The organism is Actinoplanes sandaracinus (assembly GCF_030009775.1).
Lineage (GTDB): Bacteria > Actinomycetota > Actinomycetes > Mycobacteriales > Micromonosporaceae > Actinoplanes > Actinoplanes sandaracinus.
In genome coordinates, this window is sequence record NZ_JASCTH010000031.1 from 68,854 (window position 1) to 121,144 (window position 52,291).

The 52,291-nt window shown below is 70.9% G+C and carries 44 protein-coding genes; 27 read left to right on the forward strand and 17 right to left on the reverse strand.

Features of this window, described 5'->3' with window-relative positions; translation table 11 throughout:
- The first annotated feature begins 99 nt into the window (after positions 1-99).
- The 11 genes from QLQ12_RS37090 to QLQ12_RS37140 all read left to right on the forward strand — a co-directional run bounded on the left by QLQ12_RS37090 (position 100) and on the right by QLQ12_RS37140 (position 17,799).
- A complete protein-coding gene (locus QLQ12_RS37090) occupies positions 100-1,137 on the forward strand; it encodes an ABC transporter permease (RefSeq protein ID WP_282765543.1) in 1,038 nt (345 codons plus the stop codon).
- 2 nt (positions 1,138-1,139) lie between these two features.
- Entirely contained in the window at positions 1,140-1,952 is an 813-nt protein-coding gene (locus QLQ12_RS37095; RefSeq protein WP_282765545.1) for an ATP-binding cassette domain-containing protein, read from the forward strand.
- Positions 1,949-3,106 carry a Gfo/Idh/MocA family protein gene (locus QLQ12_RS37100; protein ID WP_282765547.1) on the forward strand — a complete coding sequence of 386 codons (1,158 nt, stop codon included), beginning with the start codon at positions 1,949-1,951 and terminating at the stop codon, positions 3,104-3,106. The genes QLQ12_RS37095 and QLQ12_RS37100 overlap by 4 nt, the downstream gene beginning before the upstream one ends.
- Positions 3,107-3,136: 30 nt before the next feature.
- On the forward strand, positions 3,137-6,355 hold the full coding sequence (locus tag QLQ12_RS37105; RefSeq protein ID WP_282765550.1) for an NACHT domain-containing protein: 3,219 nt from the start codon (positions 3,137-3,139) through the stop codon (positions 6,353-6,355).
- A gap of 584 nt (positions 6,356-6,939) precedes the next feature.
- A complete protein-coding gene (locus QLQ12_RS37110) occupies positions 6,940-7,260 on the forward strand; it encodes a helix-turn-helix domain-containing protein (RefSeq protein ID WP_282765552.1) in 321 nt (106 codons plus the stop codon).
- Between the two features lie 120 nt (positions 7,261-7,380).
- A complete protein-coding gene (locus QLQ12_RS37115) occupies positions 7,381-9,258 on the forward strand; it encodes a glycoside hydrolase family 5 protein (RefSeq protein WP_282765554.1) in 1,878 nt (625 codons plus the stop codon).
- 177 nt (positions 9,259-9,435) lie between these two features.
- Positions 9,436-12,645, forward strand: coding sequence for an amino acid adenylation domain-containing SDR family oxidoreductase (locus tag QLQ12_RS37120; RefSeq protein WP_282765556.1), 3,210 nt, complete (start codon positions 9,436-9,438; stop codon positions 12,643-12,645).
- Positions 12,642-13,931 (forward strand): ATP-grasp domain-containing protein, encoded by a 1,290-nt coding sequence (locus tag QLQ12_RS37125; protein WP_282765558.1) that lies wholly within the window; start codon positions 12,642-12,644, stop codon positions 13,929-13,931. Before QLQ12_RS37120 ends, QLQ12_RS37125 begins: the two co-directional genes overlap by 4 nt.
- A gap of 55 nt (positions 13,932-13,986) precedes the next feature.
- Complete coding sequence (locus QLQ12_RS37130) at positions 13,987-15,411, forward strand: sensor histidine kinase (protein ID WP_282765559.1); 1,425 nt, start codon at positions 13,987-13,989, stop codon at positions 15,409-15,411.
- Positions 15,408-15,857 carry a response regulator gene (locus QLQ12_RS37135; RefSeq protein WP_282765561.1) on the forward strand — a complete coding sequence of 150 codons (450 nt, stop codon included), beginning with the start codon at positions 15,408-15,410 and terminating at the stop codon, positions 15,855-15,857. Before QLQ12_RS37130 ends, QLQ12_RS37135 begins: the two co-directional genes overlap by 4 nt.
- Complete coding sequence (locus tag QLQ12_RS37140; protein ID WP_282765563.1) at positions 15,850-17,799, forward strand: hybrid sensor histidine kinase/response regulator; 1,950 nt, start codon at positions 15,850-15,852, stop codon at positions 17,797-17,799. The genes QLQ12_RS37135 and QLQ12_RS37140 overlap by 8 nt, the downstream gene beginning before the upstream one ends.
- A gap of 4 nt (positions 17,800-17,803) precedes the next feature.
- Here the strand turns inward: QLQ12_RS37140 and QLQ12_RS37145 are convergent, their stop codons facing one another.
- The 3 genes from QLQ12_RS37145 to QLQ12_RS37155 all read right to left on the reverse strand — a co-directional run bounded on the left by QLQ12_RS37145 (position 17,804) and on the right by QLQ12_RS37155 (position 21,489).
- Positions 17,804-20,173: a PEP/pyruvate-binding domain-containing protein gene (locus QLQ12_RS37145; protein ID WP_282765565.1), complete on the reverse strand. Its 2,370-nt coding sequence runs from the start codon at positions 20,171-20,173 to the stop codon at positions 17,804-17,806.
- A gap of 136 nt (positions 20,174-20,309) precedes the next feature.
- Positions 20,310-20,771, reverse strand: a complete 462-nt coding sequence (locus QLQ12_RS37150) for a hypothetical protein (protein ID WP_282765566.1) — start codon at positions 20,769-20,771, stop codon at positions 20,310-20,312.
- 13 nt (positions 20,772-20,784) lie between these two features.
- Complete coding sequence (locus QLQ12_RS37155; protein ID WP_282765568.1) at positions 20,785-21,489, reverse strand: GAF and ANTAR domain-containing protein; 705 nt, start codon at positions 21,487-21,489, stop codon at positions 20,785-20,787.
- A 482-nt stretch (positions 21,490-21,971) separates the two neighbouring features.
- On the opposite strand from QLQ12_RS37155, the gene QLQ12_RS37160 reads away from it, so the two are divergent.
- Positions 21,972-23,222 (forward strand): acyltransferase family protein, encoded by a 1,251-nt coding sequence (locus QLQ12_RS37160; protein WP_282765569.1) that lies wholly within the window; start codon positions 21,972-21,974, stop codon positions 23,220-23,222.
- A 95-nt stretch (positions 23,223-23,317) separates the two neighbouring features.
- Here QLQ12_RS37160 and QLQ12_RS37165 read toward each other — a convergent pair whose 3' ends face one another.
- The 4 genes from QLQ12_RS37165 to QLQ12_RS37180 all read right to left on the reverse strand — a co-directional run bounded on the left by QLQ12_RS37165 (position 23,318) and on the right by QLQ12_RS37180 (position 26,395).
- Positions 23,318-23,854 (reverse strand): hypothetical protein, encoded by a 537-nt coding sequence (locus QLQ12_RS37165; RefSeq protein WP_282765571.1) that lies wholly within the window; start codon positions 23,852-23,854, stop codon positions 23,318-23,320.
- 175 nt (positions 23,855-24,029) lie between these two features.
- Positions 24,030-25,433, reverse strand: a complete 1,404-nt coding sequence (chrA, locus tag QLQ12_RS37170; protein WP_282765573.1) for a chromate efflux transporter — start codon at positions 25,431-25,433, stop codon at positions 24,030-24,032.
- Positions 25,434-25,454: 21 nt separating this feature from the next.
- Positions 25,455-25,886, reverse strand: coding sequence for a chromate resistance protein ChrB domain-containing protein (locus tag QLQ12_RS37175; protein WP_282765575.1), 432 nt, complete (start codon positions 25,884-25,886; stop codon positions 25,455-25,457).
- Positions 25,883-26,395: a Chromate resistance protein ChrB gene (locus QLQ12_RS37180; protein ID WP_282765577.1), complete on the reverse strand. Its 513-nt coding sequence runs from the start codon at positions 26,393-26,395 to the stop codon at positions 25,883-25,885. Before QLQ12_RS37180 ends, QLQ12_RS37175 begins: the two co-directional genes overlap by 4 nt.
- A gap of 85 nt (positions 26,396-26,480) precedes the next feature.
- Between QLQ12_RS37180 and QLQ12_RS37185 the strand changes: the two genes are divergently transcribed.
- Positions 26,481-27,149, forward strand: coding sequence for a hypothetical protein (locus QLQ12_RS37185; RefSeq protein ID WP_328518337.1), 669 nt, complete (start codon positions 26,481-26,483; stop codon positions 27,147-27,149).
- A 65-nt stretch (positions 27,150-27,214) separates the two neighbouring features.
- Here QLQ12_RS37185 and QLQ12_RS37190 read toward each other — a convergent pair whose 3' ends face one another.
- Positions 27,215-28,195, reverse strand: a complete 981-nt coding sequence (locus QLQ12_RS37190; RefSeq protein WP_282765581.1) for a helix-turn-helix transcriptional regulator — start codon at positions 28,193-28,195, stop codon at positions 27,215-27,217.
- Between the two features lie 113 nt (positions 28,196-28,308).
- Between QLQ12_RS37190 and QLQ12_RS37195 the strand changes: the two genes are divergently transcribed.
- Positions 28,309-28,710: a RidA family protein gene (locus tag QLQ12_RS37195; RefSeq protein WP_282765583.1), complete on the forward strand. Its 402-nt coding sequence runs from the start codon at positions 28,309-28,311 to the stop codon at positions 28,708-28,710.
- Positions 28,711-28,988: 278 nt separating this feature from the next.
- Positions 28,989-29,192, forward strand: a complete 204-nt coding sequence (locus QLQ12_RS37200) for a cold-shock protein (protein ID WP_282765585.1) — start codon at positions 28,989-28,991, stop codon at positions 29,190-29,192.
- An 81-nt stretch (positions 29,193-29,273) separates the two neighbouring features.
- Here QLQ12_RS37200 and QLQ12_RS37205 read toward each other — a convergent pair whose 3' ends face one another.
- From QLQ12_RS37205 to QLQ12_RS37215, 3 genes are all read right to left on the reverse strand, one after another.
- Positions 29,274-30,776, reverse strand: a complete 1,503-nt coding sequence (locus QLQ12_RS37205) for a sensor domain-containing diguanylate cyclase (RefSeq protein WP_282765587.1) — start codon at positions 30,774-30,776, stop codon at positions 29,274-29,276.
- Position 30,777: 1 nt separating this feature from the next.
- Entirely contained in the window at positions 30,778-31,923 is a 1,146-nt protein-coding gene (locus tag QLQ12_RS37210) for an FIST signal transduction protein (protein ID WP_282765589.1), read from the reverse strand.
- 126 nt (positions 31,924-32,049) lie between these two features.
- Positions 32,050-33,696, reverse strand: coding sequence for a tetratricopeptide repeat-containing diguanylate cyclase (locus tag QLQ12_RS37215; RefSeq protein WP_282765591.1), 1,647 nt, complete (start codon positions 33,694-33,696; stop codon positions 32,050-32,052).
- Between the two features lie 208 nt (positions 33,697-33,904).
- Here QLQ12_RS37215 and QLQ12_RS37220 point away from each other — a divergent pair, with 208 nt between their 5' ends.
- Together QLQ12_RS37220 and QLQ12_RS37225 are read left to right on the forward strand one after the other, a co-directional pair.
- Positions 33,905-34,318 (forward strand): CBS domain-containing protein, encoded by a 414-nt coding sequence (locus tag QLQ12_RS37220; RefSeq protein WP_282765593.1) that lies wholly within the window; start codon positions 33,905-33,907, stop codon positions 34,316-34,318.
- 377 nt (positions 34,319-34,695) lie between these two features.
- Complete coding sequence (locus tag QLQ12_RS37225) at positions 34,696-35,925, forward strand: L,D-transpeptidase (RefSeq protein WP_282765595.1); 1,230 nt, start codon at positions 34,696-34,698, stop codon at positions 35,923-35,925.
- Here the strand turns inward: QLQ12_RS37225 and QLQ12_RS37230 are convergent.
- The 5 genes from QLQ12_RS37230 to QLQ12_RS37250 form a co-directional block, all read right to left on the reverse strand.
- Complete coding sequence (locus QLQ12_RS37230) at positions 35,811-36,104, reverse strand: LbetaH domain-containing protein (protein ID WP_328518338.1); 294 nt, start codon at positions 36,102-36,104, stop codon at positions 35,811-35,813. The two genes, QLQ12_RS37225 and QLQ12_RS37230, sit on opposite strands and share 115 nt — an antisense overlap.
- Positions 36,105-36,270: 166 nt before the next feature.
- Positions 36,271-38,430, reverse strand: coding sequence for an ATP-binding protein (locus tag QLQ12_RS37235; protein ID WP_282765598.1), 2,160 nt, complete (start codon positions 38,428-38,430; stop codon positions 36,271-36,273).
- Positions 38,431-38,444: 14 nt separating this feature from the next.
- Complete coding sequence (locus QLQ12_RS37240; RefSeq protein ID WP_282765599.1) at positions 38,445-39,587, reverse strand: DUF7802 domain-containing protein; 1,143 nt, start codon at positions 39,585-39,587, stop codon at positions 38,445-38,447.
- Complete coding sequence (locus QLQ12_RS37245) at positions 39,584-40,510, reverse strand: metal-dependent hydrolase (protein ID WP_282765601.1); 927 nt, start codon at positions 40,508-40,510, stop codon at positions 39,584-39,586. Before QLQ12_RS37245 ends, QLQ12_RS37240 begins: the two co-directional genes overlap by 4 nt.
- Before the next feature lie 80 nt (positions 40,511-40,590).
- Positions 40,591-41,415, reverse strand: coding sequence for a helix-turn-helix domain-containing protein (locus QLQ12_RS37250; RefSeq protein ID WP_282765603.1), 825 nt, complete (start codon positions 41,413-41,415; stop codon positions 40,591-40,593).
- 137 nt (positions 41,416-41,552) lie between these two features.
- Between QLQ12_RS37250 and QLQ12_RS37255 the strand changes: the two genes are divergently transcribed.
- Positions 41,553-41,921 (forward strand): nuclear transport factor 2 family protein, encoded by a 369-nt coding sequence (locus tag QLQ12_RS37255; protein WP_282765605.1) that lies wholly within the window; start codon positions 41,553-41,555, stop codon positions 41,919-41,921.
- Between the two features lie 18 nt (positions 41,922-41,939).
- Here the strand turns inward: QLQ12_RS37255 and QLQ12_RS37260 are convergent, their stop codons facing one another.
- Positions 41,940-42,692 (reverse strand): FadR/GntR family transcriptional regulator, encoded by a 753-nt coding sequence (locus QLQ12_RS37260; protein WP_282765607.1) that lies wholly within the window; start codon positions 42,690-42,692, stop codon positions 41,940-41,942.
- A gap of 333 nt (positions 42,693-43,025) precedes the next feature.
- Here QLQ12_RS37260 and QLQ12_RS37265 point away from each other — a divergent pair, with 333 nt between their 5' ends.
- The 9 genes from QLQ12_RS37265 to QLQ12_RS37305 all read left to right on the forward strand — a co-directional run bounded on the left by QLQ12_RS37265 (position 43,026) and on the right by QLQ12_RS37305 (position 52,063).
- The gene (locus QLQ12_RS37265; protein WP_282765609.1) at positions 43,026-44,084 is read left to right on the forward strand and encodes an ABC transporter permease; all 1,059 of its coding nucleotides are present in this window, start codon (positions 43,026-43,028) and stop codon (positions 44,082-44,084) included.
- Positions 44,081-44,842: an ATP-binding cassette domain-containing protein gene (locus tag QLQ12_RS37270; RefSeq protein WP_282765611.1), complete on the forward strand. Its 762-nt coding sequence runs from the start codon at positions 44,081-44,083 to the stop codon at positions 44,840-44,842. The genes QLQ12_RS37265 and QLQ12_RS37270 overlap by 4 nt, the downstream gene beginning before the upstream one ends.
- Before the next feature lie 169 nt (positions 44,843-45,011).
- On the forward strand, positions 45,012-45,914 hold the full coding sequence (locus QLQ12_RS37275) for a sugar ABC transporter substrate-binding protein (protein WP_282765627.1): 903 nt from the start codon (positions 45,012-45,014) through the stop codon (positions 45,912-45,914).
- 416 nt (positions 45,915-46,330) lie between these two features.
- Positions 46,331-46,999, forward strand: a complete 669-nt coding sequence (locus QLQ12_RS37280; protein ID WP_282765613.1) for an aldose epimerase family protein — start codon at positions 46,331-46,333, stop codon at positions 46,997-46,999.
- Positions 46,899-47,507, forward strand: coding sequence for an aldose epimerase family protein (locus tag QLQ12_RS37285; RefSeq protein ID WP_282765615.1), 609 nt, complete (start codon positions 46,899-46,901; stop codon positions 47,505-47,507). The genes QLQ12_RS37280 and QLQ12_RS37285 overlap by 101 nt, the downstream gene beginning before the upstream one ends.
- Positions 47,508-47,527: 20 nt before the next feature.
- Complete coding sequence (locus tag QLQ12_RS37290) at positions 47,528-48,655, forward strand: sugar ABC transporter substrate-binding protein (RefSeq protein ID WP_282765617.1); 1,128 nt, start codon at positions 47,528-47,530, stop codon at positions 48,653-48,655.
- Between the two features lie 39 nt (positions 48,656-48,694).
- Positions 48,695-49,768, forward strand: coding sequence for an ABC transporter permease (locus QLQ12_RS37295; RefSeq protein ID WP_282765619.1), 1,074 nt, complete (start codon positions 48,695-48,697; stop codon positions 49,766-49,768).
- Positions 49,768-50,601: an ATP-binding cassette domain-containing protein gene (locus tag QLQ12_RS37300; RefSeq protein WP_282765620.1), complete on the forward strand. Its 834-nt coding sequence runs from the start codon at positions 49,768-49,770 to the stop codon at positions 50,599-50,601. The genes QLQ12_RS37295 and QLQ12_RS37300 overlap by 1 nt, the downstream gene beginning before the upstream one ends.
- A 136-nt stretch (positions 50,602-50,737) precedes the next feature.
- Complete coding sequence (locus QLQ12_RS37305; RefSeq protein ID WP_282765621.1) at positions 50,738-52,063, forward strand: enolase C-terminal domain-like protein; 1,326 nt, start codon at positions 50,738-50,740, stop codon at positions 52,061-52,063.
- The last annotated feature ends 228 nt before the right edge of the window (positions 52,064-52,291 follow it).

Below are 52,291 nucleotides of genomic sequence, written 5' to 3' on the forward strand. Positions count from 1 at the left end.
CTCGCGCCCGCGGGCCCGCGGCCGGCACCCGCTCCCGCCGGAGGCCGCCGGGGGCGGCCGGCTCTGCCGGCCGCCCCACCAGCCTCTTTGAGGAGGAACATGTCAGCGATCACCGTCGCCGACGAGCGCGTCGCCCGGGTGGGCGTCCTCAAGCGCCTGTTGCTCAAGCCCGAACTCGGCGCGCTGCTCGGCGCCGTCCTCGTCTTCGCCTTCTTCGCCGCCCTGTCCGAGGTCTTCCGCTCGGCCAGTGGCATCGCGAACTGGCTGGACCCCGCCAGCACCCTCGGCATCATGGCCGTCGCGGTCGCGCTGCTCATGATCGGCGGCCACTTCGACCTCTCCGCGGGCGTGCAGACCGGCACCGCCGCGATCACCAGCGGCCTGCTCACCACCTACTACGGCGTGAACACCTGGGCGGCGCTGCTGATCTCCCTAGCCGTGGTCCTCGCGATCGGCTTCGTCAACGGATACCTGGTCGTCCGCACCGGACTGCCGAGCTTCATCATCACGCTCGGCACCTTCCTGATGCTCCAGGGCCTCAACCTGGGTGTGACGAAACTCGTCACCAACACCGTCCAGATCAACAACTTCAACCAGATCATCGGGTACGACGTGCTACACGCGATCTTCGCCAGTGAGATCGCGATCGCCGGCGCCCGGTTCCAGATCGCGATCCTCTGGTGGATAGCCGCGACGATCCTCGGCTCGTGGCTGTTGCTGCGCACGAGGTTCGGCAACTGGATCTTCGCGGTCGGCGGCGACGCGAACGCCGGGCGCAACGTCGGCGTCCCGGTCGCCCGTACCACGATCTCCCTGTTCATGATCACGTCGTTCGCCGCCTGGTTCGTCGGCACGACCCAGATCACCCGGCTGACCTCGATCCAGGCGCAGGCGGGTTTCGGTCAGGAACTGATCTACATCGTCGCGGCGGTGATCGGCGGCTGCCTGCTGACCGGCGGCTTCGGCTCGGCGATCGGCGCGTCCGTCGGCGCGCTGATCTTCGGCATGACCTCGCAGGGCATCGTCTACGCGGGCTGGGACGCCGACTGGTTCAAGTTCTTCCTCGGCGCGATGCTCCTGCTGGCCGTGCTGGCCAACCAGTACCTCCGCCGCTTCGCCGAACTGTCGAGGAGATAGCGATGACCGACGCTCCACTGCTGGAGATCAAGGACGTCACCAAGACGTTCGGCAGCGTCATCTCCCTCAACGGCATCTCCACCACCGTCCGCGCCGGCCAGGTCACCTGCGTTCTGGGCGACAACGGCGCCGGCAAGTCGACCCTCATCAAGATCCTGTCCGGAGTGCACCAGCCGGACGGCGGTGAGCTGCTGCTCGATGGCAGGCCGGTCAAACTCGGCAGCCCGCGCCAAGCGCTGGACGCCGGCATCGCGACGGTCTACCAGGACCTCGCGATGGTGCCGCTGATGGCGATCTGGCGCAACTTCTTCCTCGGGTCGGAGCCGACCAAGGGCTGGGGCCCGTTGCGCCGGTTCGACCGGAGCAGGGCGATCGAGACGACCCGCCGCGAGCTGGCCGACATGGGCATCGACATCCGCGACCCGGACCAGCCCGTCGGCACGCTCTCCGGCGGCGAACGGCAGTCGGTGGCGATCGCGCGGGCGGTCCACTTCGGCGCCCGGCTGCTGATCCTCGACGAACCGACCTCCGCGCTCGGCGTCAAGCAGGCCGGGGTGGTGCTGCGCTACATCGCGCGGGCGCGCGACCGTGGCCTGGCGGTCGTCCTCGTCACGCACAACCCGCACCACGCGTACCCGGTGGGTGACCGGTTTCTGCTGCTCAACCGGGGCAGAAGTCTCGGCGACTTCGCCAAGGGCGAGCTGTCGCTGCCCGAGCTCACCCGGATGATGGCCGGTGGCGCCGAACTCGACCAGCTCGCGCACGAGCTCGAACGCGGCACCGGCGCCGTGGAGCGCGAGGAGGCGGCGTCATGAACCACCTCGGCGTGGCGGTGATCGGCTTCGGCTGGATGGGGCACGTGCACACCCGCGCCTACCTGCGCCTCCGTCACCACTACCCGGACCTGGCGATCGAGCCGCGGCTGGTCGCGGTCGCCGACGCCGAACCGGGCCGGGCCGAGGCGGCCGCCGCCCAGTACGGCTTCGCGACCGCCACCACCGACTGGCGCGAGCTGCTCGCCGACCCGCGTGTCGAGGCGGTCAGCGTCACCACACCGAACTTCCTGCACCGGGAGATCGGCGCGGCCGTCGCCGCCACCGGCCGGCACCTGTGGATCGAGAAACCGGTCGGCCTGACCGGCGACGACGCCCGGGCCGTGGCCGCCGCCGCGGCCGCCGCCGGCGTGCAGGGCACGGTCGGGTTCAACTACCGGTCCGCGCCGGCCGTCGCCGAGGCCCGGGCGCTGCTCGCCGCCGGCGCGATCGGGCAGGTCACCGATGCGCGATTCCGGTTCGCCAGCGACTACGCCGCCGACCCGGCCGGTGGGCTGTCCTGGCGGTTCACCCGCTCGCACGGCGGCGCCGGGGTGCTCGGCGACCTCGCCTCGCACGCCGTCGACCTGGCCCGGCACCTGCTCGGTGAGATCGACGCGCTGGTCGCCGACACCTCCACCGTCATCGGGCTGCGGCCGGCGGTCACCGGCGCGGCCAGCCACTTCTCCCGCGCCGACGGCCCGCCGGGACCGGTCGAGAACGAGGACTACCTCGGCGTGCTGCTGCGCTTCGCCAGCGGCGCCCGCGGCACCCTGACCGCCAGCCGGGTCGCGGTGGGGGAGCAGAACACCTACGGCTTCGAGATCCACGGCACCCGGGGCGCGCTCGGCTGGGACTTCCGGCGGATGGGGGAACTCGCCGTGAGCACCGGCGACTCCGTCCAGTCGCGAAGCTACCGGACGGTCTTCGCCGGGCCGGGCCACGGCGAGTTCGCGGCGTTCCAGCCGGGCGCGGGCATCCCGATGAGCTACGACGACACCAAGGTGATCGAGGCGGCCGGCTTCCTGCGGTCGATCGTCGAGGGCAAGCCGCACGGCGCCACCCTCGCCGACGCCGTCGCGGCCGCCGCCGCCCTCGACGCGATGCTCGACTCCGTGCGCGCCGGCGCATGGGTCCGCACCGGCAGCGCCGCATGAGATCACGCAGCGACGCTACGATCACTATTCGTGGCCACCGATCCGTACACTCTCGACGGTGCGCGTCGCATCCTCGCCGACACGCCCAAGGTCGTGGAAAAGCTGGACCGGCTGCTCGGGTTGGCGATCCTCGGCAGCGGCGTCGGCTACCTGACCACCGGAGTCTCCGAACTGTTCACCGTCTTCGGCTGGGTGGACCAGAAGAACGAGACGGTCCGGCTCCTCGACGGGCTGGTCTCCGCCGGTTACGAGCGGCTGCGTAAGGGTGCGGGCCGCGAGCGCTTCGACGTCCTGGCCGCGACCCACACGGCCCTGGTGCACGGCTCGTTCTTCGCGGCGATCCGCGAGGTGCTCGGTTCGGTCTACGACCGTCTCGACCTGACCGATGAGGATCTGTCGCGGCTGACCGCGGTCGCTGCCGGTGAACGGGCCGTCGGCCTGCTGGCGTCCGGCCGTGTGCCGCTGCCGGACGCGACCTCCGGCCTGCACCGGAGCATCGTCGATCGGATCGAGCCGTTCTACCGCGAGCTGACCCGTGCGAGCCTGGAGTTCTTCGCCGGCTTCCACGGGTGGCCCCGCGATGCCGAGGTTCGGCCGGCCGACCCGCTGGTGCGGCAGATCGTCGAGCGCGCGGTCCGCCGGTACCGGGTGGAGTACGCGCGGCTCGCCGCCGAGGTCCGCGAGTTCGAGATCTGGGCGATGCTCGGCGAGCACGCCGCCACGCAGGAGGTCACCGGCACGTCGCTGGCCCGCCTGGAGCACTGGGTGGCCACGATCGTCCGGCGCGGGGATCGGCAGGCCGCCCGGATTCTGACCGTCATCGAGGCGATCAACCGGGAGGTCCTCTCGGCGACGCTCATTCCGATCGGTGAGGCGGGTGACCTGGGCGGGGTCGTCCTGCCCACGGTGGAGGCGGGCTATGTGAGCCCCCGGTTCCGGTGGGCGATCGCCGACCGCGACGCACGCCCGGGTGACGAGCGCTGGTGGGCGCGCCAGCCGCTCGAGGACGACATCGAGACGTTCCTCGCCGGGCACGTCGCCGGCCCCGCCGGCACCGAGAAGCCGATGGTGGTCCTCGGGCACCCCGGCTCCGGCAAGAGCCTCTTCACCAAGGTCTGCGCGGCACGACTCGCGGGCGCTGACCGTTTCACCGCGGTCCGCATCGCGCTGCGCGATGTGGGCGACCCGTCGGCCCCCCTGCACGCGCAGCTGAGCGGGTCGCTGGAGAAGGCCACCAACGGCCACGTGAACTGGACCGACTTCTGCGCGGCGAGCGAGGACACCGTGCGGGTGTTGTTCATCGACGGGCTCGACGAGCTGATGCAGGCCACCGGCTCCACGCAGTCCGGCTACCTCGCGGACGTCGCCGAGTTCCAGCGGGTCGAGAAGGTCACCGGCACCCCGCTGATCGCCGTCGTCACGGCCCGCACGATCGTCGCGGAACTCGCCGGGATCCCGGAGGGCTCGCTGATGGTGAAGCTGGAGGACTTCTCCGACGATCAGGTGCGGCAGTGGCTGCGGATCTGGCGCACGGTGAACGCCGGCGCGGGAGTCCTCGACCCGGATCCGGCGACCGTCCTGCGACTCGGCGACCTGTCCCATCAGCCGTTGCTGTTGCTGCTGCTGGCCGTCTACGCCGCTCGAAGCCCGTTACCGCGGCAGAGCTCCGCCGCGGACCTCTACGGCGCTCTGCTGCACGACTTCATCACCCGCGAGCTGACCAAGCCCGGGCAGCCACCGGAGGTCACGTCGGCGCAGCGCCGGTACGACGCGTTGTGGCAGCTCGGCGTCGTCGCCTTCGGCATGATCAACCGGGGCCGCCTCCACCTCGGCGAGGATCAGCTACGGCTCGACCTGGTGGCGCTGAGCCGCCGGCACGCCGACCCGATCCTGACTCCGGCCGGCGCCCTCGATCCGGCGCAACGGGTCATCGGCCGGTTCTTCTTCATCACCGCCGCGGAGGCCGACGCCGGCCATGTCGGCCGCAGCTACGAGTTCCTGCACGCCACCTTCGGCGAGTACCTGGTCGCCTATCACGTGGTGAATCAACTGGTCGACCTGCACCGGGCCCTGGCCCGCCCCAGCTCCCAGCAGTGGGACGACGATCTGCTGTTCGCTCTCCTGTCGCACCGTCTCATCACCGCGGGGGCGGCGCAGGTGCTGCCGTTCGCGCGGCAGTTGTTCGCCGCGGAGGCCGCGGACACCCGACAGGGCGTGCTCGTGGTTCTCAGCCGGATCATCCGGGCGGCCCCGGACCGGTGGGGCCGGGGCGCGTTCGCCGGCTACGACCCGTCCGGCGGCCGCTACACCGACCGGATGGCGACGTACACCGCGAACCTGGTGCTCCTGCTGACCCGGCTGGTCGACGATCCAGTCCCGCTCGCCTACCTCGCTCCGGCCGACGCCGACCCCGAGGAACACTGGACCACCCTGCTCGACCTCTGGCATGCCAGCTTCCAGCGTGATCACGGTGAGGAGTGGCGCCAGCTGCTGACTTCGCTGGGCCGTCCCACCGGGAGCTGGGCAGCGGTCGAGGCCCGCAGCGATCCGATCTCCAACACGTTCGTCCGCCGGCTCCGGCTCGAGACCGCCAACCGGGTGCGCGGCGCCGCCTACAACGCCGGCATCGCCATGATGACCGACAACTACCGGCTGACCCCGGTGGACGGAGCCGAGCAGCTGGCGGGCGAACTGGCGGCGACGCTCACCGAGCCCGTCCCGGGCCGGGCCGGTGGCGTCGACGACAAGATGATGCGGGCCTTCCTGGAGGCCGACGTGACCGCCGAGTGGCTGGCGCGCCCGGTGCTCGCGCATCTCTGCCGGTTCGGTGAGAACATCCCGGTGCCGTTGTTCCGGGAGATCGTCGCCCGGCTGCTGGGTTTCCGGCGGCAGCGTTCCGATCTGGGGCCGGGATTCGCCCTGCTGGCCGCGTTGTTCCCGGCGCTGTTGCCGTACCTGCCCCAGATGGGCGCGGAACTGTTCGTGGCCGTCGACTCGGGCGAGCCGGTGATGATCCCGGCGGCCCGGGATTCGAGGATCGAGATGGTGCTCGGGATCGGCGAGGTCGTCTGGGGCCGATCCGACCGCGTGCTCTACGGAACCTCGTACCGGCACACCCCCGAGGTGAGGGCGGTCTTGGAAGGATCGTGGCCCGCGGCAGTGGTGGCTCTGCTGCCAGCTGACGCGGCCGACTCGGTCCGCCGCGCGATCATCCGGCAGGCGGTGGCGGAGATTCCCGAGTTCCTCTGATCTCGGCGCGGCGGAAACGATCTCGGCGCCGAGAAAGTGATCCCGGTGCCGAGAAAATCTAGGTCGGAGGAACTAGACATTCTTGTGAAGCGTGGTTAGTGTTTCTCCCGTACCCAAGAGAGATCGTCGAAGACGCAGACGAGAACGGCCGAGCGTCAAGCAGGGCCCGGACAGATGTCGTGGCTCGCTCGGCCCGCAGTGCGAGTGTCGATCAGTGCAAGTGTCGATCAGTGGAAGTGTCGATCACCGCACGTGGTGGGGCCATGAAGTCGCGTGGGGCTCCGGCACCGGTGATCAGCAGGTGAGCACCACAGGAAATGCGAAGCAGAGGAAAGGGAGGGCCCGAACACCGTTGGATCGCCCGTCTCCAGGACGCGGTTCGATTCTGGAGTGGACACCGCAGTCTCCATCGAACGAGAGGTGGTCTCCGGTCACGCTTACGCGATCCTCGCACCCTCAACCGCCGACGGCGGCCGGTGCGGACACGGCAAACCGGCGAACGTGCCGGTAGATGGTGTTTGAACCCGTAACCCCGGGCCCCGGCGCTTCCGCGCCGGGGCCCTCGTCATGAGAGAGGCACATGCATGGCCCAACCCGACGACATGTTCGGTGACGAGGACTACCCCGCCTACACGATGGGCCGCGCCGCGGAGATCACCGGCGCCTCGCAGGACTTCCTGCGCCGCCTCGACGAGGCGAAGCTGTTCAACCCGTACCGGTCCGCCGGTGGGCATCGCCGTTATTCGCGCTACCAACTGCGCCTCGCCGCCCGGGCCAGGGAACTGGTCGCTCAGGGCACCGCGCTGGAAGCCGCCTGCCGGATCATCATTCTCGAAGACCAGCTCCAGGAAGCCCGCCATCACCACGCGGAGCACCAACGCGACCAGCGAGTGGACGCCGCCTGATCGCATCGCCGTCTCCGGCGCGCCGGCCTTTGCGGACCGTCTATTTCTTAGGACTGTTCCATAAAGGCCGGTGATGCTCTTCAATGTGACCACCGGACCCGTCGAAGGTTGGTGGTCACCGTGCGTCTCGCCGAACGTCTGCTCCTGGCCCCGCTGCTGCTGGCCGCCCTCCTGCCCGGGGCCCCCGCGGCTTCCGCCTCCGCCGCCACGATCGCGGAGGCGGACCCCGGATGGACGGGGCCGCTGTCGACCCGCGGCCGCTACATCGTCGACGCGGACGGGCAGCGCTTCAAACTGCGCTCCGGCAACTGGCACGGCGCGAGCGGCACCTGGAACGGTTCCGGCGACACGGCCGACAACGCCGCCCACCACGCCGGGGAGAACTCCGGGCGGATCCCGCTCGGGCTCGACCGGGCGCCGCTGGCCACGGTCGTCGCCGGATTCCGCGACCTGGGCCTCAACAGCGTGCGCCTGCCCTTCTCGAACGAGATGCTGCGCGACACCCGGCCGGTGACCGACGCCGCCGTGGCCGCCAACCCCCGGATGCGGGGCCTCACTCCCCTTCAGGTGTACGACCGGGTCGTCGCCGCGCTCACCGGCGCCGGGCTCGCGGTGATCCTCAACAACCACACCAACACCACCCGCTGGTGCTGCGCCCTCGACGGCAACGAGCGGTGGAACACCTCGCAGAGCGTCCAGCAGTGGGAGGACGACTGGCTGTTCATGGCCCGCCGTTACCGCGACGAGCCGCGGGTGGTCGGCGCCGACCTCTACAACGAGGTGCGCCGTACCGTCCTGGACGACCCGAACTGGGGCCGGGGCAACGCGCACGACTGGTTCGCGGCCTCCCAGCGGGCCGGCGACCGGATCCTCGCCGAGGCCAACCCGAACCTGTTGATCATCGTCGAGGGCATCAACTGGACCGGGATCCCGGTCGACGGCCTCCCGCACGAGCGGCCGACCCTGCGGCCGGTCCGCACGCTGTCGCACACTCTGGTGAGGTCCGGGAAGCTGGTGTACTCGGCCCACTTCTACGACTACACCGGCCCGAACCACAGCGGCGCCACCGGGACGGGGGAGACCAGCGACCCCCGTTACCGCGACCTGAGCCCCGCGGAGCTCGCCGCCGTCTTCGAGCGGGACGCGTCGTTCGTCGCGGGGGAGCCCGGCAGCCACTTCACCGCGCCGGTGTGGATCAGCGAGTTCGGCGTGGACGCCGGCGCCGCGCCCGGCAGCCGGCAGCGGGCCTGGTTCGAGAACTTCGCCGACCTGCTGATCAGGGCCGACGCTGACTTCGCCTACTGGCCGGTGATCGGCTGGGCGGAGAGCGGCAACGCGTGGGGGCTGCTCTTCTTCGACGCCGCCGGCCAGCGCTCCGGTCTGCTCGACGGCGTGGACTGGCGGTCCGCCGCCTGGCAGCGGCTGATCACCACGACCGCCCGTCAGGGGTATGTCGCCCCGGTCGCGTCCCGGTCGATGCTGAGCCCCGACCACGGCGACTTCATCGCGTCGTCGCGGATGCGCGCCCAGCCCGACTTCGATCGCGGCGCCCGCAAAGCCGTCTGTCCGGACGGGCAGCGGTTGATCGGGTTGAGTCACACCGGCAACCGGGGACTGTGCACCGACTTCTCCGGCGCCACCACGTGGGGCGCGTACCAGGTGGTGACGGACGAGAGGCACGTGTCGCGAGACTGGGCGTCCGGCTACACCAAGCTGCAGTGCCCGGCGTCCTCGGTGCTGATCGGCTATGCGGTGCGGGGGGCCGCCGTGTCCAGCGTGCTGTGCGTCTCCGCCCTGGCCGCGGTGACCGACGCCGGCCGGACCGTGTGGTTCGACCGTGGCGACAGCCGTCCCGCGGGCGGCCCGGGCGGCGACTTCGCCGGCGGCCACTACAAGGGCCAGTGCGCCGACGGCGAGTACGCGGCCGGCATCGCCTACACGGGACGGTTCCCGTCGTCGCGTACCCCGGACGCTTTGCTCTGCCGTCGCCTGCCCTGACCGCGTGCTCTCCCCGCCTCTTGTGGCACGGTCGCCGGGTATGCGTTCGCCCCCACCGGGGTACACGACTTTCCAGGTCCGCGTGATGCGGACACCATGAGACGAGGTAGTGGGCAACCTCGACGGCTCGGGGGCGCGGGTGAGTGGCTCACGTCCGAGGCGGGCGGAGGTCTGACCATGATTGTTGACGATTCCGGCGAAACACCACCACAGACTCGATGGTTCGGGCAGGTGGCCGACTATCCGGACCAATCCTCCATCCCGGAGTTGTTCGCCGGGCAGGTGGCGGCGGCCCCCGGCGCGACCGCCGTGGTCGACGGCGATCGCCGGATCACCTATGCGGAACTCGATCGATGGTCCGACGGGCTGGCGGCCCGTCTGTCCGAGGTCGGTGTGCGGGCCGGCGACGCGGTGGGTCTTTTGGGCGGGCGTTGCCTCGAATCCCCGGCCGGGATGCTCGCCATCCTGAAGGCGGGCGCCACCTACGTGCCGCTGGACCCGACGGATCCGGCCGTCCGGCTACAGACTCTGACCGGCGAACTCGGGATCCGGCACCTGGTCAGGCTGCCGGACACCGCGGGGGTCCTGGAGGACGCCCGCTCGGTCGCGGCCGCCGACCACCGCGACGGCGGCCCACGCCCGCCGGACCCGGGAACCGGTGGCGGCGATCCGGCCTACGTCATGTTCACCTCCGGCTCGACCGGCGTTCCCAAGGCCGTCGAGGTGCCGCATCGCGCGGTCGCCCGGCTCGTCATCGGCGCCGACTACCTGCAGATCACCGCGGCCGACCGGGTCGCGCACACCGGTCATCCGGCGTTCGACGCATCGGTTTTCGAGGTCTGGGGCGCTCTGCTCAACGGCGCCGGGCTGGTGATCGTCGACCAGCCGACCCTGCTGGATCCGGCCCTGCTGCACCGGCTGTTCTCCGAGGAGGCAGTTACGGTCGCGTGGCTGACCGCCGGGGTCTTCCACCAGTGTGCGCGGACGCTGCCGGGCATGTTCGCCGGGTTGCGCTGCGTGATAGCCGGCGGTGACGTGCTCGACCCGGCCCTCGTGCGCGGGGTGCTGGCGAGCGGGCCGCCGCAACGGCTTCTCAACGGTTACGGACCGACGGAGAACACCGCCTTCTCCACCACTCATCACATCGTCGACGTGCCGGAGGGGACCGCGCGGATTCCGATCGGACGTCCCGTTTCCAACTCCACCTGCTACATCGTGGACGAGGACGGCGATCCGGTGCCGGTCGGTGTCGAGGGCGAGCTCTGGGTCGGCGGCGACGGCGTCGCCCGGGGGTACGCCAACGATCCCGCGCAGACCGCCGCGCGTTTCCTGCCGGACCGGCGCGGGCGCCGGTCCGGCGCGAGACTGTTCCGTACCGGTGACCGGGCCCGTTGGCTGCCCAACGGTGACATCGACTTTCTCGGCCGCCTGGACCGGATGGTGAAGGTCCGTGGCTTCCGGATCGAGCTGGACGAGATCGAGACGGTGCTCGCCGGCTCGGACGGTGTCGCCGCCGCGGCCGTCGTGGTCGCCGGCGACGACCCGGACACCCGGACGATCGTCGCCTACTACCAGCCGGCGCCCCCCGCCACGCGAGACGGCGACGCCGGTGGGCCGGGCGGCCCGACGGCGACCGATCTCGGGGCGTACCTCGCCGCCCGCCTGCCACGGTTCATGCTCCCCGCCCGGATCGTCCGGCTGGACCGTCTGCCCCTGGCCGGCACGGGAAAGATCGACCGGGGCTCACTCGCCGCGCTCGCGGTGCGCGGCGGGGACCGGCCGTCGACGCCGGTGCCCGCGGACCGCCGGCCGGCGACGCCGATCGAAGTGGGGCTCGCCCGGCTCTGGGTGGAGGTCCTCGACCTGGAACCCCACGAGGTCAGCCTCGACGACAGCTTCTTCGACCTCGGCGGCAACTCGTTGCTGGCGGCGCGCCTGTTCGTGCGGCTGCAGACGATGTTCGGGGTCGACCAGAGCCAGAGCCGGGTCCTGACGTCCCGGCTGTTGGCCGATCCGACCCTCGCCGGCTGCGCCGAGGCGGTGCGTGAGGCGCGCGCCGGTCTCCTCGACCGCGACAGCGCCGCGATGGACGCCGAGTTCCGCCGCGAGAGCGGGCTCGACACCGTGGTCACGGCGGCGCCCGGGGCGAACACCCGGCCGCCGGTGGTGACGCGGCCACGGTCGCCGGCCGACGAGCTCGACACCGCGGCGACGCGCTTCTCCGGCGGGCCCGTTCTGCTCACCGGCGGCACCGGCTTCCTCGGCAGCTATCTGCTCCGCCGGTTGCTGACCGTCACCGACGCCGACATCCACTGCCTGGTCCGGGCCGGCGACGCCGAGCACGCCCGGCGCCGGCTGGCCGCCGGGCAACAGCGGTACCGGCTCGGTGACCTTCCCGATGATCGCGTGCATCCGCTGGCCGGTGACCTGGGCCGGCCGGCCCTCGGGCTGACCGCCGCGGCGTTCGACGAGCTGGCCGGACGGGTGGACCTCGTCCTGCACGCCGGCGCCTATGTGAATTTCGTCTACCCCTACTCTCCACTGGCGCCGGTCACGGTGGGCGGCACCCGGGAGCTGGTGCGGCTCGCGATGCCCCGGCGCGTCCCGGTGCACTTCGTGTCCACGCTCGCGGTGCTGGCCGGTTTCGGGGCGGCCGGGGTGCGTGACGTCTCGGAGGACACCCCGCTGGCCTACCCGGAACACCTGTTCATGGGGTACACCGAAACGAAATGGGTGGCCGAGACGGTGCTGGGCCGGGCGGCGAGCGAGGGGCTGCCGGTCGGCATCCACCGGCCGTACGAGATCTCCGGCGACCTCGCCCGGGGGGCGTGGAATCTGGAGAACGCCACCTGCGCGCTGCTGCGGCTGATCGTCGACCTGCGGATCGCGCCGGACGCCGGCATCCCCCTCGATCTCGTGCCGGTCGACGTGCTGGCGGCGCAGATCGTGCACATCGCGCTGACCCGCACCACCGAGACGCGTACCTATCACCTGACCAACCCGAGGCCCGCGACGCTGTCCGACATGACGGAGGTGCTGCGCGGCCATGGCTACCAGGTCCGCACGCTGCCGTTCGACGAGTGGGTGACGCGGGCGGTGGCGTTCGTCGCCGAGCACCCCCGGCACCCGTTCACCCCGTTCATGCCTCTCTGGGTCGACCGGAGCCCGCGCAGTGGTCTCGTGGTCAAGCAGATGTACTTCGCCGACCACTTCCCGCACTTCAGCCGGAGCAACACCGAGCGGGCACTGGCCGGATCGTCCATCGCGATGCCTCCGGTCGACACCGCGCTGCTCGACCACTACGTGCGGTTCTTCCAGCGGTCCGGCTACTTTCCGGCCCCGGACGGCGGCCGGCCGGTCGCGGGTTCCCGGTCGGGGGCGGCATGACCACCGCCGTGCCGTTGCCCCGGGTGGCCGTCGTGTTCGACTTCGGCTCCGCCAGCCCGATGAGCATCCTCGCCTCGGCCCGGGACCTCGCCCGGATCGTCTTCCTCTGCGACCGGAGCCTGCCGCACGTGCGGGCGCTCTACGACGATCTTCGGGCGCTGGCGCCGGTCTGCGACACCACCGGTATGACCGACGAACAGATAGTGGCCGCGCCGGACTGCGCGGACCTGGCCGGCATCGTCACCTTCAGCGAGAGCCAGCTCAACCGGACCGCCGCCCTCGCGGACCGCCGGGGTCTGGCCTTCCTCAGCGTGGACACCGCGGCGGCGGTGACCGACAAGTACACGCAACGCCGCGTACTCGCCGAGGCGGGTGTCCAGCACACCGCATGCCGCGTCGTCCGCGACCTCACCGAACTCGCCCCGGCCCTGGACACGGTCGGCCTTCCGGCGGTCCTCAAGCCCCGCAGCGGCGCGGCGAGCGCACGGACCTGCACCGTGCACAGCCTCGACGAGGCCCAGGTGAGATGGCGTGCCTTCACCGGCGCCGAGACCGGCGGCTCCACCGCCGAGTTCGTCGTCGAGCGACTGCTGTCCGGCGACCCGTCGGCCGCGGGCCAGGACTGGGCCGACTACGTCTCCGTCGAGTCGATGACCTCGCACGGCGACATCCGGCACGTCGAGGTGACCGGCAAGTTCCCACTGGCCGCGCCGCTGCGGGAGACCGGTTACGTGGTGCCCAGCACGCTGGGCGACGGCTGGCGGGACGAGGTGCTGGCGCTCACGACCGCGGCGCTCACGGCTCTCGGCGTCCGGCACGGCATCACCCACACGGAGGTCAAACTCACCCCCGGCGGCCCGCGGATCATCGAGGTCAACGGCCGCCTCGGCGGGTACGTCGCCGACCTGGTCCGGCGCGCGCGGGGGTTCGACCTCGTGCGTGCCGCGCTCACCGTGGCGCTCGGGCGACCGTACAGTCCCCCGGCGACGGCCTACCGGCGGCACGCGTTCCAGTACTTTCTGACCCCGCCGATGGAGGCGGTCGCGCTGCGGCGGCTCGACGGGATCGACGAACTCGGTGACGTGCCGGGAATCCACCTCGTCGAGGTGCTGACCGAGCCGGGCACGGCACTGGACTGGCGGCGCGGCACCCTCGCCTACCTGGGCATCGTGCACGGGTCGGCGCCGGATCACCGAGGAGTGCTGCGTCTGGTGGACCTCATCGGCCGGACCCTGCACGTCGAGTACGAGCGAGCGCCCGAAAGCGACGAAAACCGCACGAACTGACTACGCACAGTGTTAGCGTGGATCTCGTCGTAGCTTGGGTGCATCGGGGGCCGCCATGGTAACGACTCCTGCGGTCAGCGGGCACCACAGCGAAGGCCACATCACCGAAGTCACCCAGGTCCTGCGATACCTGTTCACCCGCGGCGCGGCGCCGGCCGCGATCCGCCGCGCACTCGCCGCCGCCGTCGTGGCGGGCTCGGCGCTCGGCCTCCTGCTCATCCGCCGGCACGGCGACCGGACGACGACGGCGGTGACCGGCGGCCACGTCACCGTGCTCGGCGCGTTCGGCCTGTACGCCCTGGACGTCGTGATCCGCGCGGACCGAGCCCGCACCGCGGCGCGGAACGAGGCGGCGGCCAGCCACAACCAGCTGCAGAAGCTGATCGACAACTCCGAGTCGAACATCTATATGAAGCGGGTCGACAACGGGCAGTACCTTTTGGTCAACAAGTCGTGGGAACGACTGTTCGGTGTTCCCCGCCACCGGGTCGTCAACCTCACCGACCACGGGGTGTTCCCCGCCGAGCTCGCCGACCAGTTACGTGCCAATGACCTCCAGGTCGCGGCCGCCGGCAAGTCCGTGCAGTACGAGGAGACCGCGGACGGCGTCGACGGCCTGCGCACGTACATCTCGGTGAAGTTCCCCGTGCTGGACACCGCGGGCAGGCCCTATGCCGTGTGCGGCATCTCCACCGACATCACCGACCGCAAGCGGGCCGAGGACGAGGTGCGGCGGCTCAACGCAAGCCTGGAGACCCGGGTCCTGCACCGCACGGCCGAGCTGGAGGCGTCGACCAAGGAGCTCGACGCGTTCGCCTACTCCGTCTCGCACGACCTGCGGGCGCCGCTGCGCTCGTTGCACGGCTTCAGCGACGCGCTGCTGGAGGACTATGGCGACGTTCTCGACGACGTCGGCAAGGACTACCTGCACCGGCTGCAGCGCAACGTGGGGCGCATGGGCCGGATGATCGACGACCTGCTCAACCTGTCCCGCGCCACGCGGGCCGAGCTGGAGCGCTGCGAGGTGGACCTCTCCGCGATGAGCCAGGACGTCGTCGCGGACCTGCGGGCGGTCGATCCGGATCGCTCCGTCACGCTCATCGTCCCCGACGGTCTCACCGCTGAGGCCGATCCCCACCTGCTGCGGCTCGCCCTGCAGAACCTTCTGGCCAACGCCTGGAAGTTCACCGGCAAGAGGGCCGAGGCGATCATCGAGGTGGGCCGCGCCGTCCACTGCGGCGAGACCTTCTTCTTCGTACGAGACAACGGCGTGGGTTTCGACATGAGCTATGCCGGCAAGCTGTTCGACGCCTTCCAGCGGCTGCACACGACCGCCGACTTCGAGGGCACCGGCATCGGGCTCGCGATCGTGGCCCGCGTCGTGCGCCGTCATGGTGGCCGCATCTTCGCCGAGGCCGAGATCGACCAGGGCGCGACGTTCTATTTCAATCTGATGAGCGGCGAAAAGGGAAAGCCATGAGTGCCGGCGGCAAGATCCTCATCATCGACGACAGCCAGGACGACGTGACGCTCACCCTGCGCGCGCTGAAGAAGAACAACATCACCAACGCCGTGGACATCGCCGCCGACGGGGAGGAGGCGCTGCGGTACCTGTTCCCGGCCGAGGAGCCGTCCGCCGGCCGGACGGACACGATGCCGGCGCTGGTCCTGCTGGACCTCAACATGCCGAAGGTCAGCGGTCTGGAGGTGCTGCGGAGCATCCGGTCCGATCCGCGCACCAAATACCTGCCGGTCGTCGTCCTCACCACCTCGACCGAGGAACGCGACATCGTGAACACCTATGACCTCGGCGCCAACAGCTTCGTGCGCAAACCCGTGGCGTTCGACGAGTTCCTGGACGCGGTCCGGGTGCTGGGCATGTACTGGCTGCTGGTGAACCGGCCGGTGGGAAGAACCCATGACTGAGGAGCCGGAGGAGATCCGGCTGCTGCTCATCGAGGACAGCGACGACGACGCCGTCCTGGTCGTGAACCGGCTCCGCCGGTCCGGCCTGCGGGTCGACTACGAGCGCGTCGAGACGGCCGACGCGATGTGTGCCGCCTTGGCGCGCGGATCGCCCGACATCGTGATCTCCGACAACGGCATGCCGGCGTTCAACGCGGAGGCGGCGCTGCAACTGCTCCGTGACACCGGCCTGGACGTGCCTTTCATCGTCGTCTCCGGGCAGATCGGCGAGGAGTCCGCCACCGCGTTGATGCGTGCCGGCGCCCACGACTTCGTGCTCAAGGACAAGCTCGCCCGCCTCGGGCCGGCGGTGCAACGCGAACTGCGGGAAGCGCGGGATCGTCAGGAACGGCGGCGCACGGAGGCGGCGCTGCGCACCAGCGAGGAGCGTTTCCGGCTCGTCGCCGAGAACCTCCAGGACGTCCTGTTCCGATTTCGGCCCGGTCCGGCCCCGGTTCTCGAATACATCAGCCCCGCCATAGCCGCGATGACCGGGCTGTCCCCGGAGGAGCTGTACGAGCAGCCGGAACTGCTCTTCGGCACCATGGATCCCGACGACCGCGAGGTCATGCGGCGGTCGTGGCAGTCACCGCCGGGCAGTCCGCTCACCGTGCGCTGGTCGCGGCCCGACGGCACGCGCGCCTGCGCCGAGCAGCGACTCGTCGCGGTGTACGACGCCGGCGTCCCGATCGCCGTCGAGGGCCTCCTGCGGGACATCACCGCCCAGGTGGACGCCGCCGAGCAACGCCGGGAACTGGAACGGCAGTTGCACCAGGCGGAACGGCTGGACTCCCTCGGCCAGCTCGCCGGCGGGGTCGCACATGACTTCAACAACCTCCTCGGTGTGATCAGCGGCTACACCGCTTTCGTGCTCGACGAGCTCGGCCCCGCCCATCCGTGCCGGCCGGACCTGGAGAACATCGACGACGCCGCCCGGCGGGCCACCGCCCTGACCCGCCAGCTGCTCATCTTCAGCCGTCTGCAACCGTCCCAGCCCGAGATGGTGGACCTGAACGCGGTGGTCGGCCAGATCGAACGGCTGCTGCGCCGCACGATCGGCGAGGACATCGAGTTCAGCATCGACATCGAGCCGGATCTCGACTTCGTCACCATCGACCCCAGCCGCCTCGAACAGATCATCATGAACCTGGTGGTGAACGCCCGCGCCGCGATGCCGGAAGGCGGGCGTCTCGTCATCCGGACGGCACGCGTGGACGACCTGCCCGCCACGGCGATCGGCGCCGTCCCGCGATCGGCGCGGTACGTGTGCCTCGCCGTCGCCGACACGGGGTGCGGCATGGACGAGGAGGTCCAGCGCCGGGCGTTCGAGCCGTTCTTCACCACCAGGAGCACCGGCCAGGGCAGCGGCCTCGGCCTGGCGACCGTCTACGGCGCGGTGCAGGAGGCGTCCGGAGCGATCACCGTCGACTCCGCGCCCGGCGCGGGAACACGGATCGCCGTCTATCTGCCGGCCGCGGACCGCCCGGCGCCCACCACCGAGACGGACAGCGGAACCGGCGACACGGGCCGGGGCCACGGCGAACGCGTCCTCGTGGTCGAGGACGACGACGACATCCGCACCATCACGCGGCGGGTGCTCACCCGAGGCGGGTACGAGGTCTCCGACGCCTCCACCCGCGAGGAGGCGCTGCGGCTCATCCGCGACGACGCTCTCTCGTTCGACCTGCTCCTGTCGGACGTCATCATGCCCGGAATGCCGGTCCTGGAGTTCATTCAAACGGTGCTCGGAGCCCGCCCGTCCCTCCACATCGTCTTCATGTCCGGATACACGGCCGACAGCGACCGGCGGCTCCCCGACGGCGTTCCGATCGTCAACAAGCCGTTCAGCGGCGCGACGCTTCTGCACCAGATCCACACGACCCTGCACAGCGGCGCCTGCTGAGGAGCTAGCCGAGAGTCACGGTTCCGGCCGCGCCGTCCACGGTGATCAACTGCCCGTCACCGATCACCGTGGTCGCGCCGGGCACGCTGATCACCGCCGGGATGCCGTACTCGCGGGCCACCGTCGGGCCGTGCGCCATGATCGCGCCGGTCTCGCTGACCAGCGCCGCCGCGGTGAGGAACAGCGGCGTCCAGCCCGGGTCGGTGGTCGCGGTGACCAGGATGTCTCCCGGCTCGACCCGGGCCGTCGCCGGGTCGCGCACGACCCGGGCGGGGCCGGTCACCCGGCCCGCCGAGGCGCCCACTCCGGTGAGCACGCCGTCCGGGCCGTCTCCCGGCGGCAGGAGGCGTTCGACGTCGGTGCCGTCGGAGAGCAGCGCCACCGGCACCGCGGTCCGCCGTGACTCGGCCCGGTGGGCCGCCTTCCTCGCCGCGGCCAGGGCTCGGTGATCCACCTGCTGGTGGACGGCGGCGCCGACCTCCTCCAGGTCGAGGAACATGATGTCGCCGGCCTCGTCGAGGAGCCCGGCCCCGGCCAGTTCGGCCCCGATCAGCAGCAGTTGCTCCCGGACCGCGCGCAGGTGGTAGAGCCCGGCGAACTTTCCCGCCTCCCGTAGCCCGGCGAGAGCGCGGGCCCGGCGCAGCAGGAAGACGGCGAGCCGCCCGCGCACCGGCCGGCGCCGGGCCCGCGCCGCCAGGTCGTTCAAGGCCGCCTCACCGGCCGCGGCGGCCCGCTCGAACCGTCGGTCCGGCGCCTGCTCCGGATCGTCGAGGCGCAGGTAGCCGGCGAGCGCGGCGAAGACCGGCGCCGGATTCTCCGCCCAGCGCGGCACACCCAGGTCGGCCTCGGCGACGCCGCGGTGCCCGTACCGCTGAAGGAAATCGGTCAGCCCGAACTCCGGAAGATCGCCGAGGCGGTAGCGCTCGGCGAGCTCGGCGGGCGGGGCGCCGAGCAGCAGCGACCGGTGCTCGCCGGCGTCCCGCGCGATCCGCCACAGCGCGAGGTCCATCTCGATGGTGATGTTGTGCGGTACTCCGCCCAGCACGGCGTGGATCTCGTCGGGGCCGGCGAGGCCCTTGAGGAGGTGCGCCGGGAGCGTGCCGGCCAGCATCCCGGCCACGATCGGCCAGGTGATCGTGTCGGTGTGCCCGCCGGCGCCCTCGCTCGCCCGGTCCTCGCGCACGAACCGCAGGCGCTCGCCCGGCGTGCGCAGATCGTCCGGCGCGGCCGACGCGGCGCGCAACTCGTCGACGGCGGCGTACAGGCGCCGCCGGGCCTTGCCGGGCCGGGCCAGGGCCCGGGTGATTCCGGTCAGCGCGCGGGCCGCCGTGCCCAGGCTCCCCGCGGGCGCGGACCGCTTGCCCTCCGGGCGACGCGGCGCGAACCGCGGGTCGGCGAGCACGTGCTCCATCGCCGCCTGCGCGCGCGGCCCGAAGTCCACCGCCATCAAGGGGACCAGGCGTTTGCGGGCAGTGGGATGGCGGGCCAGATCGGTCAGGTCGCCGTAGAGCCGGCCGCCGATGTCGACGATCTCGGCCGTGAAGCCGAGGGCGGCGAGCATCGCGGCGACCGTCTTCTTGAGGGTGGCCATGCCCATCGGGGTGACCGGCCGGAGCATGCCCTGCACGTGCCCGAACTCCACGTAGACGCGCGGATCGTCGCCGCTGTCCGGCGGCGGCGGGAACAGTGTGGTGATCGGCCGGGACTGCAGCAGCCACAGTTCGCCGTCGTGGCCGACGGCGAACTCCACGTCCTGAGGGCTGCCGAACGTCTGCTGCAGCCGTGCTCCGGCGGCCCGCAACCCGGCCAGCCAGGCCGGGCCGGGCACGTCGCCGTCGAGCAGGTAGCGGTCGACCTCGGCGGCGCCGTCCACCACGCTCGTGCCCGCGGCGGCCTCCACTAGCATCTGGGTGCGGCAGCCGGTCAGCGGGTTGGCGGTGAACAGCACCCCGGCCGTCGTGGCGTCGACCATCCGCTGCACCACGACGCCCATCGCGATGCCCGTGTCGTCGACGTCCCGGGCCTGCCGGTACGCGACCGCACGGGGGTGGTGCAGCGACTCCCAGCACCGTGCGACGGCCGCGACCAGTTCCGCCTCGCCGCGGACGTCGAGAACCGATGCGTACTGCCCGGCGAACGCGGCGCCGGGCAGGTCCTCGGCCGTCGCGCTGGAGCGCACCGCCACCGGGCCGCCGCCGAGTCTCCGGTAGGCGTCGAGGATCTCGGCTTCCGGCAGCACGCCACCGCGGTGGGCCGCGACGGTGACGCAGAAGCCGGGAGGCACGCGCTCGCCGCGCCGGATCAGCTCACCCAGGGCGGCCGCCTTGCCGCCCGCCAGCTCAGCGGTCGCCTGGTCCAGCGGGATCACGTTCATGTTTTCACAATACAGTCGTATTGCATCGTCCGGCAATGGGTGCGCCCGACGGCGTCCCCGGGGGCCGATCCTGATCTCCGGTCGCTGATCCGCCGGATGACGGGTGGGCGGGGGACCGCAGGGGTCCCGCCCCCCGCTACTCAGCGGTCAGCTGCCGGGCCAGCCGGTCCAGGCCGTCCCTGATCAGCCGCCCGTACTCGTCCTCGCCGAGCGCGCCGATCCCCGCCCGTGCCCGCCGCAGGTGCTCGCGGGCACGGCCGAGATCGCCGAGCCTGCGGTAACACTCGGCCAGGTTGAGGTGCAACGACGGATACAGGCCGGCCACCGTCATCGGCACCCCGGCCTGAGCGACCCGGGCGTCGGTGAGCGAGCCGGCCGCCGCCAGCGCCCGCTGATCCCAGACCAGTTCCTGCTGGACATCGTCCTGCACATCGGCCATCGAGTGCGCGAGGACGCACACGTGCAGGGGATCGCCGCGCTCCCCGCCGATCTCGTCCCAGATCCGCGCGAACAACTCGCGGGCAGCCTCGCGCCGGCCCTGAGAATGATGCAGCTCCACCCCGTGGCCGATACGGGCGAGTGTCGCATCGGTGACCATCGGCCGCCTTCCGCTATCGCCGCTGCCGGGAGTGGCCCGTCGCCTGGGCGACCAGGGCCGCCGCCACGTCGCGCAGCTTGCGGTTGGTGTCCTGCGAGATCTTGGTGAGGACGGCGAACGCCTCGTCGGCCGTGCATCGCCGGCTGCCCATGACGATGCCCTTGGCCTGGTCGATGACGGCACGGCTCGCCATCGCGGCCCGCATCTGCTCGGCGAGGGTCGCGGTGCTGTCGTACAGGTGCGCGTTGGACAGCGCCACCGCGGCGTAGTCGGCGAACGTCTCGGCGACGACGATCGTGTCGTCGGCGAAGGCGTGCGGCGCGGTGGCGTAGACGTTCAGCGCGCCGACGACGGCTTCCTGAACCGGCAGGCCGATCGACAGGGAACTGTGGACACCCTGTCGCGACGCTCGCGACGTCCACGCGGGCCAGCGGGTGTCGGTGGCCATGTCCGGCACCGAGAGCGTGGCCGCGGCGACGGCCGCGTCAAGGCACGGCCCGTGACCCGAGTCGTACTGCGACTGGTCCAGGGACAGCGCCAACTCGCCGGTGAAGGACGCGGTATGCGGCCGGTCCTTGCGCAGCAGAGTGACCGAGACCTCCCCGGCGCCGGGGATCGTGCGCTTGGCGAGGTCGGCGATCGTGTGGAGGACGCCGCTGAGGTCGACGTCACCCAGCTTGATCCGGCCCAGCCGGGCGAACGCCTCGGACGGAGCCATGGGTTCCCTGGTGCCCAAAAGACCACGCCCCTGCCTAGGGCGCATCGCCGGCACCGTGATGGTCTCCGGGCCATGCGCGGGTCGCTGCAGGACGCCACCGTGGGTGGGTCCGCGCCGCTCTGATGACGCCGGCTCGCGCACGCCATGGGACGTCCGCCACAGACCTCCGAGTTTAATCGCGGACGCCGGGCGCGGCTAGGCGGCGTCGACACTCGGGCACGCCGTGGGCTCGCGAGGGTCTCGTCTCACCCCGAGCGGTGCCCGCCGCGCGGGGTCCGGCTCGCCGGCCGTCCGATGAACCGTGCCGTTCGGCCCCTTGCTAAGTTCCCATGCAGTTTTCCGGATGGAAATGGGATGTTCTTCCTTGCTGACTGAGATCTCGACCGAGCGCTCCGTGACGGAGCCACCCCCCTGTGCCGTCATCTCCCGCCGCCGGACGACCCCGGAACACGTGGTCGTCACCACGGTGGACCGCTGACCCCATGCCCATGCTCACGGACGGCCCGCGGGCCGAAGCGACGGCGATGCCGAAGCGACTGGACTCCTTGACGAGCCTGCGGTTCTTCGCGGCCTTCGCGGTGTTCGCGCACCACTTCACCGGCCTCGGCGGCCAGACCGGGTTCGGTCGCGCCCCGGCGATCTTCCCGTTCTCCGGGATCGGCGGGCACGGTGTCACGTTCTTCTTCGTGCTCTCCGGCTTCCTGATGATGTGGGTCTTCAAGCCCCGTGAGCATCCGTTCGTCTTCTACTGGCGCAGGATCGGCCGGATCTGGCCGGTCCACCTGGTCGTCCTGCCCGCCGCCGTCTACGCGTTCTCCATCGCGGCCGGCAAGGACATCGACTGGCCCAGCGTGATCTCGTCGGTGTTCCTGGTGCAGACCTGGTTCCCGAACGTCACGCCCACCCTGCCGGGCAACCCGGTGACCTGGACGCTCAGCGTCGAGCTGCTCTTCTATGCGCTCTTCCCCCTGATCGCCCCGGTCGCGGCCCGGATGCGGACCCGCCGGCTCGCGCTCACCGCCGCCGCCGGCCTGACCGCCATGTGGGCGGTCAACTGGATCGCCGACGCGAACCTCGAACCCGCGATGGCCCGCTGGGTGATGCGTCATCCGCTGGTCTACCTGCCGGAGTTCATGCTCGGCATGACCCTGGCGCTGGCCGTCAAGCGCGGCTGGCGGCTGCCGCTGCGCCCGATCGTCCCGATCGCCGGGCTGCTGCTGTACGTCTACGTGTACTACCAGCAGCGGTGGCCGTACTCGGACTTGGTGGCGCACCAGCTGGAGTTCACCATCCGGCCGACGGTAGCCGTCCTGGCGGCCCTGATCATGCTGGCCTTCGTGCAGCGGGAGATCGCGGGGCACCGGGGCGTCCTCAACCACCGGCTGCTGGTCATGCTGGGCCTCTGGTCGTACAGCTTCTACCTGATCCACCACACGATCAGCCGGCTGGCGACGTACGAGTGGGGCCGGATGCCGAGCAGCAACGCCGTGCTGTTCACCATGATCGGCATGGCCGTGGTCACCAACGTGATCTGCTGGGGACTCTTCACCTGGGTCGAGGAACCGGCCGAGAAGTGGTGGCGCGAGCACACCCCGAAGCGGTGGCTGAACCGCGGCGGGGAGACCGGCGGCCGGGCCCTGCCCCCGGCGCCCCGCACCGCCTCCGCCGCCGCCTCCGCCTCCGACCCCGACCCCGATCCCGACCGGCGCGCGCCCGCGCGGGCCCCGGCCTGACCGGATCATGTCGGCCGACGGCGGCACGGCGATCGTGGTGTGCGAGGCGGCGGCCGGGACCGGCCTGGCCGCCGTCGGCTGACGCGGCGTTCCGGTCAGCTGTTGAACAGCTGCGCGACGATGGCGAGGACGCGGTCGACCGCGGTCCCGTGCCCGCCGCCGCAGTCGTGCACGCGCGTGGTCGACGACGGGCTCACCAGCTCGTACTCGAAGCCGTCGTTGCACACCGGGGCGTCCGGCGGCGTCGTCCGGCCGGCGAATTCCGGCGCGGCCAGCAGCAGGCGGAGTTCGTCCATGGTGGCGGCCGGCAGGGAGGTCCGCACGGCCGGCCCGCCGCGGCGCGTCACGACCGCTGTGCCGTCCGCCGTGATCGAGACGTGATCGTCGACGCCGGCGAAGCCGCCCCGGCGGCTGACGGCGAGCGGAAACGCCTTCTCCGCCGCGGCGGACGCCGCCGGTGAGGACGCCGCTGCCGGGGACGCCGGCGCCGTCCCGGCCTCGGTGGACGCCGGGACGGAAGCGGCGGGCGCCGAAAGCGACGGTGACGGCGACGCCTCGCCGCCGCTCTGGCATCCGGCCGTTGCGGCGAGAAGCAGAACGGCCAGGACTACGGAGGTGTGTGACTTCTGCACCGGTTCCCCATGGTTGTCGACGGAGACCACGAGGGCGAGGACGCCACCGCGGTCGAAGGCGGTCGGTCGGCCTTCGGCCGGCCCGTCGTCACCGAGAAGGCGACACCCGGGCCGGCGTACGGGAGACCCGGTAACGATAGGCGTAGGCGGCGGCCACCGGCGAAGCGTGCCGCCGTCAGATCCCGGGGAGGCCGGCGAGCCCCGCGGCCAGGCCGAGCACGGCGCAGACGCCGAGCACCCGCAGCACGGACCAGCCCCGCCAGAAGATCAGGACGGCCGCGACGGCGGCGATGACCAGGGGAGTGGCCCGGGCCGAGGCCAGTTCGGGCAGCGTCAGGCGCAGCGGCCCGGCGTCGACGTCCCGGACCCGGCTGAACAGGGTGTGGACGGCGAAGTAGAGACCGAGGTTCGCGATGACGCCGACGACGGCGGCGGTGATGCCGGTCAGCGCCGCCGACAGCGACCGGTTGCCGCGCAGCCGTTCCACGTAGGGCGCGCCGAGCAGGATGAACAGGAAGCACGGCACGAACGTCACCCAGGTCGTCAGCAGCGACGCCACCACACCGGCCACCCACGGATCCAGGCTGCCGGGGTTGCTGTAGGCCCCGAGGAACGCCACGAACTGCACCACCATGATCAGCGGACCGGGGGTGCTCTCGGCGAGCGCGAGACCACGGACCATGTCACCGGCCGACAGCCAGGCGTAGTGCTCGACGGCGCGCTGGGCGACGAACGCGAGCACCGCGTAGGCGCCGCCGAACGTGACCACCGCGGTGCCGGAGAAGAACAGCCCCTGCTGGGTGTAGACGCTGTTCGTCCCGGTGAACACCGCGAACAACGCGACCGGGATCAACCAGGCGGCCAGCCCGACGCCGAGGATGGTGGCGGTGCGGCGCCCGGACGGCCGCTCGTGGTGCAGGGTGTCGTCGGAGATCAGCGGCTCCGGGCCGTCCTTCGCCGCGCCGTGCCCGCCGGAGGACTCCACCAGGGCGGGACGCCACCGGTGCAGGGCCCACCCGGCCAGCGCCGCGGCGGCGACCACGATGGGGAACGGCACCGCGAACGCGGCGAGAGCGAGGAAGGCGATCACGGCGAAGGCGACCAGGGTGCGGTTGTTCAGCGCCCGGCCGGCGACCCGCCACACCGCCTGCGCGACGATCGCCACCACGGCCGGCGCGAGGCCGGCGAACAACGCGGCCACCACCCGGGTATCGCCGAAACCGACGTAGACCGCCGAGAGCGCGAGCAGGGCGACCACCCCGGGCAGGACGAACAGGGTGCCGGCGACCAAGCCGCCGCGGATGCCGTTGAGCAGCCAGCCGACGTAGATGGCCAGCTGCTGGGCCTCCGGGCCGGGCAGCAGCATGCAGTAGTTCAGAGCGTGCAGGAACCGCTTCTGGCCGATCCAGCGGCGTTCGTCGACGAGGTGGCGCTGCATGACGGCGATCTGCCCGGCCGGGCCGCCGAAGGTCTGCAGCGAGATGCTGAACCAGGCGCGTACGGCCCGGCCGAACGGGACGACGTCACCCGCCGGCACGGCAGACGGAAGCGCGGTGCCGCCGGGTTCGGTGGTGGTCACGGTGTGTGTCTCCTGGTGGGTTCAGCCCGGGGTGCGGTTCAGCAGCACGGCGCGTCGCTGGTATTCGTACAGGCCGTCGAAGAGTGGCCCGGTCAGCGCCAGAACCTCCTCGTCGTCGCGGATCATCGACAGGCCACGGAGGATCACGTCGAGGCCGGGGCCTTCCGGGGCGTCGTAGCGTTCGTCGGCCAGGTCGGCCTCGTGCACGATCTCGGCGATCTTCCACAGCACCGGATCGTGCAGCTCGTAGCGGCGCAGGATCGTCTCGAACGAACAGTCACCTCGGTGGTGTCCGAGCTCGACCCCGCGCATGTCGAAGGCGGTGGCGTCGCCGGGCACCGCCGTGCGGTCATCGACGAAGAGGAACTCCGCGTCGGGGTCGATGTGCCGGCGGATCAGCCAGGCGCAGGCCGCCCGGTCGATGTGCACGCCGGCGCGGGTCGCCCACCTCACGCCCGCTCCTTCTCGGTCACGGGCCGCCCGGCCTCGGGCCGCCCGGCCTGCGCGGCGAGGTCCTGCACCGCGAGCCGGGCGGAATCCCGCTCGGCCGGCGGGAAGTAGTCACGGTCGGCGATGCGGCGCAACTCGCCGCGGAGCCGGCGCACGGCGCGGACGCGCTCGGCCTCGTCACCGGCGGCGGCGCGGGCTTCGCCGATGACCGCGCGGTACTCGGCGGCGCGGGCCGCCCGCATCGCCGCGACGACGGCCCGCTCCTGCTCGACGCTGCCGGGCTCGGCGATCCACAGCGTGGCGGCGCCGCCGTGCTCGACCACCTCCTCGGCCACCCAGTCGAGCTGTTCCCGGGTCCGCTCGTCGGCGGGCAGCGCGATCAGCCCGTCGCCGAGCCGTGCCACACCGAGGCGTTCCAGCTTGCGCCACACCGCGATCCGCGGCTGCGACGGCTCTCTCGGGATCCGGTACGACAGCAGAACCCACCGCCCGCCCGTCTCGACACGCTCCACCGCCACACTGTAACCACGGTTACCGAGGCGGGGAAGTCCGCAGCGCCGGCCCCATCGAACTCGTGGTGATGCCGCGAGGTTCACTGTGGCGATGACGGTTCACGACGTGGCGGCCGCTCTCCCCGGCATCGCGGTGCTTCGCGAGCGGTGCCGGGCGCTGGCGATGCTGGAGGCGATCATCAACAGGGAGCCGGAGTCGCGGCGCTACTCGTTCGATGCGCGCTGGGCGCCGGGCACGCAGCTGGCGTCGATGCGCAACGGAGGCGGCGACGACTGGTCGATCGTCTTCTCGCCGGACGGCTGCTTCGTCCGGGGCTTCGACCACGAGTCGCCGATGAGCCCGGTCCAGAACGATGACGAGCTGTGGCCGGGGCTGGTCGACACGGTGCCGGAGGTCTTCGCCGACTACGTCGCCGAGCCGGCGTTCAGCTTCGACGGCACGTTCAAGGCGACGGTGTGCCTGTGGCGGCGGCACGGCGATGACCGGTGGCACGCCGGCGGGCCGGCCTTTCCCGACGGTGACGATCCGGACGGCGCCGACTGGCTGTTCCAGTTTCTGGTGGACGGCACCCCGGCGGCCTACCGGTGCGGCGCCGAGGCCCACTACGGGACCACCCTGGACCTGGAGGCGATCGGTGAGGTCTTCGCCGGGCGCCCGCTGACCGGCGAACTGGTACGCCGCCTGGACGCCGGTCTGCCGATGACCGGCCTCGCCGGCGATCTCGCCCGGATCGGCTACCCGTCCGAGCCCTGACACCGGGCGGCCGCCTGACGCGGGGCGGGCTCGCCGGACGCCTGCCGGCCGCGGGCGATCGGCCCTCAACTCGGCGATGACGCCTCGTACCGGGCGGCGATGGCGGTGGCGCGGTCGCGCAGGGCGGTGCGCAGCCACGGCGGCGCCAGGGCCTCAGCGTTCATGGCGAGCTGCCACAGGGCCCACTCGGCATGGCGCGCGTCCTGGAAGCTCACCTCCAGGCGCAGCCAGCCGTCCGCGCCGGCCTCCTCGGCGTGCACGGCCAGCGCGGTGCCCACCAGGTCCTCCCGTCGTGCCGGGTTCACCCGCACCAGCACGGTGACCGGGTCGCCGCCGGCCCGGAACCGGGTGCTGCGTTCCTGCCAGGCCCGGTCCAGATCCACCCGGTCCGGTCGCTGTGCCGGCTCGTCGAGTTCCTCGGCGGCCACGATGCGCGACAGCCGGTACGTGCGGTCCGCGCCGGACCTCGTGGCCAGCAGATAGCCCTGTTCCCGCACGGTGACCAGGCCGATCGGGTCCACGGTGCGCCACCGCGGGGCCTGGCCCACGGCCGCGTAGTGGATGCGCACCTTGTGCCCGGCGAACACCGCGCGCCGGACCTCGGCCACGATGCCGTCGGGAACCTCGTCGGCGGTCAGCCGCCGCGACAGCAGGTCGGTCTCCGGGTCGATGAGCAGCCGCCCGACCGCTCCGGCCGCGGTGTCCCGCTGGCTCTCCGGCAGCGCGTCGACCACCTTGAGCATGGCCGAAGCCAGCGCCGAGCCGAGACCGAACGCCTGCGCGCCGCGCCGCGACCCGGCGACCAGCAGGGCGAGCGCCTCGTCGTGGTTCAGTCCGGTGAGCTCGGTCTGGAAACCGGGCAGCAACGCGAAACCGCCGTGCCGGCCGCGTTCGGCGTAGACCGGGACGCCGGCCGCGGACAGCGCCTCGATGTCACGCAGCACGGTGCGGGTGGACACCTCCAGCTCGCGGGCCAGGGTGGCGGCGGACAGCCGACCACGCTGGCGCAGCAGCAGCACCAGTGAGACCAACCGGTCGGCTCGCATGCGACGAGATTATGCCCGGAATACACGACACAGGATGTCGTGATTGCCTGCCAGGCTCACCAGCACGTGGGTTCGAGTCCTAGCTGCCCACACTCTCGACGAACGGATCTGAGATGACAATGGATCGATCGGCCGTCAACCCGTGGACCTGGTCGGCGGCGCTGGGGTACAACCAGGGTGAGGTCGTCTCCGGGCACACCCGGACCCTGTACTGCGCCGGGCAGACCGCGATGAGCGCCGACGGCAAGCCCCAGCACGCCGGTGACATGGCGGCGCAGGTGGCGTTGAGCCTCGACAACCTGGAGGCGGTTCTCGGCGAGGCGGGCATGTCCCTCGCCGACCTCGTCCGGCTCACCGTCTACACGACCGACGTCGACCGGATCTTCGAGCACTACGGCGTGCTGGCGTCGCGGCTGGGCGCCGCCGGAGCGGCGCCGGCCACCACGATGCTCGGGGTGACACGGCTGGCGATCCCGGACCTGATGGTCGAACTCGAGGGGACCGCCGTCGCGTGACGTCACCTCGCCGGCTCCGGCAGGGCCCGCCGGGCCGCTGATCGATCTCGGCCACCGCCACCGGAGTTTCCCGCGATCCGGGTGGCGGTGGTCGCCGGATTCTGTGCTACGGTTGCCCGGTTGCAGTTTTGATTTCCGTAGACGTTTTCGGCGCCTGATGGGTTATCTGAAACCCACCTGGCGCTTTTTCGTTTGGCGTGTCGGTTCCGACACAGGTGATCAACGCAGCGGCGTGCGAGGCCGCACAGTGCGGTTTCAACAGCCTGCGAGGAGCAGACATGACTACAGGTACCGTGAAGTGGTTCAACGCCGACAAGGGCTTCGGTTTCATCAGCCAGGACGACGGCGGCGCTGACGTCTTCGCCCACTTCTCGGCGATCTCGGCGAGCGGTTTCCGCAGCCTCGAGGAGAACCAGCGCGTGGAGTTCGACGTCACCCAGGGCCAGAAGGGCCTGCAGGCGGAGAACATCCGCCCGCTCTGATCCACACTTGCGAACGGCGGCCCGGCTGGTACAGCGGGCCGCCGTTCGGCGTTTCACACGGGCCCGGCCGGGCCGGGCCGGCTACCTGTCGGCCGTAGCGGCCCGGCGAGCCGCGCGGCGGTGCTGCTTGACCGCGTACATGGCGGCGTCCGCGCCGCTCAGCAGCAGCGAAGGGTCATAGCCCCGGTCCGCGGCCAGGCCCAGGCCGATGCTGCAGCCCGCGACGACCTCGACCTCGCCGGTGGGCAGGCGGAGCTGGTAAGGCACGCTGACGGCCCGCTCGATGCGTTCGGCCAGCAGTTCGGCCTGTTCCGCGGTGAGGTCGGCGCAGGCGACCACGAACTCGTCGCCGCCGAGACGGGCCGCCAGGGCGGACAGGCCGGCGGCGTCGGTCAGCCGCTGAGCGGCGGTGACCAGCAACTGGTCGCCGGCGTCGTGGCCGTAGGTGTCGTTGACCGCCTTGAACCCGTCCATGTCGATGAAGAGCACCGCGACGTCGGTGCCGAGGTGCCGGCACCGGTTCAGGGTGGCCGCCAGCGACTCCAGGAAGAACGCGCGGTTGGGCATCCCGGTGAGCACGTCGGTCTCCGCCTGCATCCGGATGCGCCGGAAGAGCAGCGCCTTCTCCAGCACCAGGCCGCCGACGTCGACCAGGTGTTCGAGGAAGGTGCGCGCGTCGGTGCCCGGCGCCGGCCCGCCGGTGATCAGCAGCCGCCCGGCGCTCGGGTCCTGCGCGCCCAGGCTCATCGACAGCACGCCGGGCAGGGCCGGCAGCCGGTCGGCGGTGATGTTCCGCGGCCATTCCGCCCCGCCGGCGGCGGCCAGTTCCTCGCCGTGGGCGTTGTTGAGGTAGACGGCGGCGCCGGCCACCGGCACGTGCTCGATCAGCGTCTCGACGATGTTGCGGGCCGCGGTGGCCACGTCGACCATGCCGGCCAGGCCGGCGGTCACCGTGTTGAGCCGCTGCAGCCGGTGCAGCTGCTCCTGGCTCCGCCGGTACAGACGGCCGTTGTCGATCGCCAGCGAGATCCGGCTGACGACCCCGATCAGTTCCTGGACGTCGGCCGTGTCGAAGGGACGGTCCTCCCGTCGCGCCAGCAGCAGATAGCCGAGGTGCTCGTCCCGGACGGTCAGCAGGCCCCAGGCGAGGTGCCGCGGCTCGGTGACCACCAGCCAGTCGGGGGCGGCGTTCTCCTCGACCGGAGCGGCGGCTACCGGGAACACCGAGGTGAGCCGCTGTGCCGCGGCCGGCCGATCGACCGCGCCCGGCGGCAGGTGGCGCCCCGCGATGCCCCACTGCGCCGCGAGAAGCAGCCCGTCGTCGCCGTCCTCCGGCGGGGTGAGCACCGCCGCGACGTCGGCGTCGAAGAGTTCGGCGACCTCGCACACCGCGCAGTCCAGCACGTCGGCGACCTCGGTGACCTTGCCGAGAGCGATGACGAGCTGCGCCAGCCGGGTCGCCCGGGCCAGCGCGCGGGCCGAGACCGCCCGTGATGTGGCCAGCTCGGCACGGAGCCGGCGGATCTCGTCGTCGGGACGTGCCGCATCGGTGTTCCCGACGGCGCCGGGAGCCATGTCCACCATGTCAGAACGCGAGGACGACGACGGTGGCGTTGTGGAACCCGGTGGACCCGGTGACGCGGGCGAACTCCCCGTAGGTGAAGAACCCGGCGAAGGGAACGCCGGCCAGTTGGCCGGCGATGGCGGCCGCCTCGTCCGGCACGCTGTCACCGAGCGGCGCGACCCGGCCGGTGCAGCTGAACACCAGCGCTCCCCGTGGCGGGGCGCTGAGCCGGCCGGCCGCGGTGGCGGCGGCCAGGCCGGCGGCCTCCACCAGGTCACGCTGGTTACCGGCGAGCACCTGCACCACGGACTGCTCGCTGACGTGACCGAACATCACCAGCGACCCCTCCTCCGTACGGCCGAGAATGTGCCGTCCGTCGAACGTGCCGGCGGCGTTGGCCAGGCCGAGAGGGTGGTCGTACGTCAGCCGGGCGAAGGTGGGGTTGGCGCCCTCGTCGGGTTCGGAGACCATGGCGACCGCGCCGCGCTGCGACAGGTACACGTCCACCGCGGGACGTCCGTCGAGTTCGTGGATGATGTTGCGCTCGGCGCGGGTCACCACCATGGGATCACCGATCGGATGCCAGCCGTGGGCCACACCGATGCCCAGCGGGTACGGCGAGTTGATCCAGACCGCGATCAGGCCGTTGGACATCACTTTGCCCTCGGCGAACTGGTAGGTGGCGGTCATCGAGACGTCCTCCGCCGCCGCGCCGCCGACCAGAGGCACGGTGGCCCCGGTGACCGCGTAGCTGCCGCGCACCACCTCCCGCTGGTCGCCGGCCAGCCCGTCGGAGAGCATCAGCAGCACGGAGTGTTCGCCGTCGCCGCCGGCCCGCTCCCGGGCCGCCTCGGTGACCTGCTTGGCGGCCCGGCCGAGGTCCCCGCTGACCGAGTCCGCCGCGGCGATCCCGAAGGTGAGGTCCGCCGCCGGCAGATAGGTCGCCACCGCGCCCCGCGCGACACTCTGCGCCGAGGTGAACCCGGCGTACGCGGTGCAGCCGACCACCTGGGCCGCCCCGGCGGCCTCGGCCGCCGCCTCGAAGAAGGGGAGCGGCTCGTATTCGATCGTGGAGAACACCATCACCAGGTCCTGCGGCCCGGGCGTACGGCCGGACAGCGCCGCGGTCACGCACTCCCTCGCCGCGACCGCGGGATCCGTCGCCACGCTGCTCCCGCAGCCCGCACTCGGGCGGTCGTCGTTCGCCATCATCCCGCGCCCCGTCCTCGTCCCGCTAGCCGGCCGCCATCCCTGAGACTCCTATCGGCCGGGCCGCGGCTGATTGAACCGGTATCAGCGGATTGCCTGCGGCCCGGACGCTGTCGCGCGATCGTCGGCGCTGGTGATCCGGTCACGGCCGTCCGCTTTCGATCGATACAGCAGCATGTCCGCCTCCCGCAGCAGGTCCGCCGCGGAGCCGTGGCCGTCGGCCGAGCTGCTGACTCCGATGCTCGTGGTGACCGGCAGGTGACCGGTGACCGGCCGCCAGTCGTGCCGCCGGATCGTCTGGCAGAGCCCGGACATCTCCGCGACCGCGCCGGGGCCGTCCACGCCGGGCATCACGAAGAGGAACTCCTCGCCACCGAGGCGCGCTCCGAAGGAGCCGCTGAGCGTCTGCGCGCGGGCGGTGAGCAGATCGGCGATCTGCCGCAGGACCCGGTCGCCGGCCTCGTGGGAACAGGTGTCGTTGATGCGTTTGAAGTAGTCGAGGTCGAGGACGGCGACCGACAGCGCGGTGCCGGTCTCGGCGGCACGGTGCAGCAGCAACGGCAGCTCGGCGTCGACGAACCGCCGGTTGTACAGCCCGGTGAGCGGGTCACGCATGGCCAGCTGACGGGCCCGTTCGCCGGCCCGGAGGGCCTCCTCGGTCTCGTACATCACCTGGAGCACGCGGGTACGCGCGTCGCGCTGCGCCGAGTGCAGTCGCATCGCCGCGGCATGAAAGGCCTTGTGCGCGGTGAACGCCTCACCGAACCGGCCGGCCGCGGCGAGCAGTTCCGCGCCCACCCGCTGGGCCTCGACCTCCACGGCGGCGAGTCCCCGCTCGGCGCACAGACGCCGGCAGCGTCGCAGAGCCGTCTCGGCCTGGTCGAGCTCGCCGGCCATGCGGTACGCCTCGGCCAGCGTCACCAGGCAGCTGGCGACGGAGTTCGCCTCCTCGTACTGATTGCTGTACTCCTTCTCGGAAGGCTGCAGCAGCGCGATCGCCTCGGCATGACGGCCGGCCGACAGCCAGATCTTCCCCACCGTGTCCCGGGTGCTGTCGTCGAGCACCAGGTCGTGCCTGCCGACGAGCGCGAGGAGGCGGTCCGCCGCCTCGGAGGCCGCCGCGTTCTCGCCGGCCTGGAACTCGGTGTAGGCCAGGTTGTTCAGGATCAGGAACCGGACGTTGATCTCCGCGGTCGCGACGGCCATGCGCTCCGCCTCCGCGTACCGTTCCCGGGCCGCGGCGTAGTCTCCGGTGTCCCCGTAGGTGTCGGCCAGCGCCAGGGTGCACCGCATGCGCAGCCTGGTGGAGGCGGCCGGCGTCATCGTGGGGAGGATCTCCATCGCGCGCACGGCGTGCTCCACCGCGGTGGTGGCGTCACCGAGCTGGGCGAACAACCCCGACAGGTGCCAGTGGCTGAGCGTCAGCAGGTGTGGGTGCCGGTGCGCGACGGCCCAGGCGTGCACGTCGTGCAGGATGCGGCCGGCCGCCGGGAGGTCACCCTGGCGGCTCAGCATGTCAGCCTCGATCATCCGGGTCCGGTGGCGCAGATCCGGCCGGTCGATCCGCTCGGCCCGGTCCGCCAGGCGGCGCGCCCGCACGATCATGCCGGCGGGATCGTGGTCCAGACGAGGCTGCTCCTCGATCGCCGCGATCTCGGCTTCCACCCGCTGTTCCTCCGCGGTCTCGCCGTCCACGGCCTCAGCCCGGCCGAGCCCTGCCCACGCCACCATGTCGCTACCATCGGCCGGTCCGCGCCGTTCTTGACCGATCGGTGGTCCTCCGCCGTGACCGTTGGTTCCCGCTGCCCGGCGCCAGCCGCCGTCATCGGCTCCGCAATCTGCGGAAAGACCCCCGGCGGCGCCCGGCCGTGACGAATGCGTCGGTCTGGAGTGGGTACGCCTTTTCCCGACACTGTTGCGTTGGAAGGAGTTTCCTGTCATGACGACCGCCCGCGAGATCATGACCCGTGATGTCACCTGCGTCGGCGAGAAGGAGTCGCTCGTAGCGGCTGCCCAGAAGATGGCTCAGCTCAACGTGGGTTCGCTGCCGATCTGCGGCGAGGACAACCGGCTGCACGGGATGCTGACCGACCGCGACATCGTGGTGAAGGCGATCAGCCAGGGCCGCAACCCGGCCGAGATGTCGGCGGCCGAGCTCGCCCAGGGCAAGCCGGTCACCATCGGCGCCGACGACGAGGCCGCCGAGATCCTGCGCACCATGGCGCAGTACAAGGTGCGGCGGCTGCCGGTCATCGACGGCCACCAACTGGTCGGCATCGTCGCCGTCGCCGACGTGGCCCGCGCCCTGCCGGACCGCCCGGTCGGCGACCTGCTCGACGCGCTCAGCGAGTAGCCACCCACCACGACAGGCGAAGCGACCCGGGGCCGAGGCCCCGGGTCGCCTTTCTTTTCGCTCCCGCGGGCCCCGCGGTGTGGCGGTCAGCGGGACTCGTGACCGGTTTCACTCGCCGCGGAAGATCACCTTTTTCCTGCCGACTCCGCACCATATCGGGCGCTTTCTGCTGGTCATGGCGCGTCTCACCGCCGCCAGGCGGCGGTCGATGGTCGATGCGGTGTACCGGATGGGATCCAGATCTGTCAGGATGACGTCCTCAAAATCGCATATTGATAGTTCGATCGACTCGGCAGGCAACGTTCCGCGGCCGAGTCACGTCTTGTCTGTGTACGGCCATGGATGGCGCCGACCAGGACCCCTCGATTGTGAGAGCGATGATTCAGCGACGTAAGGTCATCATCGGCGCGATGGGCGTGGCCGCGGCCGCCACGGCGGCCGGGTGCTCCTCCTCCGGCAAGGCGAGCACCGGCACCACCTCCTGGGTCGAACCGGTGGCGAACACCGAGAAGCCGGCCGCCGCGCCGGTTCAGCTGACCGTGACGCCGGCGAGCGCTGCCACCGGCGTGGTGCCGACGGAGCCGATCGTCGTCACCGCCGCGGGCGGCACGCTGAAGTCGGTCAAGGTCACCGCCGGCAAGACCGAGGTCGACGGCTCCCTGCAGGCCGACGGGACCTGGCGCTCGACCGGCGACCTCGCCTACGGCAAGACCTACAACGTGGTCGCGACCACCACCGACAGCCTGGGCGCGTCGAGTGAGCACACCTCCACCTTCGCCACGGTGAAGCCGTCCGCCCTGGCGAAGATCACCTTCCAGGCCAACGGGCTGAACGCGCTCAAGACCGGCGGCACGTACGGCGCGGGCCAGCCGGTGATCGTCGCGTTCAGCCGTGCCGTGAACAAGGCCGCGGCGGAGAAGGCCATCGAGATCAAGACCTCGCCCGCCGTCGAGGGCAAGTTCTACTGGAAGGACGACAAGACCGTGCACTGGCGTCCGGCGAAGTACTGGGCCGCCGGCACGACCGTCAAGGTCAAGGTCAACGTGTTCGGCGTCAAGCTCGGCAAGGACGTGTACGGGGAGAAGAACGCGTCCACCGACTTCCAGGTCCGGCGCCAGCTGATCGCGGTCAGTGACAACCGGACCCACCTGACGAAGGTTTACATCGACGGCAAACTCGTGCGCACCATGAAGAGCAGCCTCGGCAAGGGCGGCGGCACCACCGGCGCGAACGGCGAGAAGATCAGTTACTGGACGGCGGGCGGTCCCCACGTCGTGCTGCAGAAACTGCGCAAGCACAGCATGAGTTCGGCGAGCTACGGCGTCAGCGACCCCAAGGACCCGAACTACTACGTGTCCGAGAACATCGAGTACTGCACCCGGATCTCCTACTCCGGCGAGTTCCTGCACGCCGCCCCGTGGAACAAGTCGCTGGGCCGGGCGAACCTGTCGCACGGCTGCATCAACCTCAGCGAGGCCGACGCCAAATGGGTCTACGAGAACTTCCAGCTCGGTGACATCGTCGACGTCAAGAACACCCCGCGAGAGCTGCAGATCTGGAACGGCCTCGGCGACTGGACGGTCCCGTTCGACAGGTACGGCCGCTGACCGCCGCCGTGCGGGCGGTCAGCCCGGCGCCGTCCGGCTGGTGAGATCGGCCTCGGTGATCTCCGGATCACCCGGGCCGGGACCCCGGCGACGACGGTCATCGGTGGGACGTCACGCGTCACGACGCTGCCAGCGCCGACGACGGCCCCGTAGCCGATCCGGACGCCGGGGAGCACCACGACGTTGCTGCCGATCCAGACCTTGTGCTCGATCCCGATGGGTTCGGCCAACCGCCGGAAGCCCTCTTTTCGCCGCTGCCGATGACTGCCGGCAAGTCTCTCTGATCAATGCCGGCACGGCGGACGCGGGCAGGACGGCCCGGGGCGGGGCACGCCCGCGGCGGTTCTAGTGCGGGATTCTCGACATCGTGCCCACGGGACGCGACGCCGCGGAGACGGGGGCGAGGCCGTTAGGTGACTCAACGGCGCTCGGCAGCGTGAAGGTGAAGCAGGAGCCGCCGCCGGGGTCGTCGGTGGCGGTGATGGTGCCGCCGTGCCGTTCCACGATGCGCCGGCAGATCGCCAGGCCGAGCCCGGTGCCCAGATAGCCGCTGTCGACGTGCGCCCGGTGGAAGTTGCCGAAGATCGCCTCATGCTGGCCTTCGGGGACGCCGATGCCGTTGTCGACGATGCGTACGGTGACCATCGCGCCGTCCTGACCGGCGGTGATCCGCAGGGCCGGGACCACCCCCGGCGCGGTGTACTTGATGGCGTTCCCGACCAGGTTGTCGATCAGTTGCCGGACCAGCACCGGATCGGCCTGGACCGGGGGCAGCCGGCCGATGGTGAAGCGCGGCTCCGGTTTGCCGGACGCCACCGCCGCGTCCGCGCGGGCGACGGCGATGTCCGCGACCACCTCGGCCAGGTCCACCCGGGCCGGGGCGACCATCGCCTGCCGCACCGTCGCGTAGGACAGCAGACCGTCGATCAGGCCACGCATCCGCGCGGAGGCCTGCGCCAGGCGGGCCAGGTCGGCGCGTGCCTGGTCGAGATCGGGATGCTCCGGTACGCCGTCCAGCGCGTCCCGCGCCGCCGCTGCCCACCCGTCCACGCTGGCGAGCGGGTTGAGCAGGTCGTGGGCCACCATGCCGGCGAAGTTGATCAGCTCGTCGCGGTGCCGGCGTTCGGCGGTCACGTCGTGGAAGAGCACCACCGTGCTGAAAGTGCCGTTCGGGTGCGCCAGCGCGGTGGCGGTCACCCGGACCACCCGGCCGTCCGGCACCCTCTGGTTCTGGACCAGCATGTCGACCCCGGAGACCTCCTTGTCGGCGAGCGCCTGCAGGTAGGCCAGCTCGCCCTCGGCGTAGCGGGCGCCGTCGACCGGGCGCAGGCCGGACCAGTCGGTGCCGCTGAGGACGTCGTCCCGGCCGGCACGCCCGCCGAACAGGTCGGCGACGGCCGGGTTGCGCAGCGTCACCCGGCGGTCCGGGCCGATCACCGCGAGGCCGTCGGCCATCGAGTCGATGATCGCGGTGAGCAGGTCGGCGTGGTGCGTGATCTCCGCCTTCTGCCGGGCCAGTTCGACCTGGCGGGCGGCCAGTTCGGCCTTCTCCTGCGCCAGGGCGGCCAGCAGCCTCCGCCGTTCGTCGCGCGCCAGCGCCAGGGACAGCCCGACCAGAGCGACCAGGATGGCGAAGAGCTGTACCACGACCGCGCGCTGGGCCACGTCGGTGACCAGGGCGAACGGGCCGGACCCGGTCAGGGTGTACCGCAACGCGAGGAGACTGACCACGCAGTTGTGCAACAGCACCCAGGGGGTGCTCAGCCGGGTGGCCACCAGGACCGTGAGGCCCAGCAGGGCGAACGACACGGGGACGTGGTTCTCCGCCGCGAACACCGCCAGGTATCCGGCGACGCCGGCGGCGCTGATCCCGGCGATCTCGGCGATCCGCCAGGGCGGGGTGGGGCCGCGGTGACGCCACCAGCCGGCGATCGAACGATGCTCGGCCCGGAGCCGGTGGATCGCGGCGCCCGCGCAGATCCCGGCGGACCCGATGATCAGGATGCTGGCCGTGTGCCGGGCCACCGACATGGTCGTGACGACGGTCGGGAACGATCCGGTGATCAGCCGGCGGCCCACCATGCTGACGGCGCTGGCGGCGATGGTCGCCGTGAAGCCGGCGCCGGTCAGGGCCCACAGGTCCCACGGCGAGCGCAGCGGCGCGCTGCCTCCGGCGCCCCAGAGGTGCGGACTCCACCGGCGCAGCAGCCGGAGGAAGACCGCGACCTGCACCAGCCCGACGATCCCGGCGACGACGCCGATGGCCGGGGAGGCTCCGGTCAGCCAGTTGGCCCCGCCCAAGATCACCGGGAGCAGCAGCATGTCGAGGCGGCGGGTGGGTGCCCGGCGGTGTGCGCAGAACCAGACCACGGCGACGCCCGCGGCCGGCCAGACCAGGTTGATCTGACTGCCGAGGAGGAAGTGCCGTCCGGTGTAGCAGGCGGCGGCGTAGACGATGGCGAACAACGTGGTACGAGCGAGGGACAGCCGGTAACCAGTTGTCACCTCTACCTCCCGCTCTACCTCCCGCGCGACGGTCGTCCTCTCCCTATCGGCCGGTTTCCACCGGCGCTGAGACGCGCCGTGAGGGAGGTGCGCGCCGAGGGCGGACCGGCCGGCGGTCGTGGCCGGGCCACAACGGCGGCCCCGAACACCAGCGCGCACACGATCGCATAGGCCACGGCCGGGGGCGGCGCGTTCCCGGCCGTCCACAACAGCGCGAAGACGGCGAGGTAGGCGACGCCGCCGTACAGCGGTCCGCGGTCGAGGAAGCGGTCCGCGCCGCCCCGTGCCGCTTCGAGCCGCGGCTGCCGCCGGAAGTGGTGCCGGAAAGCAGCGGCGGCGACCAGCGTCAGCGCGGCGAGTTCGGCCCACAGCACCGCCGCGCGGCCGGTCGCGCCGAACGGCGCCGTGGGTGCGGAGAACACCATCATGGCGAGTGGGGTCAGAATTCCCACGGCCGCGGTACGCCAGGCGAACGACCACCCGGGAAGCGGCCGGCGAGCCAGGAGCAGCCGGGTCAGCAGCGCGGTCCCGAACGGGGCGGCGGCTGCGAAGATGACCGCGCTCGTCAGCGGAGCGTCACCGAGCATGGGCGCGTTCGACGGTGCGGCCGGGTTCCACGTCCACCAGCGCAGGCCGGGCCCGAGCTGGTCGAAGATCTCGTAGCCGGCGTGGAACACCACCGCCACGCAGGCCGCGCCGATCAGCGGATGCCGGCGGTCCAGGATGCCGGTCCGCTGGACGATCGTGTAGGCCAGGTACGTCATCGCGGGGTAGAGCGCCACGATGTACAACGGCAGCCGGTCGAAGAGGAACTGCACCGTGAACACGTTGTGCACGAAGATCAGCCCGACCGGCTCGTCGAGCCCGAAGCGGTCGGGGAAGTACAGCGGCGGTTCCAGCAGCAGCACGTAGACGACGGTGGCGAGCCACAGCCCGAGGTTCGACAGGTCGCCGCGGCGGCGCCACCAGAGCACCGCGTGCACCAGGGCGACGACGGCGCCCACCACCATGAGCAGTTCGAGGACGGGTTGTGTCCAGCTCTGCAGCGTGCCCGGATCACGGACGGTCACCACCGGGTTCGCGGTCGCGCAGTCGATGCCGCCGAGCGTTCCGGCCAGGGCCGTGAAGTCGGCGTGGCACGGGCCGACGGCGCTCACCGGGCGGTCGCCGAGTAGTACGTGCTGAGGTCGAGGCCGCGGTCGTACGCCGCGAACCAGTCGGCGGCGAACGTCGGCAGCGGTTCGTCGGCGGGCCGGTGATGCGGCACCTGCGAGCGCAGCAGCCGGTAGGCGAGCACCGCCATCTCGGCGTTGCCGGCCGGGGCGAACGGCGAGGGCGGTGCGATGCCGAGCCGGTGCCGCCAGCCCGCGGGCACCGGGAGCCGGGTGACGATCTCCTCACGGCGTACGCCGTCGGGGGAGATGTTGCGGTATTCGGCCCGGCGGTCGGCCTCGGGCACGTGCCGGTCGAAACCCCGCAGGATGTTCCGGTACACCGTCATGACGTGCCGGAACGTCGCGCGGGTCACGCGGGCGCGGTACCACCGGTTGCGGACGACGGCGTCGAAGACGACGAGCGCCGAGCTGCGGTGCTCGACCTCCTCGCAGAAGTGCCACAGGAACAGCGAGGCCACCCGTTCGTCGCCGGGGCGGAACAGGACGTCCTCGTGATCCAACATGATCTTGAAGAGTGGGGTGAACGTCGCCTCCAGGTCGGCGGTGTAGGCGAGCTGCCATTCCAGAGGGCGGGTGCGCAGCAGGTGGTCGTAGCTGGCGATCGCCTCGTCGACCACCTCCTGCAGGCCGGGATACTTCGCGACCAGCACGGCGACGTGCCGGCGGTGGTTGTTGGCGTGTTGCGCCTCCTGACGCAGGAACGACTCGGCTTCCTCGGCGGCCTCGGGATCGGTGATGCGGGGGATGGCCTGCCGGGTGGACGCCACGATGAACTTCTCGAACGCGACGGCGATGATGCTGATCGCGTTGCACATGAGGCCGAACTTCGGATGGCTCGGCAGCCATTGGAACGGGATGGTCTCGTCCAACCGGAAGTTGATGCGGCGGATGGGCAGATCCGTCATGGCGCACCTCTCAGCCTGACACCGGAACCCCAAAACTAGAACAGGTTCTATATTGGTGTCCACTGCCGCCGGCTGCCGGCTCACGGTCTCACCGGCGGCCGTCCCACGGGGTTGCGCAGGGCATCCGCGGTGAACGCGTCGCCCGGATAGAAGGATTCGATGCACAATTCCTCGACGGTGATGTCGAGGGGCGTGCCGAACGTCGCCACCGTGCTGAAGAAGGTGACCTCCCCCAGATCGGTACGGACCCGCAGAGGCACCATGATCCGGCCCGGTCCGGGCGCGTCGAGGTCGGGTTCGGGCTGGTCGCACGGATATCCGTGCAGTTCCTCCGCCAACTCGGCCAGGCGCGGGTCGCCGCTGAACGACACCTGCCGATGCAGCCGGTGCAGAAGATGCGCGCGCCACTCGCCCAGATTGACGATGTGCGGGGCCAGCCCGTCCGGGTGCAGGCTGGCCCGCAGCACGTTGGCGTGCGGCGGGGTCAGCAGCGCCGGGGACACCCGGCTGGTCATCAGCCCCAGCGCGGCGTTGGCGTCGACGATGTTCCAGTACCGGTCGACGACGACGGCCGGGTACGGCTCGTGGCCGGTCAGCACCTGGCGCACCGCGTCGCGGACGGCGCGCATCACCGGGGCCTGCAACGGTGTCTCCGGGTAGGCGGGGGCGTATCCGGCGGCGAGCAGCATCCGGTTGCGCTCGCGCAGCGGGAGGTCGAGACGGTCGGCGAGTTGCAGGACCATGTCGCGGCTCGGGGTGGACCGTCCGGTCTCGACGAAGCTGAGGTGCCGGGCGGAGACGTCCGCCTTCAGGGAGAGTTCGAGCTGGCTGAGCCGGCGGCGCCGGCGCCACTCGCGCAGCAGCGCGCCGACGGTGGCCGGCTGGGTACCCGAGAGAACCGTCATGCCGGCCAGTCTTCCGGCCGCGCGATCCGGCGTCCATTACCTGCCGGGTAATCGACGGGCCACCGGACCGGCTGCCATATTCCTCCCGGCTGCACGGCGACCTCGCCGGAGGAGCCCCGACTAAAGGGAGTGGACACATGAGCGACTTCGCCGGAATCGTCGACGACTACCTGGCCGTCTGGAACGAACCCGACGCCGACGCGCGGGCCGTACGGATCGCCGAGATGTTCGCCGCCGAGGCGGCCTACACCGACCCGATGGCCGCAGTCACCGGTCACGAGGGCATCAGCGCGCTCATCGGCGGCGCCCGGGCCCAGTTCCCCGGCATGGTGTTCAGCTCCGGCGGCACCGTCGACGCCCACCACGACATCGCCCGGTTCACCTGGCACCTGGCGCCGCCCGGCGCGGTCGAGCCGCTGGTGGTCGGCTTCGACGTGATCAGGGTGGACGGAGCGGGCCGGATCGCCGACGTGCTCGGTTTCCTGGACCGGGTCCCGCAGGCCTGACCGGACGGGCCCGCCGTTTCACTCGTCCGAAGAGGCGATGTCGCCGCCACGAGGGATCATGCCGGCGGCGAGGTCCGGCGCCGGCACGGTCATGGCGCGGACGGACCCCTCGACGCCGAGGATGTGCGCGGCTGCCAGCATGCGGGCGCGTTCGCTGTCGCGGTCGGCGATCGCCTGGTAGATCATCTGATGCTCCGTGACCGTGCGGGCGTCGGCCCCGGCGTCGACGCGGCCGCGCCACATCCGGGCGCGCACCGTGTGCCCCGAGGCGTTCTCGACCAGTGCGGCCAGCACCGGGTTCCCGCACCGAGCGGTGATCAGGTGGTGGAATGCCCGGTCGTTCGCCATCAGCCGCTCGTGGTCGACGGCCGGCGTCTGGACCAGGGCGTGGGACTCCCTCAACAGACGCCGCAGCTCGGCCAGTTCGGCGTCGGTGAGGCGGTTGACGGCCAGTGCCGTGGCCTCTGGTTCGAGGAGCCGGCGAACGTGCAGGAACTGCAGTTCGCCGGCTTCGCCGTGCAGTTCGGCGACGAACGCCATGCCGTCCAGCAGCAGGTCGGGCGCGAGGCTCGTGACATAGGTGCCGTCGCCCTGCCGGGTCTGCAACACCTTCAGCGTGGTGAGCGCCCGGACCGCCTCGCGCAACGTGTTGCGGGAGACGCCGAGGCCGGCGGCCAGATCCTTCTCGACCGGCAACTTGTCGCCGGGCCGGAGCTCGCCGTCGACCAGCATCTGCTTGATCCGGCCGATCGTCGACTCGATGGCGCCCATGACATGCTCCGGTCGTCAATTGATCCCATGAATCGACCGAACGATACGAGGGAAATGTGCCTGGAGTCAAGAAGTGCTTCCTCCATTAATGGCGAGATAACGTGATATATAGCAGCGCCGTCCTTTCATGCTCGTTGTGTCGTCCGTATTTGACGCCTATAGACATCGGGTCAATCCAGGGTTAGATTCCGGCTAATCAGCGCAGCGCCTGCTCACCAGCCACGTCCGGCCATGGTGGAGGTATCGATGGCATCCGACGCCACTGAGCGTGACGCCCACCCGAACACGGCATCCGACGGTCACGGTGCCGCGGCCACATTCGGCGCATCGAGAATGGATTGGCCGGCGGGGTACCTGCCGAAAGGCTCCACCCCGGCCGGCGGCGGCTCCGGTTCGCCGCTCGCCGGTCCGCGCCGCGATCCGGGCGGCCTGGGCCTCGCCGCCCTGCGGGTCGGCCCGGCCCTGATGTTGCTGGTCGTGGTGCTGGCCGCGGGCGCGCTGTCGCCGGTGTTCTTCACGACTCGCAACCTCGGCAACGTGCTCAGCCAGACGGCGGTCATCGCGATCCTCGCGCTCGCCCAGCTGCTGGTGATCGTGACCCGGGGCATCGACCTGTCCGTCGGGTCGACGCTGGCGCTGTCGGCGGTGGCCGGGGCCCTGGTGTTCGGATCGATGGAGTCCGGTCCGCTGGTCATCCTGGCCATGCTCGCCACCGGTGCGGTGGTCGGCGCGGTCAACGGGGGAGTGCTGGTCTGGGGCCGGCTGCCGCACCCGTTCATCATGACCCTGGCCATGCTGAGCATCGCCCGTGGCCTGGCGCTGTGGCTGTCGGGTGGGCAGCCGATCAGCGGCATGCCGGAGGTGGTCCAGCGTATCGGCGGCGGCTCGATCGGATGGTTTCCCTATTCGGCGTTCCTGGTCGTCGGACTGGCGCTGATGACGTTGCTGCTCACCAGGGCGATGGTCTGGGGCCGCTGGATCTTCGCGGTGGGCGGCAACCCGGATGCGGCACGCCGGGCCGCCATCCCGGTCAAGGGCGTGGTCGTCTCGGTGTACGTGATCAGCGGGCTGGCGGCCGGAATCGCCGCGGTCGTCAACGCCGGCCGCCTCAACGGAGGCTCGCCCACGTTCGGTGAACTCGCCGAGCTGGACGCGATCGCCGCCGTGGTGATCGGCGGGGCGAGCTTTCACGGCGGCCGTGGGCATGTCGGCAACGCGCTCGTGGGGGCACTCATGATCGGGGTCATTCGCAACGCCATGAACCTGCTCGACGTCAACGCGTTCCTGCAGCCGATCGTGATCGGTGTCGTGATCGTGCTCGCCGTCGAACTGGACGTGGTCCGCGGGCTCCTGGAGGAGCGGCTCCGGATCCTCCAGGCGGCGCGGTCATGACCGCGCCGAGCCCGCCCGCGCTCAGCGTCCGGGGGGCGGCGAAGCGTTTCGGCGCGGTGGTGGCACTGGACGGCGTGGACATCCAGGTCCGGCGGGGCGAGGTGCTGGCCCTGCTCGGCGACAACGGCGCCGGCAAGTCGACGCTCATCAAGTGCGTCTCCGGGGTGCACCGGCTGGACGCCGGAACAGTGGAGATGGACGGCGTGCCGGTCGACCTGGGCTCGCCGGCGGACGCCCGGGCCCTCGGCATCGAGACCGTGTACCAGGACCTGGCGTTGTTCGACAATCTCGACCCGGCGGCGAACTTCTACGCCGGACGGGAGATGACCACACCACGATGGCTGCCCCGAGGGCTCCGGCTGGTCCGCCGGCGAGCCATGGCCGAGGCGACCGTGGTGGTGCTCCGCCGGCTCGCGGTGGGCGTGGCCGACCTGACCACTCCGGTGGGGCTGATGTCCGGTGGCCAGCGGCAGGCCGTCGCCGTCGCGCGGGCCGCCGCGTTCGCGACGAACGTGGTGATTCTCGACGAGCCCACGGCCGCGCTGGGCGTACGGGAGTCCCGCCATGTCCTCGACCTGATAGCGCGACTGCGCGCCGAAGGACTCGCGATCATCGTCGTGTCACACGCGATGGATCACGTGATGGAGATGGCGGACCGGGCCGTGGTGCTGCGCCGCGGCCGTGCGGTCGGGGAGCTTGTTCCCCGGCCGGAGAACAAGGAACAGATCGTGTCGCTGATCGTCGGCGGTAACGGCTGACGCTCCTGCCGGCGCAGCGGTGCAACAGCCATCGTCGCGGCCCTGGTCGGCGCAGGTGAGATCGGCGCGAACGAATTCGGCGCGAACGAGATCGGCGTGGACGAGAAAGGTCAACGGAGGAAAAGACATGCGAACAAGATCGATGATGGCGATTGCCGTGGCGAGTCTGATGCTGGCCGCCTGCTCTTCCGGCGGAGATTCCGGGAATGGCGATCCGGGCGCCGGTGAAAAACTGAAGGTCGGTTTCATCACCAAATTCCCGGTGGATTTCTACGACATCATGGTCGAGGCGGTACAGGAGTACGACGCCGGCCATGACGACGTCGAGGTCGTCTACGGCCAGGGCAAGAGTGGAACGGACGACGAAGGGGAGATCAACGCCATCGAGAACATGATCGCGAAGGACGTCGAAGCCATCGCGATCACGCCGACCAGCCCGGCCGTGCGGACCGCGCTGGACAAGGCGGTCAAGGCCGGCATCGAGGTGGTGCTCGTGGACAACGACATCCCCGGCTGGAACGGCAAGAGCTCGGTGGTGGCCACCGACAACCTGGCGGGCGGCAGACTCGCCGGCGCCTGGCTGGCCGACCGGCTGCCGGCCGGCGCGACCATCGCGATCCTGCAGGGCCGGATCGGCAACCCCTCGCTCGACGACCGGGTCAAGGGTCTCAAGGAGACGCTAGGCAGCAAGGCGACAGTGGTGGGCGAGCCGGCCACCGACTGCGACCAGACCAAGGGCCTCAACGCGGCTCAGGACCTGCTCGCCGCCCATCCGACCCTGACCGCCGTCTACGGCGCGTGTGGACCTCCGATCGTCGGCGCCCTCCAGGCCGTCAAGTCGGCCGGCAAGAAGCCGGGCGACCTGACCGTGGTCGGCTTCGACGCGTCACCGGACGAACTGACCGCGATCAAGGCCGGCGACCAGGCCGCGTCCGTCGCGCAGTTCCCCGCCAAGATGGGCTCGCTCGGCATCGAGACCGCGGTGGCGGCGGCCCGGGGCCAGTCGGTCCAGCCCAGCATCGACACCGGCACCGAGATGGTCACGAAAGACAACGCCGCCTCCTTCGGCTGATCTGCCGCGCATTCCGGGCGTGGCCGGCGGACGCGATGAACTCTCATCGTCCTCAGCTATCGAAGAAACCAGGCGGATAACGTCACGAACGACGTTCGTGAGCGCGCGGGAGAGGGCGGCGAGCCATCCGCTCCTCGCAAGCCTGGGTTGATTTCGAGATCCGGGTGGACGCGGATACTCCGCAGCTCGGAAAGCATATTGATCGACGTTGACAGTGTTTCTGGCCGGATTGTAGCGTCAATGTGAACTCTTGGTTTCGGGCATGTGTCCAGCCGGTTTCCGCTGGCTGGTGGAACGCATGACGAGACGCTCCATACCCCGCTCGGGGTGCTTAGTCCCGATCCCCGGGTGGGCTCTTCCCATTTCGCTTTGCCCTGCCACGCGTCGGCGCGGCACCTCTCGAGAGAGGCGAGCAAATGCACAGGATCTCATTCGGCAAAACCGCTGTCCGGGCCGGCGCGGCGGCTTTGCTGGCCGCTGGTCTGGGTACGGTCACGGCCTCCACCTCGTATGCGGGCGGCCGCGCGACGATCACCAAACAGGCCTGGGGAACCACCGCCTCGGGTGTGGCCGTTGATCGGTACACCCTGTCCGTCGACGGATTGCGGGTACGCGTTCTCACGTACGGCGGAATCCTGCAGAGCATCGAGACGCCGGACCGGCGCGGCAGGACTGCCAACGTGACGTTGGGTTTCGACGATCTCCGTGACTACGAGGAGAAGAGCCCGTACTTCGGCTGCATCACCGGCCGGTACGCCAACCGCATCGCCAAGGGGCAGTTCACGCTGGACGGTGTGCGGTACCAACTGCCGGTCAACAACGAACCGAACAGTCTGCACGGCGGCACGACCGGTTTCGGCAAGCACGTGTGGAAGGCGACCCCGCTGACCACGGACGGCGGTGTGGCGCTGCGCCTGCAGTTCACCAGCCCGGGACGGGGACCAGGGGTACCCGGGCGCGCTGACGGCCACGGTGACCTACACGGTGACCGGCAGGCGGGAGATCCGGATGGACTACGTGGCCACGACCACCGAGGCGACGGTGGTGAACCTGACCAACCACGCGTACTTCAACCTGGCCGGTGAGGGTTCCGGCACGATCGACGGTCACCAGTTGACGCTGAACGCGAGCCGGTACACGCCGGTGGACGCGACATTGATCCCGACCGGCGCGATCGACCGGGTCGCGGGCACGCCGATGGACTTCCGCAAGCCGACTGCGATCGGGGCCCGCAACCGGGACGGCTTCGGTCAACTGGTGATCGGCCGGGGTTACGACCACAACTGGGTGCTGGACCGCAAGGACGACAGCTACCGCGAGCTCGAGGTGGCGGCCCGGGCGACCGATCCGTCGAGCGGCCGGCGGTTGACGGTGCTGACCACGGAGCCGGGCATCCAGTTCTACGGCGGGAACTTCCTGGACGGCACGCTGGTCGGCACGTCCGGCCGGATGTACCGGATGGGCGACGGGTTCGCGCTGGAGACGCAGCACTACCCGGACTCGCCGAACCACGCGAACTTCCCGTCGACCGTCCTACGGCCGGGACAGACCTATCGGACGACCACTGTCTATCAGTTCGGTGTAGCGCGCTGACCAAGCGAACAAAGGAGTGCATGATGCGTGCTGTTGACCCTTCGGTCGTTGCGGCGGCCGACAGACTCGGGCACGGGAGCGTCTCGCGCCGTCGGCTGCTGGCCGGCACGGGTCTGATGAGTGCTTCGCTGGCGGCGGCCGGTTTGTTGTCGGCGTGCAGCCAGGACGAGCCGATCGCGGACGCGATCGGGAACTTCCCGAAGACGCCGAACTGGAAGTTCGTGTTCATCAACCACGTCACCACTAACCCGTTCTTCACCCCGGCCCAGTACGGCGCGGAAGACGCGTGCAAGCTGCTCGGCTGCAGCTTCCAGTGGACCGGTTCGGCGAACTCCGTGGTCGCCGAGATGGTGAACGCGACCAACACCGCGATCAGCGGCAAGGCCGACGGTCTCGCCCTGGCCGTGGTCGACAAGACCGCGTTCCGGGCTCCGGTCGACCAGGCCCTGGATGCCGGGATTCCGGTGGTGTCGTACAACGCCGACGGCGCCCGCGACGACGTGGGCACCAACCGGCTGGCCTACGTCGGGCAGGGCCTGTACGAGTCCGGGTACGCCCTCGGCCAGCGGGCGCTGACCCAGGTGCAGTCCGGCGAGGTGGTCGGGTTCATCGCCACCCCGGGCCAGCTGAACATTCAGCCGCGGATCGACGGGGCGCAGCAGGCGTTCACGGACGCCGGCGGCGGGGTCACCTTCACCGCGGTGGCCACCAACGCGGATGTCACCAAAGGACTGTCCATCATCGACGCGTACGCCCAGGGCCACCCGAACCTGGCCGGCATGCTCGCCGTGGACGCCGGCTCGACCCAGTCGATCGGCCAGACGGTCAAGAAATACGACATGCGCGGCAAAGGGCTGAAGGTGGCCGGCGGGTTCGACCTGATCCCGGAGACCCTTGCCGCGATCAAGGCCGGCGACCTCGACTACACCATCGACCAGCAGCCGTACCTGCAGGGCTTCCTGCCGGTGCTCTACCTGTATCTCTACAAGGTCACCGGCGGCCTCATCTCGCCGCCGCAGACCAACACCGGCCTGCTGTTCGTGACGAAGGACAACGTCACCCAGTACCAGACCACCCAGACCCGCTACGAGGGTTCGGCCACCGACGTGAAACTCGTCGAGCGGTCCGGGCCCATCGCCCACGAATGACCCGCCCGGGGGTGACCGAACAGTGAGTGGAGTGGACTGATGCACGAAACAGTTCGGGAAGGGGCCGCTGGCGGGGCCGGCGTGCCCCCTGCCGGGCAGGAGGCAGCGCCGTCCGCGGTTCGCGGCCGGCGCATCCTGTCCATGCTCGGCCGGGTCGGCACCGTCCTGGTGCGCTGGCGCGAGGCGAGCGTCCTGATCGTCGCCCTCGGCATGGCCGTCTACTTCCGGGCGTCCAACGACGTCTTCCTCACACCGGACAACCTGCGCAACATCGCGCAGGCCACCGCGCCGGCGGCGATCGTCGCGATCGGCATCGTGCTGCTGCTGGTCAGCGGCGAGATCGACCTGTCCGTCGGGGTCGTCGCCGCGCTCGCCCCGTTCCTGATGCACTACGCGGTGGATCTCTACGGGGTACCCGTCGTCCCGGCGCTGCTGCTGGCCTTCGGCATCTCGGCCGGCATCGGGTTCTGCAACGGTTTCATCGTCACCAAACTCAAGGTGCCGTCCCTGGTCGCGACCTTGGGTTCGTACTACTTCCTGCTCGGCGTGCTGCTCACCACCTCGCACGCCTACCCGGCACAGATCCCCGAACAGGCGCGGGGCCGGATCCAGACGATCTTCGGCGCGGGGGACTGGGCCTCGCTGACCTGGTGCCTCACCATCGTTGTGATCTTCCACATCGTGCTCACCCGTACCCGCTGGGGACTGCACACGATCTCGGTCGGTGGCAATCCGATCGGCGCCACCGAGGCCGGCATCCGTACCGACCGCATCAAGATCGGCAACTTCATGATCGCGAGCGTGCTCGGTGCGCTCGCCGGGCTCCTCGAAGCGTTCCGGATCAACAGCATCGACCCCAACATCGGCGGCGGCACCGCCCTCGTCTTCACCGCGATCTCCGCGGCGGTCATCGGCGGCACCGCCCTGGCCGGCGGCTCCGGCACCGTCATCGGGGCGTTGCTCGGCGCGCTGATCCTCGCCGAGTTGCAGAACGGGTTCAATCTCATCGGGATCAGCGCCAACCCGTTCCAGCTGATCCTCGGCGGCGCGATCCTCCTCTCGATGATCGCCAACCAATACCTGTCCCGGCTGCGGCGCACCGGAGGCGCTTGATGACAGCGCAACCCACCACCTCTGACACCGCCCCGGACCCGTCGGCGCAGGGTGCCGCCCTGCGGGTGGAGAACGTGGTCAAACGTTTCGGTGCGCTCACCGCGCTGCGCGACGTCAGCCTGCGCCTGGACAAGGGCGAGGTGCTCGGCCTGATCGGCGACAACGGCGCCGGCAAGTCCACCCTCATCAAAGTCATTTGCGGATACCACCGCCCGGACGCCGGGCGGATCCACGTGGACGGCCAGGAGGTGGTGCTGCGCAGCGTCGACCACGCCCGTTCCCTCGGCATCGACACCGTCTACCAGGGCCTCGCCCTGATCAACGAACTCAGCGTGTTCCACAACATGTTCCTCAACCGCGAGCTGCGTTTCGGGCCGCTGCTCAACAACCGGGCCATGCGCCGCCTCGCCAGAGAACACCTCGCCGACATGGGAGTCGACATCCCCGACGTCGGCGCGGAGGTCGCCAAGCTGTCCGGCGGGCAGCGACAGGCCGTAGCCGTCGCCCGCGCCGTCTACTCCGACGCCAAAGTCCTGCTCCTCGACGAACCACTCGCCGCCATGGGCGCCAAGGAAGGCGCCCTCATCCTCGACCTCATCCGGGACCTCAAAGCCCGCGGCGACGTCTCCGTCATCATCATCGCCCATAACTACGCCCAGGTCCTCGACGTCTGCGACCGCGTCAACCTGCTCCAGCACGGCACCATCACCTTCGACCGGCGTACCGCCGACGTGACCTTGGAGGAATTGACCGAACTGGTCGTGGCCGAGTACCGCAACCGCCGCAAACCGTCGCTGAGAACCCGCTCCGACGATCCCGATCCGGGACCGTAGCCGGCAGCCTGCACGCCGCCCGGCCGCCGCCGGTCGCCTCGCCGACCGTCCTCGCCGCGCTGATCGTCACGCGGATCACGGCGGCCAGCTTCAGGACCGAGCCGTGACCGCATCGCACCCCCCAGGAGCCCACACCATGCCTGCCTCCGTGTCCGGATCCGCGCGTATCACCACCATGGACGTGCTGGACGTTCGCTTTCCGACGTCCGATCATCTCGACGGCTCCGACGCCATGAACCCTGAGCCGGACTACTCCGCCGCCTACGTGCGGCTGCGCACGGACGCCGGCGACGGCCACGAAGGCCACGCCCTGGCCTTCACCACCGGGCGCGGCAACGAGGTGCAGGCCAACGCCATCGCCGCCCTCACCTCCCACGTCGTGGGCAGATCGGTGGCCGAGGTGTGCGGCGATCTCGGCGGCTTCGCCCGTTCGCTCACCCACGATCCGCAACTGCGCTGGCTCGGCCCGGAGAAGGGCGCCGTCCACATGGCCGCCGGCGCGGTCGTCAACGCCGTCTGGGATCTCGCCGCCAAGCGGGCCGGCAAGCCGGTCTGGCGGTTCCTCGGCGAGATGTCGCCGGAGGAGATCGTCGCGCAGATCGACTTCCGCTGGCTCAGCGACGCCCTCACCCCCGATGACGCGCTGGACATCCTGCGGCGGTCCCTGCCCGGCCGCCAGGAGCGCATCACGCTGCTCCTGGAACACGGCTACCCGGCGTACACGACGACGCCCGGCTGGCTCGGCTACTCCGACGAGAAGCTCGCCCGGCTGTCACGCGAGGCCGTCGCCGCCGGCTTCGGGCAGATCAAGCTGAAGGTCGGCGCCGACATCGAGGACGACATCCGGCGCATGAAGACCGCGCGGCAAGCGGTCGGCGACGACATCCGCATCGCCGTGGACGCCAACCAGCGCTGGGACGTCCAGCCGGCCATCGACTGGATGCGCCGGCTCGCGCCGTACGACCCGTACTGGATCGAGGAACCGACCTCGCCCGACGACATCCTCGGCCACGCCGCCGTACGCCGTGCCCTGCGACCGATCAAGGTGGCCACCGGCGAGCACATCCCCAACCGGGTGGTGTTCAAGCAACTGCTGCAGGCCGGCGCGGTGGACATCGTCCAGATCGACGCGGCCCGGGTCGGCGGGATCAACGAGAACGTCGCGATCCTCCTGCTCGCCGCGAAGTTCGGGGTGCCGGTCTGCCCGCACGCCGGCGGCGTCGGACTGTGCGAGATGGTGCAGCACCTGTCGATGTTCGACTTCGTCGCGGTCTCCGCCACCACGCGCGACCGCGTCATCGAGTATGTCGATCACCTGCACGAACACTTCGCCGACCCGGTACGCGTCGTCGGCGGCCGGTACGCCGCGCCCACCGCCCCGGGGCTGAGCGCCCAGATGCTTCCGGCTTCCCTCGCGAAGTACGCCTACCCCGGCGGACCCGTCTGGGCCGCCCGTGTCTGACGCGGCCCTCACCGACGCCCACCAATGATGTTCGCCGAAGGCCTGGGCGCCGCCCCGGCCGTCAGGCGCCGGCCACCGCGACGGAGCGGGCGCCGGCCAGCGTCACGGCGAGTTCGTGGTAGCGCTGGGCGACGGCGGGCCAGCGTGGCGCCGGCTCGGCGTGGCCGCTGCGTTCGCGCAGTGTGGCGGCCAGAGCGGGCTTGGTGAGGATCTTGCGGATCGCGGTTG

Excerpts from the sequence above, each read along its gene's own strand:
- QLQ12_RS37090 (WP_282765543.1), top strand. The coding sequence starts at position 100 with ATGTCAGCGATCACCGTCGCCGACGAGCGCGTCGCCCGGGTGGGCGTC.
- QLQ12_RS37095 (WP_282765545.1), top strand. The coding sequence starts at position 1,140 with ATGACCGACGCTCCACTGCTGGAGATCAAGGACGTCACCAAGACGTTC.
- QLQ12_RS37100 (WP_282765547.1), top strand. The coding sequence starts at position 1,949 with ATGAACCACCTCGGCGTGGCGGTGATCGGCTTCGGCTGGATGGGGCAC.
- QLQ12_RS37110 (WP_282765552.1), top strand. The coding sequence starts at position 6,940 with ATGGCCCAACCCGACGACATGTTCGGTGACGAGGACTACCCCGCCTAC.
- QLQ12_RS37120 (WP_282765556.1), top strand. The coding sequence starts at position 9,436 with ATGATTGTTGACGATTCCGGCGAAACACCACCACAGACTCGATGGTTC.
- QLQ12_RS37125 (WP_282765558.1), top strand. The coding sequence starts at position 12,642 with ATGACCACCGCCGTGCCGTTGCCCCGGGTGGCCGTCGTGTTCGACTTC.
- QLQ12_RS37130 (WP_282765559.1), top strand. The coding sequence starts at position 13,987 with ATGGTAACGACTCCTGCGGTCAGCGGGCACCACAGCGAAGGCCACATC.
- QLQ12_RS37135 (WP_282765561.1), top strand. The coding sequence starts at position 15,408 with ATGAGTGCCGGCGGCAAGATCCTCATCATCGACGACAGCCAGGACGAC.
- QLQ12_RS37140 (WP_282765563.1), top strand. The coding sequence starts at position 15,850 with ATGACTGAGGAGCCGGAGGAGATCCGGCTGCTGCTCATCGAGGACAGC.
- QLQ12_RS37145 (WP_282765565.1), bottom strand. The coding sequence starts at position 20,173 with ATGAACGTGATCCCGCTGGACCAGGCGACCGCTGAGCTGGCGGGCGGC.
- QLQ12_RS37150 (WP_282765566.1), bottom strand. The coding sequence starts at position 20,771 with ATGGTCACCGATGCGACACTCGCCCGTATCGGCCACGGGGTGGAGCTG.
- QLQ12_RS37155 (WP_282765568.1), bottom strand. The coding sequence starts at position 21,489 with ATGGCTCCGTCCGAGGCGTTCGCCCGGCTGGGCCGGATCAAGCTGGGT.
- QLQ12_RS37160 (WP_282765569.1), top strand. The coding sequence starts at position 21,972 with ATGCCCATGCTCACGGACGGCCCGCGGGCCGAAGCGACGGCGATGCCG.
- QLQ12_RS37190 (WP_282765581.1), bottom strand. The coding sequence starts at position 28,195 with ATGCGAGCCGACCGGTTGGTCTCACTGGTGCTGCTGCTGCGCCAGCGT.
- QLQ12_RS37195 (WP_282765583.1), top strand. The coding sequence starts at position 28,309 with ATGACAATGGATCGATCGGCCGTCAACCCGTGGACCTGGTCGGCGGCG.
- QLQ12_RS37200 (WP_282765585.1), top strand. The coding sequence starts at position 28,989 with ATGACTACAGGTACCGTGAAGTGGTTCAACGCCGACAAGGGCTTCGGT.
- QLQ12_RS37205 (WP_282765587.1), bottom strand. The coding sequence starts at position 30,776 with ATGGTGGACATGGCTCCCGGCGCCGTCGGGAACACCGATGCGGCACGT.
- QLQ12_RS37215 (WP_282765591.1), bottom strand. The coding sequence starts at position 33,696 with ATGGTGGCGTGGGCAGGGCTCGGCCGGGCTGAGGCCGTGGACGGCGAG.
- QLQ12_RS37220 (WP_282765593.1), top strand. The coding sequence starts at position 33,905 with ATGACGACCGCCCGCGAGATCATGACCCGTGATGTCACCTGCGTCGGC.
- QLQ12_RS37225 (WP_282765595.1), top strand. The coding sequence starts at position 34,696 with ATGATTCAGCGACGTAAGGTCATCATCGGCGCGATGGGCGTGGCCGCG.
- QLQ12_RS37245 (WP_282765601.1), bottom strand. The coding sequence starts at position 40,510 with ATGACGGATCTGCCCATCCGCCGCATCAACTTCCGGTTGGACGAGACC.
- QLQ12_RS37250 (WP_282765603.1), bottom strand. The coding sequence starts at position 41,415 with ATGACGGTTCTCTCGGGTACCCAGCCGGCCACCGTCGGCGCGCTGCTG.
- QLQ12_RS37255 (WP_282765605.1), top strand. The coding sequence starts at position 41,553 with ATGAGCGACTTCGCCGGAATCGTCGACGACTACCTGGCCGTCTGGAAC.
- QLQ12_RS37260 (WP_282765607.1), bottom strand. The coding sequence starts at position 42,692 with ATGGGCGCCATCGAGTCGACGATCGGCCGGATCAAGCAGATGCTGGTC.
- QLQ12_RS37265 (WP_282765609.1), top strand. The coding sequence starts at position 43,026 with ATGGATTGGCCGGCGGGGTACCTGCCGAAAGGCTCCACCCCGGCCGGC.
- QLQ12_RS37270 (WP_282765611.1), top strand. The coding sequence starts at position 44,081 with ATGACCGCGCCGAGCCCGCCCGCGCTCAGCGTCCGGGGGGCGGCGAAG.
- QLQ12_RS37275 (WP_282765627.1), top strand. The coding sequence starts at position 45,012 with ATGCTGGCCGCCTGCTCTTCCGGCGGAGATTCCGGGAATGGCGATCCG.
- QLQ12_RS37280 (WP_282765613.1), top strand. The coding sequence starts at position 46,331 with ATGCACAGGATCTCATTCGGCAAAACCGCTGTCCGGGCCGGCGCGGCG.
- QLQ12_RS37290 (WP_282765617.1), top strand. The coding sequence starts at position 47,528 with ATGATGCGTGCTGTTGACCCTTCGGTCGTTGCGGCGGCCGACAGACTC.
- QLQ12_RS37295 (WP_282765619.1), top strand. The coding sequence starts at position 48,695 with ATGCACGAAACAGTTCGGGAAGGGGCCGCTGGCGGGGCCGGCGTGCCC.
- QLQ12_RS37300 (WP_282765620.1), top strand. The coding sequence starts at position 49,768 with ATGACAGCGCAACCCACCACCTCTGACACCGCCCCGGACCCGTCGGCG.
- QLQ12_RS37305 (WP_282765621.1), top strand. The coding sequence starts at position 50,738 with ATGCCTGCCTCCGTGTCCGGATCCGCGCGTATCACCACCATGGACGTG.